The sequence below is a fragment of the Cupriavidus sp. GW823-FHT07B10 genome (genome assembly GCF_058794355.1).
In genome coordinates, this window is record NZ_JBXAGS010000014.1 from 65,480 (window position 1) to 118,928 (window position 53,449).

At 66.8% G+C, this 53,449-nt stretch carries 57 protein-coding genes (1 of these 57 only partly in view); 19 read left to right on the plus strand and 38 right to left on the minus strand.

Annotated elements, in window-relative coordinates:
• The 13 genes from AC1Q6V_RS24885 to AC1Q6V_RS24945 all read right to left on the minus strand — a co-directional run.
• Positions 1-247, minus strand: a 247-nt coding sequence (locus AC1Q6V_RS24885; protein WP_492316409.1) for a hypothetical protein, incomplete at its 3' end; no start/stop codon positions are given.
• A gap of 68 nt (positions 248-315) precedes the next feature.
• The gene (locus AC1Q6V_RS24890) at positions 316-579 is read right to left on the minus strand and encodes a hypothetical protein (protein ID WP_010809605.1); all 264 of its coding nucleotides are present in this window, start codon (positions 577-579) and stop codon (positions 316-318) included.
• A gap of 285 nt (positions 580-864) precedes the next feature.
• On the minus strand, positions 865-1,833 hold the full coding sequence (gene dapA, locus AC1Q6V_RS24895; RefSeq protein ID WP_454750424.1) for a 4-hydroxy-tetrahydrodipicolinate synthase: 969 nt from the start codon (positions 1,831-1,833) through the stop codon (positions 865-867).
• Positions 1,820-2,176: a hypothetical protein gene (locus tag AC1Q6V_RS24900; protein ID WP_037023977.1), complete on the minus strand. Its 357-nt coding sequence runs from the start codon at positions 2,174-2,176 to the stop codon at positions 1,820-1,822. The genes dapA and AC1Q6V_RS24900 overlap by 14 nt, the downstream gene beginning before the upstream one ends.
• Before the next feature lie 142 nt (positions 2,177-2,318).
• On the minus strand, positions 2,319-3,104 hold the full coding sequence (locus AC1Q6V_RS24905) for a TorF family putative porin (RefSeq protein WP_492316408.1): 786 nt from the start codon (positions 3,102-3,104) through the stop codon (positions 2,319-2,321).
• Between the two features lie 132 nt (positions 3,105-3,236).
• Positions 3,237-3,932: a two-component system response regulator KdpE gene (gene kdpE, locus AC1Q6V_RS24910; RefSeq protein ID WP_454750668.1), complete on the minus strand. Its 696-nt coding sequence runs from the start codon at positions 3,930-3,932 to the stop codon at positions 3,237-3,239.
• Positions 3,933-3,943: 11 nt separating this feature from the next.
• Positions 3,944-6,790 (minus strand): DUF4118 domain-containing protein, encoded by a 2,847-nt coding sequence (locus tag AC1Q6V_RS24915; protein ID WP_454750670.1) that lies wholly within the window; start codon positions 6,788-6,790, stop codon positions 3,944-3,946.
• Between the two features lie 69 nt (positions 6,791-6,859).
• Complete coding sequence (gene kdpC / locus AC1Q6V_RS24920; RefSeq protein WP_010809611.1) at positions 6,860-7,483, minus strand: potassium-transporting ATPase subunit KdpC; 624 nt, start codon at positions 7,481-7,483, stop codon at positions 6,860-6,862.
• Between the two features lie 25 nt (positions 7,484-7,508).
• Positions 7,509-9,734: a potassium-transporting ATPase subunit KdpB gene (kdpB, locus tag AC1Q6V_RS24925; protein WP_454750667.1), complete on the minus strand. Its 2,226-nt coding sequence runs from the start codon at positions 9,732-9,734 to the stop codon at positions 7,509-7,511.
• Between the two features lie 103 nt (positions 9,735-9,837).
• Positions 9,838-11,658 carry a potassium-transporting ATPase subunit KdpA gene (kdpA, locus tag AC1Q6V_RS24930; protein WP_454750666.1) on the minus strand — a complete coding sequence of 607 codons (1,821 nt, stop codon included), beginning with the start codon at positions 11,656-11,658 and terminating at the stop codon, positions 9,838-9,840.
• Positions 11,658-11,747, minus strand: a complete 90-nt coding sequence (gene kdpF, locus AC1Q6V_RS24935) for a K(+)-transporting ATPase subunit F (protein ID WP_010809614.1) — start codon at positions 11,745-11,747, stop codon at positions 11,658-11,660. Before kdpF ends, kdpA begins: the two co-directional genes overlap by 1 nt.
• Positions 11,747-12,025, minus strand: a complete 279-nt coding sequence (locus AC1Q6V_RS24940) for a hypothetical protein (RefSeq protein ID WP_010809615.1) — start codon at positions 12,023-12,025, stop codon at positions 11,747-11,749. Before AC1Q6V_RS24940 ends, kdpF begins: the two co-directional genes overlap by 1 nt.
• A 134-nt stretch (positions 12,026-12,159) precedes the next feature.
• A complete protein-coding gene (locus tag AC1Q6V_RS24945) occupies positions 12,160-13,416 on the minus strand; it encodes an MFS transporter (RefSeq protein ID WP_041688040.1) in 1,257 nt (418 codons plus the stop codon).
• Positions 13,417-13,555: 139 nt separating this feature from the next.
• Between AC1Q6V_RS24945 and AC1Q6V_RS24950 the strand changes: the two genes are divergently transcribed.
• Genes AC1Q6V_RS24950 through AC1Q6V_RS24970 form a run of 5 tightly spaced genes read left to right on the plus strand, consistent with a single transcriptional unit; the run spans position 13,556 to position 17,521 of the window.
• Positions 13,556-14,365, plus strand: coding sequence for a TetR/AcrR family transcriptional regulator (locus AC1Q6V_RS24950; RefSeq protein WP_197540022.1), 810 nt, complete (start codon positions 13,556-13,558; stop codon positions 14,363-14,365).
• A 55-nt stretch (positions 14,366-14,420) separates the two neighbouring features.
• The gene (locus tag AC1Q6V_RS24955; RefSeq protein ID WP_010809618.1) at positions 14,421-14,642 is read left to right on the plus strand and encodes a DUF2798 domain-containing protein; all 222 of its coding nucleotides are present in this window, start codon (positions 14,421-14,423) and stop codon (positions 14,640-14,642) included.
• Between the two features lie 30 nt (positions 14,643-14,672).
• A complete protein-coding gene (locus AC1Q6V_RS24960) occupies positions 14,673-15,770 on the plus strand; it encodes an alpha/beta fold hydrolase (RefSeq protein WP_454750665.1) in 1,098 nt (365 codons plus the stop codon).
• Entirely contained in the window at positions 15,767-16,192 is a 426-nt protein-coding gene (locus AC1Q6V_RS24965) for a cupin domain-containing protein (RefSeq protein WP_454750664.1), read from the plus strand. The genes AC1Q6V_RS24960 and AC1Q6V_RS24965 overlap by 4 nt, the downstream gene beginning before the upstream one ends.
• A gap of 12 nt (positions 16,193-16,204) precedes the next feature.
• A complete protein-coding gene (locus AC1Q6V_RS24970) occupies positions 16,205-17,521 on the plus strand; it encodes an epoxide hydrolase family protein (protein WP_454750663.1) in 1,317 nt (438 codons plus the stop codon).
• A 150-nt stretch (positions 17,522-17,671) separates the two neighbouring features.
• On the opposite strand, the gene AC1Q6V_RS24975 is transcribed toward AC1Q6V_RS24970, so the two are convergent.
• Entirely contained in the window at positions 17,672-18,112 is a 441-nt protein-coding gene (locus AC1Q6V_RS24975) for a MerR family transcriptional regulator (protein ID WP_058698628.1), read from the minus strand.
• 151 nt (positions 18,113-18,263) lie between these two features.
• Between AC1Q6V_RS24975 and AC1Q6V_RS24980 the strand changes: the two genes are divergently transcribed.
• Complete coding sequence (locus tag AC1Q6V_RS24980) at positions 18,264-18,530, plus strand: GDCCVxC domain-containing (seleno)protein (RefSeq protein WP_454750669.1); 267 nt, start codon at positions 18,264-18,266, stop codon at positions 18,528-18,530.
• 100 nt (positions 18,531-18,630) lie between these two features.
• Positions 18,631-18,855 carry a DUF2188 domain-containing protein gene (locus AC1Q6V_RS24985; protein WP_011616879.1) on the plus strand — a complete coding sequence of 75 codons (225 nt, stop codon included), beginning with the start codon at positions 18,631-18,633 and terminating at the stop codon, positions 18,853-18,855.
• Between the two features lie 219 nt (positions 18,856-19,074).
• Here the strand turns inward: AC1Q6V_RS24985 and AC1Q6V_RS24990 are convergent, their stop codons facing one another.
• The 5 genes from AC1Q6V_RS24990 to AC1Q6V_RS25010 all read right to left on the minus strand — a co-directional run bounded on the left by AC1Q6V_RS24990 (position 19,075) and on the right by AC1Q6V_RS25010 (position 24,670).
• Positions 19,075-19,257, minus strand: a complete 183-nt coding sequence (locus AC1Q6V_RS24990; protein WP_454750662.1) for a hypothetical protein — start codon at positions 19,255-19,257, stop codon at positions 19,075-19,077.
• A gap of 385 nt (positions 19,258-19,642) precedes the next feature.
• The gene (locus AC1Q6V_RS24995) at positions 19,643-20,785 is read right to left on the minus strand and encodes a CaiB/BaiF CoA transferase family protein (protein WP_454750661.1); all 1,143 of its coding nucleotides are present in this window, start codon (positions 20,783-20,785) and stop codon (positions 19,643-19,645) included.
• A 79-nt stretch (positions 20,786-20,864) separates the two neighbouring features.
• Entirely contained in the window at positions 20,865-21,857 is a 993-nt protein-coding gene (locus tag AC1Q6V_RS25000) for a tripartite tricarboxylate transporter substrate binding protein (protein WP_010809626.1), read from the minus strand.
• A gap of 63 nt (positions 21,858-21,920) precedes the next feature.
• Positions 21,921-23,105, minus strand: coding sequence for an acyl-CoA dehydrogenase family protein (locus AC1Q6V_RS25005; protein WP_011616882.1), 1,185 nt, complete (start codon positions 23,103-23,105; stop codon positions 21,921-21,923).
• Between the two features lie 11 nt (positions 23,106-23,116).
• The gene (locus tag AC1Q6V_RS25010; RefSeq protein ID WP_010809628.1) at positions 23,117-24,670 is read right to left on the minus strand and encodes an AMP-binding protein; all 1,554 of its coding nucleotides are present in this window, start codon (positions 24,668-24,670) and stop codon (positions 23,117-23,119) included.
• A gap of 133 nt (positions 24,671-24,803) precedes the next feature.
• Here AC1Q6V_RS25010 and AC1Q6V_RS25015 point away from each other — a divergent pair, with 133 nt between their 5' ends.
• Positions 24,804-25,697 carry a LysR family transcriptional regulator gene (locus AC1Q6V_RS25015; RefSeq protein ID WP_011616884.1) on the plus strand — a complete coding sequence of 298 codons (894 nt, stop codon included), beginning with the start codon at positions 24,804-24,806 and terminating at the stop codon, positions 25,695-25,697.
• A 21-nt stretch (positions 25,698-25,718) separates the two neighbouring features.
• Here the strand turns inward: AC1Q6V_RS25015 and AC1Q6V_RS25020 are convergent, their stop codons facing one another.
• The 4 genes from AC1Q6V_RS25020 to AC1Q6V_RS25035 form a co-directional block, all read right to left on the minus strand.
• Positions 25,719-26,723: a Bug family tripartite tricarboxylate transporter substrate binding protein gene (locus AC1Q6V_RS25020; protein WP_010809630.1), complete on the minus strand. Its 1,005-nt coding sequence runs from the start codon at positions 26,721-26,723 to the stop codon at positions 25,719-25,721.
• Positions 26,724-26,785: 62 nt separating this feature from the next.
• Positions 26,786-27,952 (minus strand): acyl-CoA dehydrogenase family protein, encoded by a 1,167-nt coding sequence (locus tag AC1Q6V_RS25025; RefSeq protein ID WP_454750660.1) that lies wholly within the window; start codon positions 27,950-27,952, stop codon positions 26,786-26,788.
• A gap of 21 nt (positions 27,953-27,973) precedes the next feature.
• On the minus strand, positions 27,974-29,164 hold the full coding sequence (locus tag AC1Q6V_RS25030; RefSeq protein ID WP_011616887.1) for a CaiB/BaiF CoA transferase family protein: 1,191 nt from the start codon (positions 29,162-29,164) through the stop codon (positions 27,974-27,976).
• A gap of 13 nt (positions 29,165-29,177) precedes the next feature.
• Complete coding sequence (locus AC1Q6V_RS25035; protein WP_011616888.1) at positions 29,178-29,948, minus strand: enoyl-CoA hydratase/isomerase family protein; 771 nt, start codon at positions 29,946-29,948, stop codon at positions 29,178-29,180.
• 109 nt (positions 29,949-30,057) lie between these two features.
• On the opposite strand from AC1Q6V_RS25035, the gene AC1Q6V_RS25040 reads away from it, so the two are divergent.
• Complete coding sequence (locus AC1Q6V_RS25040; RefSeq protein WP_454750659.1) at positions 30,058-30,894, plus strand: IclR family transcriptional regulator; 837 nt, start codon at positions 30,058-30,060, stop codon at positions 30,892-30,894.
• 7 nt (positions 30,895-30,901) lie between these two features.
• On the opposite strand, the gene AC1Q6V_RS25045 is transcribed toward AC1Q6V_RS25040, so the two are convergent.
• The 3 genes from AC1Q6V_RS25045 to flhC form a co-directional block, all read right to left on the minus strand.
• Positions 30,902-31,780 (minus strand): lipid A biosynthesis lauroyl acyltransferase, encoded by an 879-nt coding sequence (locus AC1Q6V_RS25045; protein WP_010809635.1) that lies wholly within the window; start codon positions 31,778-31,780, stop codon positions 30,902-30,904.
• Between the two features lie 518 nt (positions 31,781-32,298).
• Positions 32,299-32,676 carry a hypothetical protein gene (locus tag AC1Q6V_RS25050; protein WP_439672578.1) on the minus strand — a complete coding sequence of 126 codons (378 nt, stop codon included), beginning with the start codon at positions 32,674-32,676 and terminating at the stop codon, positions 32,299-32,301.
• Between the two features lie 130 nt (positions 32,677-32,806).
• Positions 32,807-33,418, minus strand: coding sequence for a flagellar transcriptional regulator FlhC (gene flhC / locus AC1Q6V_RS25055; RefSeq protein ID WP_011616889.1), 612 nt, complete (start codon positions 33,416-33,418; stop codon positions 32,807-32,809).
• A gap of 356 nt (positions 33,419-33,774) precedes the next feature.
• Here flhC and AC1Q6V_RS25060 point away from each other — a divergent pair, with 356 nt between their 5' ends.
• Positions 33,775-33,984, plus strand: a complete 210-nt coding sequence (locus AC1Q6V_RS25060) for a hypothetical protein (RefSeq protein ID WP_041688042.1) — start codon at positions 33,775-33,777, stop codon at positions 33,982-33,984.
• 48 nt (positions 33,985-34,032) lie between these two features.
• On the opposite strand, the gene AC1Q6V_RS25065 is transcribed toward AC1Q6V_RS25060, so the two are convergent.
• On the minus strand, positions 34,033-34,524 hold the full coding sequence (locus AC1Q6V_RS25065) for a flavodoxin family protein (protein WP_010809639.1): 492 nt from the start codon (positions 34,522-34,524) through the stop codon (positions 34,033-34,035).
• Positions 34,525-34,641: 117 nt separating this feature from the next.
• On the opposite strand from AC1Q6V_RS25065, the gene AC1Q6V_RS25070 reads away from it, so the two are divergent.
• The 3 genes from AC1Q6V_RS25070 (at position 34,642) to AC1Q6V_RS25080 (ending at position 37,536) form a co-directional block, all read left to right on the plus strand.
• Entirely contained in the window at positions 34,642-35,247 is a 606-nt protein-coding gene (locus AC1Q6V_RS25070; RefSeq protein ID WP_011616890.1) for a TetR/AcrR family transcriptional regulator, read from the plus strand.
• 118 nt (positions 35,248-35,365) lie between these two features.
• Positions 35,366-36,334 carry a Bug family tripartite tricarboxylate transporter substrate binding protein gene (locus AC1Q6V_RS25075; RefSeq protein WP_058698624.1) on the plus strand — a complete coding sequence of 323 codons (969 nt, stop codon included), beginning with the start codon at positions 35,366-35,368 and terminating at the stop codon, positions 36,332-36,334.
• Between the two features lie 11 nt (positions 36,335-36,345).
• Complete coding sequence (locus AC1Q6V_RS25080) at positions 36,346-37,536, plus strand: M24 family metallopeptidase (RefSeq protein WP_058698623.1); 1,191 nt, start codon at positions 36,346-36,348, stop codon at positions 37,534-37,536.
• Positions 37,537-37,552: 16 nt separating this feature from the next.
• Here AC1Q6V_RS25080 and AC1Q6V_RS25085 read toward each other — a convergent pair whose 3' ends face one another.
• The 5 genes from AC1Q6V_RS25085 to AC1Q6V_RS25105 are packed head-to-tail and all read right to left on the minus strand — an operon-like array spanning position 37,553 to position 44,419.
• Positions 37,553-38,566: a Bug family tripartite tricarboxylate transporter substrate binding protein gene (locus AC1Q6V_RS25085; protein WP_010809643.1), complete on the minus strand. Its 1,014-nt coding sequence runs from the start codon at positions 38,564-38,566 to the stop codon at positions 37,553-37,555.
• Positions 38,567-38,624: 58 nt separating this feature from the next.
• Entirely contained in the window at positions 38,625-39,605 is a 981-nt protein-coding gene (locus tag AC1Q6V_RS25090; RefSeq protein WP_454750658.1) for a Bug family tripartite tricarboxylate transporter substrate binding protein, read from the minus strand.
• Positions 39,602-40,918, minus strand: coding sequence for a DUF1254 domain-containing protein (locus AC1Q6V_RS25095; protein WP_454750657.1), 1,317 nt, complete (start codon positions 40,916-40,918; stop codon positions 39,602-39,604). The genes AC1Q6V_RS25090 and AC1Q6V_RS25095 overlap by 4 nt, the downstream gene beginning before the upstream one ends.
• 11 nt (positions 40,919-40,929) lie before the next feature.
• Positions 40,930-42,243, minus strand: a complete 1,314-nt coding sequence (locus AC1Q6V_RS25100) for a DUF1254 domain-containing protein (RefSeq protein ID WP_439669834.1) — start codon at positions 42,241-42,243, stop codon at positions 40,930-40,932.
• A 25-nt stretch (positions 42,244-42,268) separates the two neighbouring features.
• Positions 42,269-44,419 carry an acetate--CoA ligase family protein gene (locus AC1Q6V_RS25105; RefSeq protein WP_439669835.1) on the minus strand — a complete coding sequence of 717 codons (2,151 nt, stop codon included), beginning with the start codon at positions 44,417-44,419 and terminating at the stop codon, positions 42,269-42,271.
• A 140-nt stretch (positions 44,420-44,559) separates the two neighbouring features.
• On the opposite strand from AC1Q6V_RS25105, the gene AC1Q6V_RS25110 reads away from it, so the two are divergent.
• From AC1Q6V_RS25110 to AC1Q6V_RS25120, 3 genes are all read left to right on the plus strand, one after another.
• The gene (locus tag AC1Q6V_RS25110) at positions 44,560-45,297 is read left to right on the plus strand and encodes a GntR family transcriptional regulator (RefSeq protein ID WP_010809648.1); all 738 of its coding nucleotides are present in this window, start codon (positions 44,560-44,562) and stop codon (positions 45,295-45,297) included.
• Between the two features lie 113 nt (positions 45,298-45,410).
• On the plus strand, positions 45,411-45,776 hold the full coding sequence (locus tag AC1Q6V_RS25115; RefSeq protein WP_010809649.1) for a DUF2880 domain-containing protein: 366 nt from the start codon (positions 45,411-45,413) through the stop codon (positions 45,774-45,776).
• 122 nt (positions 45,777-45,898) lie between these two features.
• A complete protein-coding gene (locus AC1Q6V_RS25120; protein ID WP_454750656.1) occupies positions 45,899-46,381 on the plus strand; it encodes a DUF1579 domain-containing protein in 483 nt (160 codons plus the stop codon).
• On the opposite strand, the gene AC1Q6V_RS25125 is transcribed toward AC1Q6V_RS25120, so the two are convergent.
• From AC1Q6V_RS25125 to AC1Q6V_RS25140, 4 genes are all read right to left on the minus strand, one after another.
• The gene (locus AC1Q6V_RS25125; protein WP_454750655.1) at positions 46,378-48,639 is read right to left on the minus strand and encodes a VTT domain-containing protein; all 2,262 of its coding nucleotides are present in this window, start codon (positions 48,637-48,639) and stop codon (positions 46,378-46,380) included. The two genes, AC1Q6V_RS25120 and AC1Q6V_RS25125, sit on opposite strands and share 4 nt — an antisense overlap.
• Positions 48,640-48,845: 206 nt before the next feature.
• Positions 48,846-49,184 carry a hypothetical protein gene (locus tag AC1Q6V_RS25130; RefSeq protein WP_231881494.1) on the minus strand — a complete coding sequence of 113 codons (339 nt, stop codon included), beginning with the start codon at positions 49,182-49,184 and terminating at the stop codon, positions 48,846-48,848.
• A gap of 151 nt (positions 49,185-49,335) precedes the next feature.
• Positions 49,336-49,533 (minus strand): hypothetical protein, encoded by a 198-nt coding sequence (locus AC1Q6V_RS25135; protein WP_010809653.1) that lies wholly within the window; start codon positions 49,531-49,533, stop codon positions 49,336-49,338.
• A 196-nt stretch (positions 49,534-49,729) separates the two neighbouring features.
• Positions 49,730-50,002: a DUF2188 domain-containing protein gene (locus AC1Q6V_RS25140; RefSeq protein WP_011616898.1), complete on the minus strand. Its 273-nt coding sequence runs from the start codon at positions 50,000-50,002 to the stop codon at positions 49,730-49,732.
• A gap of 269 nt (positions 50,003-50,271) precedes the next feature.
• Here AC1Q6V_RS25140 and AC1Q6V_RS25145 point away from each other — a divergent pair, with 269 nt between their 5' ends.
• Positions 50,272-50,415 (plus strand): entericidin A/B family lipoprotein, encoded by a 144-nt coding sequence (locus tag AC1Q6V_RS25145; RefSeq protein WP_010809655.1) that lies wholly within the window; start codon positions 50,272-50,274, stop codon positions 50,413-50,415.
• 76 nt (positions 50,416-50,491) lie between these two features.
• Here AC1Q6V_RS25145 and AC1Q6V_RS25150 read toward each other — a convergent pair whose 3' ends face one another.
• The gene (locus tag AC1Q6V_RS25150) at positions 50,492-51,496 is read right to left on the minus strand and encodes an AraC family transcriptional regulator (protein WP_010809656.1); all 1,005 of its coding nucleotides are present in this window, start codon (positions 51,494-51,496) and stop codon (positions 50,492-50,494) included.
• A 146-nt stretch (positions 51,497-51,642) separates the two neighbouring features.
• Between AC1Q6V_RS25150 and AC1Q6V_RS25155 the strand changes: the two genes are divergently transcribed.
• A complete protein-coding gene (locus AC1Q6V_RS25155; protein ID WP_439672583.1) occupies positions 51,643-52,821 on the plus strand; it encodes an acyl-CoA dehydrogenase family protein in 1,179 nt (392 codons plus the stop codon).
• Positions 52,818-53,381 (plus strand): flavin reductase family protein, encoded by a 564-nt coding sequence (locus tag AC1Q6V_RS25160; protein ID WP_010809658.1) that lies wholly within the window; start codon positions 52,818-52,820, stop codon positions 53,379-53,381. Before AC1Q6V_RS25155 ends, AC1Q6V_RS25160 begins: the two co-directional genes overlap by 4 nt.
• Here the strand turns inward: AC1Q6V_RS25160 and AC1Q6V_RS25165 are convergent.
• On the minus strand, positions 53,378-53,449 hold the end of the coding sequence (locus AC1Q6V_RS25165) for a DMT family transporter (protein WP_010809659.1). It continues 795 nt past the right edge of the window; the window shows 72 of its 867 coding nt (coding positions 796-867); its start codon lies off the right edge, out of view; its stop codon occupies positions 53,378-53,380. The two genes, AC1Q6V_RS25160 and AC1Q6V_RS25165, sit on opposite strands and share 4 nt — an antisense overlap.

The following is a 53,449-nucleotide window of genomic DNA, read 5'->3' on the forward strand; positions in this document are numbered from 1 at the left end:
TGGTGCCGTTGCCGAAGTTCTGCATGGTGGGGATCTTCAGGCTGAGGTGCGAGCTGGCGTCGATCGTGTTCACGGTCGGCCCGACCTGCAAGCCGATGGTCGGGCTGGCAAAGCCGCCGCCGCCGACGACGTTCTGATAGTTGCCGCCGACAACAGAGTAGGCGCTGCCGCCGCGCACAGCGGACATGGTCTTGCCGTCGAGATCCTGGTCGAGCGGCAGGTCCTTGATCATGAGGGTCGATTGCATGGTAAGTCTCCTTGGGGATTCGGTTGAAGGGGAGTCCCGCCTCGGCGGGACTCCCGCATGCAGCGTTGTTACAGCGTGGCCACCTGGGTGCCGTTGCCGAAGTTCTGCATGGTGGGGATCTTCAGGCTGAGGTGCGAGCTGGCGTCGATCGTGTTCACGGTCGCGCCGACCTGCAAGCCGATGGTCGGGCTGGCAAAGCCGCCGCCGCCAACGACGTTCTGATAGTTGCCGCCAACAACAGAGACGGCGTGGCCGCCGCGCACAGCGGACATGGTCTTGCCGTCGAGTTCCTGGTCGAGCGGCAGATCCTTGATCATGAGGGTCGATTGCATGGTAAGTCTCCTTGGGGTTCGGTTGGGGGAGCACGTTGTTGCGCTCGAAGGGTATAGAGCATGGGCCGTGCCAGGCCCGGGACGGTGCTGCAATAAAATCCATAACATCCTGAAAAACAAAGGTTTTTCAGGGAATGCTGGCACTTTCCGATCCCCGTCAGGCAGACATTGTGTTGGGTGCGGGCCAACTCATTTCATGGCACTGTTGGCCAGACAAATTCATATCAGGCGCCGCCCGCGATGCGATGCCGCCGGAGAGGCCGAAAGGCAAGGATGGCTAGCCTTTTATGCCGCCAGATGCTCATCCCGCGCCACGGAACGCGGAGGAAGAAGGGCCATGGCCTCTTCCAGCCTCTGGACCAACGCGGAACTTGCTGGCTGCAACGGCTGTCGGGTTTCCGGCGAAATCACGCCGGATAGCGCCAGCGCAGCTTTCACTGGTGCCGGATTCGGCTCCGCGAACATGAGCGAGATCAACGGCGCGAGCTTCGCGAACAAGCCGTGGGCCGCGCGCAAGCGGCCCGTCTGCGCCAGATGCAGCAGGCGCACGAACAGGTCCGGACGAATATGCGAGGACGCGGCGATCACGCCGGCGCCACCTGCAAGCAGGTGATCCAGCAAGGCAGCATCTTCGCCACACAGCACGGTGACGTGCGGATCGTTGGCAAGTGCGCGGAGATTGCCGGCGTCACACTCCTTGACCGCCGAGATCTGCGGTTGCGCAAGCAGCGATCGGATGAGCGCTGGCGACATCGCACAGCCAGTTCGCTTCGGCACGTTGTACAGCATCAGGGGGCGTTCGGTTGCGCGCGCCACCTCATTGAAATGCCACACGATGCCCTCATCGGATGGCCGCAGGTAGTAGGGCGGCGGCACCAGGTAGCCGGCAAGATCAAAGCCGTCCAGTTCGGCAACTTGCGCGCACACCGCGCGGGTATCGACCGCTCCGACGCCAGCCATCACCGGCAGCTCGCCATGGACGGCCTCGAGCACTGCCGCCGTGAAGACTTGCCGCTCGTGCGTGGAAAGCAGGCTTCCCTCGCCGGTCGTGCCCAATATGATCAGGCCGTTTACGCCTGCCTCGACGTAACTCTCAACCAGCCTGGCGGTGCCCTGCAGGTCCAGCGAGCCGGCACGCATCGGCGTGACCATGGGCACCCAGATGCCCCATGGCGACTGGCGGGAAATCGCTGCGATACCGGTGCAGGCGTGCACGGCGGCACCGGAGAAGCTCTCTTCCTCAGTGCGCCACATAGTCGTCTCGCAGGGCTGTCGTGACACCGAACTCCGCCGCCGGAAATGCCGTCATGATGGCATCCATGGCCGCGTCGCGGTCGGTGCGTGCGACCTCCACGTGCAGCGTGGTTTCGCCGTGCCGGTAGTCCACGTTCACCACATAGACGCGGGCCAGTTCACCGAGCGCCCGGTGCATGGTCTGGCGCAGGCCGAACACCTCGGTGGATGCCACCGCAAGACGCATGCGGATCCAGGCCGGTGCCGGCTGGGAGACCGCGCGCAGCGCGGGCATGGTGGCTTTGCTGTGGCGCAGGGCGGTGCGTCGGGGAACGGTATCAACGGCCAGGCTTGACTGTCGCATGATTGGATGGACCCGCGCGGTAGCGGGTCGCGTATTGGACATGGCTTTATGCTAGCCAGCGCCGCCTAAATTTGATGCAAGGATATTGGGCTTTGGCGTTAAATCCGCATCAAAATCAGCGACGCTGGCAAAGCGCTCGCGCTCAGAACGTCTTCGTCAGCGAAGCCCAGGCCGCAGCTTTGCCGAGGTAGCGGCCCCGGTTGGCACTGGTGTAGGCTGATTCCTTGGCATTGGTGTCCACATAGGCCACCGCCAGCGCGAAGCCCTTGCCCAGGTCCTTGGTCAGGCCGATCTTCCAGTCGGTGTATGAGGCATTGCTGTTGTGCTTTACGCCCTGGTAGCCGACGTGCGCGTTCAGGGTCAGGTCCCAGAAGTTCAGCGGCACGTTGGCGCTCAGGTCGATGTAGCCGCTGTTCTTGCTGTCGGCCCAGCCAAACAGGTTGGTGACCGAGTGCGAGTACTTGAGCATGACCGGGCCCCAGCCGATGCCGGCGTACAGCTCGGTGGTGTACGGGCGCGGGTTGTTGTAGCTGCCCGGGTAGTAGTACTCGAGCACGCCCAGGTCATAGTTGAACTCGGTGCCGGCGACCTTGAAGGTGTTCTTGAAGCCGCCGTAGAAATCCATCTCGACCGCGGCCGAGACCGCCGGGTTGGCATCCTCGAGCCAGCTGATGCTGGAGTTCCAGTTGCCCAGATAGAAGCCGCTTTCGTGGGCGTAGTCAAAGCCACCCTGGATGGCCGGGCGCAGGTTGGTCTGGCTGATGCCGCGATAGCGGTAGTCCGAGACCAGCGACACGTTGGCCGTGAACGTATGCGGGGACGGCACGGCGTCAGGCTGGGATTGCGCCATGGCCGGCATGGCAGCGAGGAAGATGGAAGATGCGGAGCATGCGAGCAGCGTGGCCGCGGTTTGGCGCAGGTCAGTCATTGTTGTTGTGGCGAGAGTTAAAAAAATCCCCGTTGCAGGGAGCCTCGCCACGATATGGCCTGACGCGTAAAAACGGTATCAAAAGCCGCGGTGCCCGCGTACAAATCCAATCAATGCGCCTGGATTTCGGCGCTACCCGGCAAACCGGTAGCCCAGCCCGATTTCCGTCAGCAAGTGGGCGGGCCGCGCCGGGTCCGCTTCGAGCTTGTGCCGCAGATGTCCCATATAGACGCGCAGGTACTGGCTGCTTTCGGCCTGGGAGGGTCCCCACACCTCCCGCAGCAACTCCCGGTGCGTCATCACCTTGCCGCGGTGGGCGATCAGAACCGCAAGCAGCCGATACTCGATCGGCGTCAGATGCACGGCCTGTCCCGAGCGGGTGACGACGCGGCTGGCCAGGTCAACCTGCACGTCGCCGAACAGGATCTGGTGCGAGCCCTGGGCGTTGGCCCTGGCATGCCGGCGCAGCAGCACGCGCAGGCGTGCGACCAGTTCGCCAACGCCAAAGGGCTTGGTCAGGTAGTCATCCGCGCCGGCATCCAGCGCACCGATCTTGTCGGCTTCTCCGCTACGTGCCGACAGGACCAGCACCGGTACGTCAGTCCACGTACGGATCTCGCTGATCAATCGCACCCCGTCTCCGTCCGGCAAACCCAGGTCGAGAATGACGAGGTCAGGTTGCCGGGTGCCTGCCTCGATCAGTCCGCGCTTGAGCGATTCTGCCTCATGCACCGTGCAATCTTCAGACTCCAGGGTCGAGCGGACAAAGCGCCGGATATGCGGCTCATCCTCAACCAGCAAGACTGTTGGGGAAAAATCAAATGGCATCAACTCTCTCTCTAGGCATCAGTCTGCTCCGGCTCCACCGCTGGCGGATTTCTACGCGGCAACGCTACCAGGAAGCGCGCGCCCGCCTGGCCGCCGGGCCGGTCTGGCCGTTGCGCGGGTTCCACCCAGATGCGCCCGCCATGGGCTTGCACGATTGCCTCGCATACGGCGAGGCCCAGGCCGACGCCCGCCGTCGCGGATTCGCGCTCACCGCGCGTGAATTTCTCGAAGATCTGCCGTTCCTTGCCCTTGGGCACGCCCGGGCCATCATCCTCTACCGCGATCCTGATCTCGTCGTCGACCGGCGCGGCCGAGAGCCGGATCTCTGTGCCGGCAGGCGTGTATTTGGCGGCATTCTCCAGCAGGTTGCACAGCACGCGCTCGATCAGCACGGCGTCGCATTCGACCAGGGGTACCCGGGACAAGTCGACGACAACCACGCGGTGGTGCTCGAGCGCCTCGCGCATGGCAGCCAGGCTGGCGCCAACGAGCTCCTCCACCGATTGCCACTCCTTGCTCATCCGGACTTCCCGGCCCTGCAGCTTCGCCATGTCCAGCAGATTCACCACCATGGTCCGCATGCGCCTGGCCTGTTCCAGCATGGCGGCCACGGTCTCGGCCAGTGACGGCGCCAGCCCGGGATCGCTGCGCTGCATGGTTTCCGCCATGCCGATCAGGCTGGTCAGCGGGGTGCGCAGGTCATGGGAGACAGCGGCCAGCAATGAGCTGCGCAGGCGCTCAGACTCCATCGACAGCAAGGCCAGCTGCGCAACTTCGACGTAATGCAAGCGCTCGATGGCGATCGCGATCAGCGTGCAGAACACATCGACCTGGCGCCGTAGCGCAGGTTGCGCAAAGGCGCGTGATACCGCAGGCTCGACCGCCAGCACGCCACGGGTCTGCATCGGCGCCTTCAATGGCAGATACAGCACGGTGCTGCCGGGCAAGGTATGCGTGCCGGTGCCTGCGGGCTGGCCGTGATCGAATACCCACTCTGCCAGTACACGGTCGATCGAGTCGGTTCGCGCCCCGGTGTCATGCTGCTCGACATCGGACACGGGCGGCAGCAAGCGGCCTTCCGCGGAAACCAGGAAGAAGGCTGAATTGGCATCGAAGGCAGCACGCAGGAAACGGCTGGCGATCGAGACAATCTGGTTCGGCACCAGCGCCGCGGAGAGTTCACGGGCCAGTTCGTACAGCGTGCGGGCATCGTTCTCGCGCTGCACCGCCACCTGCGCTTGTTCGCGCAAACCGGCAGTCAGTTGCCCGATGACCAGCCCCACGGATAGCAGCACGAGGAACGTCAGCAGATACTGTACGTCGCTGACGGCGAACGACAGCCGCGGCGGTACGAAGAAGAAGTCGAAGGCGGCCACGGCCAATACCGAAGCCAGCGCCGCCGGTCCGCGGCCATGGCGAAGCGCGACGCCGACCACTGCCGCCAGAAACAGCATGGCAATGTTGACGACGTCGAACCATGGAAATGCGAGGGCCGACAGTGCCGTGGCACCGGCGCACCATGCCGCCGCCCACAAATAATCTTTGCGCGTGGCCCCGTCGCCTGGCGCTGGGGCGTCTGGCGCTTCAGTGCCATGGCGCGGGCGAAGATCCACCCGCGTCGTGTCTGCCGCCACGCGGATGATATCGATCTCCGGACACCCGAGCGCCAGCGCATCGGCAAAACTGCGGCGGCCGAACAGCCAGGCCGGCGCGTTCACAAATGGCGTCAAGGCCAGGCCGAGAAGGGAGCGGGCCCGCTCCGCAACGGAGGCGCCGCCCCGGCGCCAGTCTGCCGGCGCCCGGCCGATGACCACCTTGGTCAGGTTGTGGCGGCGCACGTACCCCACGATTGCCTGGACCATGTCGTTGCCCGCCAGGGTCTCGGTGCGTGCGCCCAACTCCTCTGCGAGACGCATGGCCGTCTGCAGGCGAGTCTTTGCGAAATCGGACGGGGGTGCCAGCCTGGGGGTGGCGATGGTCACCACATGCCAGTCGCAATCGAGCTGGCCGGCAAGCCGGCGCGCACTCCGGACGACCTGCTCGGCATCGTCACCACTACCGATGCAAGCCAGCACCGCCTCCCGGGTCCGCCACACGCCTTGAACGGCTTCGGACTGACGCCATGCTCGGACATCGGAGTCCACCCGGTCGGCGGTCCGGCGCAGCGCCAGCTCGCGCAGGGCGATCAGATTGCCTTTCCGGAAAAAGTTGCGCGCCGCGTGTCGCGCCTGCTCCGGCAGATAGACCTTGCCTTCCTTCAGCCGGCGCAGCAGCTCGTCGGCCGGCAGGTCCACCAGCACGACTTCGTCGGCGCTGTCGAACACAACGTCCGGCACGGTTTCCCAGACGCGGATGCCGGTGATGCCGCCCACCGCCTCGTTCAGGCTGTCCAGATGCTGCACATTGACCGTGGTCCAGACGTCGATCCCGGCAGCCTGCAATTCCTGGATATCCTGCCACCGCTTCGGATGGCGGCTGCCCGGTGCGTTGGAATGGGCCAGTTCGTCAACCAGGACCAGGGCCGGTCGCCGGACCAGCGCCGCGTCCAGGTCGAACTCCTGCAGAACCCGCTCGCGGTACGGCACGTCCTTCATTGGCAAGCGCTCGATACCGGCGATCAGCGCTTCGGTCTCGGCGCGGCCGTGGGTCTCCACGATGCCAATGACAGCATCGGTGCCCCGTGCAGACGCCGTCCGCGCCGCGGTGAGCATGGCGAACGTCTTGCCGACCCCGGCGGAAGCGCCAAAGTAGACCCTGAGCTTGCCGCGCGAGGCGCGAGCGCCTTCCTCCTGCACCATCTGGAGCAGGGCATCGGGATCGGGGCGCGCGCCGGCTCCGCGCAGTTCGGCATCAGGCATCGGTCGGCTCACCCTCTATCCTGGCATTGGCAAACCAGTCCTGCCTCGCATCCGCATCCCGGCACCGGGTTACTTCCGTGCGATGGCATCCAGTCCAAGGTTCAGCTTCAGGACATTGACTCCCGGGTCGCCCAGGACCGGCAGTAGCGGCGTTTCGGTATTTGCCGCAATCAGTTGCTTCACCTGCTCGATTGGAATCCCCCTGGCGCGGGCGACGCGCACCGCCTGGTACTCCGCGGCCGCAGGGCTGATATGCGGGTCGAGCCCGCTGCCGGATGCCGTGACCAGGTCGACAGGCACGGGCGCCTGGTTGTCCGGATCCGCGGCGTGCAGTGCGTCGACGCGCGCGCGCGCGGCATCGGTCAGCGCCGGATTGGTGGGGCCCAGGTTGGATCCCGCCGAAGCCGCGGCGTTATACGGCATCGGCGCCGTGGCCGACAGCCGGCCCCAGAAGTACTTCGGGTCGGAGAACGGCTGGCCGATCAGTTCCGAGCCAACTGTCCTGCCATCCTTCTCGATCAGCGAGCCGGCTGCCTGATGCGGGAACACGGCCTTGGAGATTGCCGTGATCGCGCCGGGATAGAGCAGGCCGGTCACCAGCGAAAGACCAACGAACACCACCAACATTGGCCGCAGCAAGCCACCTTGCACGGGTGCCGGCGACGGCTGCGGGGACTGCACTTGCGTATTCATGAGCGCTCCGAATCGTGGCAGAAAATCAGACCCAGCCAAACAGGGCCAGGATCATGTCGATCAGCTTGATGCCGGCAAACGGCACCAGGATGCCGCCCAGGCCGTAGACCAGCAGGTTGCGGCGCAGCAGCACCGCGGCGCCCAGCGGCCGGTAGACCACGCCCTTGAGCGCAAGCGGGATCAGCACGACGATGATGAGCGCGTTGAAGGTCACCGCCGACATGATGGCCGACGCCGGCGTGGCGAGCCCCATCACATTGAGCAGGTTGAGCTGCGGATAGGTGGTGGCAAACGCCGCCGGGATGATCGCGAAGTACTTGGCGATGTCGTTGGCCACGCTGAAGGTCGTCAGCGAGCCGCGCGTCATCAGCATCTGCTTGCCGATCTCGACGATCTCGATCAGCTTGGTCGGGTTGCTGTCGAGGTCCACCATGTTGCCGGCTTCCTTGGCCGCCTGCGTGCCGCTGTTCATCGCTACGGCTACGTCGGCCTGGGCCAGTGCCGGCGCGTCGTTGGTGCCGTCGCCGGTCATCGCGACCAGCCGCCCGTCGGCCTGGTACTGGCGGATCAGCTTGAGCTTGGCTTCCGGCGTGGCTTCGGCCAGGAAGTCGTCAACGCCGGCTTCCGCCGCAATCGAAGCCGCCGTCAGCCGGTTGTCGCCGGTGATCATCACGGTCTTGATGCCCATCTTGCGCAGTTCGCCGAAGCGCTCGCGAATGCCGGTCTTGACGATGTCTTTCAGCTCGATCACGCCAAGCACGCGTACCGAACCGCCGTTGGCGTCGGCTACCACCAGCGGCGTGCTGCCGGCGCGGGCAACCTCATCGACGGCTTGCAGGACAGCATCGGGGAACTTGCCGGCACGTTCCGTGACGTAGCGGCGCACGGCATCGGCCGCACCCTTGCGCACGTGACGCTCGCCGCCGCCATCGCTCAGGTCAACCCCGCTCATGCGGGTCTGGGCGCTGAACGGCACGAACTCCGGCTTCAGGCTTGCCATCACCGGCGCCGCCAGCCCCGGCAGCTGGCGTGCCAGCGTGATGATGCTGCGGCCTTCCGGGGTCTCGTCGGCCAGCGACGACAGCCACGCCGCTTCCGCGAGCTGCAGCGGCGACACGCCCGGGGCCGGGATGAAGCGCGATGCCTGGCGGTTGCCATGGGTAATGGTGCCGGTCTTGTCGAGCAGCAGCACGTCCACGTCACCAGCGGCTTCGACCGCACGGCCCGAGGTGGCAATCACGTTGGCTTCCATCATCCGGCTCATGCCCGCCACGCCAATGGCTGACAGCAGCCCGCCGATGGTGGTGGGAATCAGGCAGACCAGCAGGGCCACCAGCACCGTGATCGTCACCGGAACGCCTGCCTTTGCCACCAGCACGCTGTAGAGCGAGAACGGCTGCAGCGTGGCCGTGGCCAGCAGCAGCACAATGGTCAGCCCGACCAGCAGGATCGTCAGGGCCAGTTCGTTCGGCGTCTTCTGCCGCTTGGCGCCTTCAACCATCGTGATCATGCGGTCGATGAAGCTCTCGCCCGGGTTGGTCGTGATGCGCGCCACGATCCAGTCGGACAGCACGCGTGTACCGCCGGTCACCGACGAGAAGTCGCCGCCCGACTCGCGGATCACCGGCGCCGATTCGCCGGTGATGGCGCTTTCGTCGACCGAGGCCACGCCGTCGATCACTTCGCCGTCGCCGGGGATCATCTCGCCGGCCTGTACCAGCACCACGTCGCCACGGCGCAGCGCCGTGGCGGGGCGCGCTTCGGTGGCACTGCCACGCTTGCCGTCCTTCAGCACGCGTGCGGTGACGGTGGTCTTCAGGCCGCGCAGCGCTTCCGCCTGCTGCTTGCTTCGGCCTTCGGCAAGTGCCTCGGCAAAGTTAGCGAACAGCACCGTGAACCACAGCCACACCGACACCGCCAGGATGAAGCCCGCGGATTCCCCACCGGGGGCTGCCGCCGGCGCGGCCATGGCCTTCAGGAAAAGGATCGTCGTCAGGATGCTGCCCACGTAGGCCACGAACATCACCGGGTTGCGCAGCTGGTCGCGCGGCGACAACTTCCCGAAGGCCGCGACCAGCGCGGGCTTCACCAGCTCCGGCGCGAACATGCTGCGCGCCGGCGGGCGATGATGGTGGGAGCCGTGTTGGCGGTCGGACACCGGCGCGCTCTTTGCCTGAATCGTGTTGGAGGAAGACGCTTCAGCCGTGTTGGCGCCGCGCTTGGCCACCGGGGCCATCGAATTTTGTTGCATGGTTTCTCCGCAATCCGCTGGAGCCATCCGGCACCTGCATCGGTGAGGCAGGGCAGGGTCCGGACGTGTAGGAATGCTCGATATTTCGTCGTCAGTCGTCGCTTTACTTCGCCGCGGTTGCCGTCACCGCGCCCTGGAGTTGCTCGGCGACTGGCCCCAGCGCCAGCGCCGGGACATAGGTCAGCGCACCGACCAGCAGCACGGTGCCCACCAGCAGGACGACGAACAGCGGGCCGTGCGTCGGCATCGTGCCGCCGCTCACGGGCACGCGCTTCTTGGCTGCCAGCGAGCCCGCCAGCGCAAGCACCGGGATGATGATCCAGAACCGGCCGAACCACATGGCCGCCGCCAGCAGCGTGTTGTAGAACGGGGTGTTGGCGGACAAGCCCGCAAAGGCGCTGCCATTGTTGTTGGCCGCCGACGAGAGCGCGTACAGGATCTCGGAGAAGCCGTGCGTGCCGGGATTGAACACACCGGCGCGTCCGGCCTCGGTCATCACCGCCACCGACGTGCCGAGCAGCACCAGCAGTGGCGTGACCAGGATCGCCACGGCCGTCATCTTCATCTCGTAGACTTCGATCTTCTTGCCGAGGTACTCCGGCGTGCGCCCGATCATCAGTCCGGCGATGAACACCGCGAGCACGGCGTAGACCAGCATGCCGTACAGCCCCGAGCCGACGCCGCCGAACACGACCTCGCCCAGCTGCATCAGCAGCATCGGCACCAGGCCACCGATGGCGGTGAAGGAGTCATGCATGGCATTGACCGCGCCGCACGACGCCGCGGTCGTGATGGTGGCGAACAGTGCCGAAGCGGCGATGCCGAAGCGCGTTTCCTTGCCTTCCATATTGCCGCCGGCCTGCAGCAGCGACGCGGCGTGATCCACCGGCAATCCGGCCAGCGCCGGGGTCGCCATCTGCTCGGACATCGCCGCCACGCAGGCCATCGCGACAAAGATGACCGTCATGGAAGCCAGCACCGCCACACCCTGTCGCCTGTCTCCCACCATTTCGCCAAAGGTGAAGCACAGCGCCGCCGGGATCAGGAAGATCGCCAGCATCTCGAGAAGGTTGGCCAGGCCATTCGGGTTCTCGAACGGATGCGCCGAGTTGGCATTGAAGAAGCCGCCGCCGTTGGTGCCCAGCATCTTGATGGCCTCTTGCGAGGCAACCGGGCCCATCGCCAGCGTCTGCCTGTCGGTCTTCAGGTCTTCCGTCACCGGCTTGCCTTGTGCATCGAGCACCGGTTGCCCGGCCGCATCGAGCTTAGGCTGGCTGTACTCCACCGGCGTGACCAGGCTGGCTTCCTTGTAGGCGTCGAAGTTCTGGATCACGCCCTGGCTTACCAGTGCCAGTGCGATCACGGTCGCGATCGGCGCCAGCACGTAGAACGTGACCCGCGTCATGTCGACCCAGAAATTGCCGATGGTGGCGGCGCTCTGGCGCGCGAATCCGCGCATCAGCGCGAACACCACGGCGATGCCGGTCGCCGCGGACAGGAAGTTCTGCACGGTGAGCGCGAGCATCTGCGTCAGATAGCCCATGGTCGACTCGCCGCCATAGCCTTGCCAGTTGGTGTTGGCGACAAAGCTGATCGCCGTGTTGAAGGCCGAGTCCGGCGAAACCGCGCCAAAGCCCTGCGGATTGAGCGGCAGCATGCCTTGCAGGCGCTGCAGCGCATAGACTGCCACCACGCCAAGCAGGTTGAATGCCAGCACCGCGACGGCGTACTGCGTCCACCCCATCCCGGCATCGGCACGCACGCCGCCCAGGCGATACAGCAGCCGTTCCAGCGGCCGGCCCCAGGCGGTCAGCGAATAGTTGCCATCCTCCACCGCACGCCGGATATAGCGTCCGAGAAAAGGCGCGCACGCCAGCAGGATGGCGAGATAGAGGACCAGCAGGCCCACGAATTGGGAGGACATCAGAATTTCTCCGGCCGGAACAACGCAATGAGGAGGTAAACAAAAATGGCAATGGCCAGCACGCCGCTCAACAGATCGGTCCAGCTCATCACAGCCTCCTGTCCGACGCGCTGTTCTTTGCCGCCATCTGGTCATGCGCGCCGCCGTGGCCGCTGCCTGCCGGAGATTTCGGCGCAAGCACGGCGCAAAGCCCCAGCAGGGCTGCGCTCAGCACGGCGAAGCCAATCAATACGATCAAATAGATCCCGTCCATAACAAAGCACCCTTGAATGGTTTCGGCTTGCAGATTAGCGACGGGGTCGTAAAAACAGGGTAGAAAGATGGCCGGTGCGTATAAAGAACGTATAAAGATTCGGGCGATCAGCATGCGCGCGGGAGCCAAGGTGCACTTTCTTGGCCGCTGGCGATCGTGATGCGTGGTGGTAAGGCTGCCGCTGTTGGCGGAGATGCTGCGCCGGCGCGACGCTTCTCTTTCGGATCTTTACGCGACGGCCCGGCGCGTTAATCGAGGGGCTTGACCCGCCGGAATGCACCAAGGAGTGCGAGGTCGTAGGCGATCTTGAGCACGCCGCAGGCAACCAGCGGCGTCCCGACCCAGCCCATCGCCAGCAGCGCGCCCGCCAGGGTCGGGCCGAATGCGGCAGCCAGGCTCCTGGGCACGGCAGTCAGGCTTGCCGCCGCCGGCCGCTCGGGCGGCGTCACCACGGCCATGACATAGGCGGTCCGGGTCGGCACATCCATCTGCGACAGCGCGCTGCGTACGAGCAGCAGCGCCAGCGTCGCCGGCAGGGAGGGGGAGAACGCGGCCGCGATCAGGCAGAGGCTGGATGGGATATGGGTGAACACCATCGTGTTCAGCAAACCGAACCTGCGAGCCAGCGGTGCGGCCACGAGCTGGGAGCCGGCGCTAAGCAGCCCGGCCCAGAAGAAGAACTGCCCGGCGGCACCAATGGAAAGGCCGAAGCGCTGCATCAACCATAGCGCCAGCAGGGAATTCACCACCAGGCCGCCGGCAAATGCGTCGACGCTGAAGAGCAGGGCAAGGCGGGTAACGATCCGGCGAGACGGTCCCAGCGGGACTCTCGCCGTTGCCAGGTGCGGTGGCGGCTCCGGCATGCGGGCATAGAGGAACCAGAGTGCGGCACCGGTCAGGGCATAGACCATGAACATGGCGCGCAGCGCGCTGAGGACAGGAACCCCAAGTTGCGCCGCGAGCCAGTCCGGCAGCGCCGCCGCCAGCGCACCAATGGCGGCGCAGAGGGCCCCGGTCAGGCTGTAGCGGGCGAACAGGGCAGTGCGGGCATCGGCGCAGGCTGAATCGGCAAGACCGGCATGCTCAAGCGGCAGGAAGACGCTGACGTCGCCGGAACTGGGGTTGAGCGTGCCGACGAATGCGACCAGCAATAGCGGCCAGAGGGAGGACAGTCCGGCGAAGCCTATGCCGGTGGCGGCCATCAACGCGGCCGCCGACATCAGCAGCCTGCGCTGCGGATAGCGGTGGCCGATGATGCCCACCAGGACCGTCGCCAGCGCCGAGCCGATCAGGGTTGCGCTGCTGACCAGCCCCACTGCCAGCTGCGCGAAGCCCAGAGCCAGCAGGTACGCCGGCAACAGCACGGCGATAAAGCCGTCACAGAAGCCGCGCAGCGCGCGGCCAACGAGAAGCGGCAAGGCGCCGGGATGAATGCCTGCGGGCAGGACCAGGCGCGCTAGCCAGCCTCTGCTGACAATCATGGCCGGGTCTTCAGGTGTGCGCATCGCAATGGCATCCGTGTTCCGGTGGTCTCATGCCGTCAGTGAAAGCCCGTGGCGATCCCGCCGTACAAGAACAGTATGCGCCGGACTCGAAGGCACCGGCTTGGGCGACACGGCAAAGGCTGGCATGGCGCCATGTTAGATGGCCCCGCAGATGGTGGCATCGGCCGCATCTGCGCCGCGCGCCGCCTTGGTATGGCGTTCCAATCAGTCCTTGAGCGCGAGCGCAGCTTCCGGCGCGCGGAGGAAGCTGATCGCCAGGCGATTGAACGCATTCATCAGGCTGATGGCGGGGGCAGGGGGGATCACTCCGAGCGGATTCATCGATGCCCTTGACAAAAATACCAATTGGTATATTCTGGCTTCCATGAATAAAGCTCAGCGAACCCGCCAGTTCATCGTCGAGAAGACAGCCCCGATCTTCAACGTCAAAGGCTATGCCGGTACGTCCCTGGCCGATATGACGGAGGCCACCGGGCTGACGAAGGGCAGCGTCTACGGCAACTTTGCCAACAAGGAGGAAGTGGCCCTGGCTGCTTTCGATCACAACTGGAAGCAGGCGCAGGCGGCAGTCCGGGCCGTAATGGCCACGAGAGAAACCAGCAAGGAGCAGCTGCTCGCATTGACAGGCGTGTATGAAAGCCTGCCTGAGGAATTCCCCGTGGGGGGATGCCCGCTGCTCAACACAGCGATTGAAGCCGACGACACGCACCCGGCCCTGCGCGAGAAAGCCATGGAGGCTTTCCGGGGCTGGAAGACGCATCTTGTCAAAGTCATCAAGGCAGGGATTGCTTCGCAGGAGTTCCGCAAAGACGTCGATGCCGAGCAGACTGCCGTCACGCTGATTGCATTGATCGAGGGCGCCATCATGATCTCTCGCCTCACAGGCAACGCTGGCTACAGCAAGGCCGTGATGTCGGCGGTAGAAAAAACCATCGTCGATCTGAAGTGATTTTTTTCGACCAAAAATATACCAATTGGTATTTTATCTGCCAAAGGAAGCAACCATGAGCGTGCAGCTGAAACGGAAAGTCGCATTCGCCCTGTCGATGGGAGTCGTGACGACAGGGATCATTTCCTTTGTCCTCCTTACTCTCAATCTCGGATTCTCGGAAGGATTTGCCCTGACGTGGCTGCGTTCCTGGGGCATCGGATATGTGATCGTCATTCCCGCCATCCTCCTGGTCGGTCCGCGTTTGCAAACGCAGGTCGATCGCCTGATTCACTGAGCCGGCAGGCCCGCATCGAGGACCACTGACATGTCCAGGCCATTCCTGCCGCGGCTGCTTGCCTCCGTTCTCGTCCTCGGCGCTTTGATTGCGTCGGGATGCGCCCACCACGCCAACAAGCCGGTACAGAAAGCCGAGATCGGATTCATCAAACTCGACTCGGACATCTCGCTCAGGACGATGGTGGTGCACAACCCCAGTCCGAAAGGGACCGTTCTCTTCCTGCATGGATTCCCGGAGACCCTGTACGCCTGGAAGGACATTGCCCTGGCTCTCGGCGATGACTACGAAGTACACGCCATCGATTGGCCTGGCTACGGCCTCTCATCACGACCAACGGCCGACAAGTTCTCCTATGCGCCCAGAGACTATGCCCGGGTTCTGAAGGAGTACATCCGCAAGGCGGGCATCGACACGTCAAAGCTCACGATCTACGCAACGGATATCGGAGCCTTGCCTGCCCTTCTCCTGGCTCTCGAGGAGCCGGACATTGCCAGGACGATCATCGTGGGCGACTTCGCCCCGTTCAACAGACCTCGTTACATGTACGAAAGCCTGCAGAGCCTGAAGTCGCAACCTTCGGCCGAGCTGGCTCGTGTTCAGTTGAACAAGAATCGCGAGGATGTTCTCCAGAATGCCTACAGGCGCGGCTTGGCCAGGGAAGCGCAGTTCGACATATCCGGCGAACTCAAGGACGACATGTCACGCGGATGGAGCCATGGGGAGATGACGTCAGCGGACGCCTTCTATCACTACTACTTGCACTTCACGCGGGACCAGGAGTATTTCGAGGCGAACCTGGGCCGGCTCAAGACGCCCGTGAAGGTAGTCTGGGGTGAGAAAGACATCTACATCAATAAGGACATGGGCATCGAGTTCGCCGAAAAGGCCCATGCAGCGTTCACCCGTGCTTCACGGGGTTGGGCACTACCCGCACCTGCAGGACCCCCAGCAAACCGTGGCAGAGATTCGCGCTTCATTCCGGTAAGCCCGCATTGCGAGCGGGGCCCGGGCAGCCGACCTCGTCTGAGGACGACGGGATCCCGCACGACACATGAGCGCCCCTCGCCCACGACCTTCCCAATATTCCCATCCGTCGTCAAGCACGACAAGGAAACCTGCCCATGAAAATGACCCGAATCTTCGCCGTGGCCCTGCTTATCGCCGGCAATGGTTTGCTTCTGCCAACGGCTCAAGCGCAAACGCCGGGAGTCCACCGCACCGATCTGGTCCAGCGCGAACTCAGCGTGCCCGGTCGTGAGGGCGTACAGGTACGCGTCGACTTTGATCCCGGCGCATTCGCACCGAAACATTCGCACCCCGGGGAAGAAATCGCCTATGTCCTGCAAGGGACGCTGGAATACCAGCTCGACGACAAGCCGCCTGTCACGCTGAAGGCCGGTGACGCGCTGTTCATTCCGGCCGGGAGTGCCCATTCGGCGCGGAATGTCGGCAGCGGCAAGGCGTCTGAACTGGCAACTTACATCGTCAGGAAGGGTGTGCCTCTGGCGGTGCCCGCCAGGCAACCTGGATCGGCCACCGCAGAATAAGGGAGGCTTGCAATGAACACGGAATGGTCCAACCAGGCTCCCGACCCGTCGCGCCGAACTTTACTATTGGGCGGCGTGGCGACGGTAGCGCTCTCCATGCTTTACCCGCCCCTGACTACCGCTGCGCAGGAAAAATCCGGGCTTCCCGTGGCATCAGATGCGATCCGCCCATTCCGTGCGCACGTCCCGCAAGCGGCCCTGGTCGATCTGCGCCGCCGCCTTGCCGCTACGCGCTGGCCCGATCCGGAAACAGTCGGCGATCGGTCCCAGGGCGTACAGCTTGAAAGATTTCAGCCGCTCATGCGCTACTGGGCAACGGGCTATGACTGGCGCAAGGCCGAGGCAAAACTAAATGCCTGGCCGCAGTTTGTGACGAACATCGACGGCCTGGACATTCATTTCATCCATGTCCGCTCGCGCCATGCAAACGCGATGCCGCTCATCATGACCCACGGCTGGCCAGGGTCGGTCTTCGAGTTGCTTAATGTCATTGGCCCGCTGACGGACCCCACCGCGCACGGCGGCACTGCGAACGACGCGTTTCATCTGGTGATTCCGTCGATTCCTGGCTTCGGCTTTTCACAGAAGCCCGCAGACACTGGCTGGAATCCGGATCGCATCGCACGCACCTGGGACGTGCTGATGAAGCGGCTCGGATATGCGCGCTACGTTTCGCAGGGAGGCGACTGGGGCGCCATCATCTCCGACGCACTTGGCCGTCTGGCGCCTGAAGGACTGCTTGGCATCCACGTCAACCGCATCGAGCGCGCCACGACGTTGCCACCGGCAATAGCCATGGCGCTGAAAAGCGGGGAGCCTGCGCCGGCAAACCTGACCACCGAAGAAAAGCAGGTGTTCGATGAGGCGAGGGATTTCCTCAACAAGGGATTCGGTTACGCGGCCATCATGCAAACGCGGCCGCAGACCATCGGCTTTGGCCTGGCCGATTCGCCAGTGGGGCTGGCAGCGTGGATCTATGACAAGCAGGCCGACTGGGTATTCACGCGTGGCGATCCTGAGCGGTCACTGGACCGTGACGCGATCCTTGACAACATCTCGCTCTACTGGCTCACAAATACAGGCGGGTCGAGCGGACGGATCTACTGGGAAACCAGTGCCGCCCCGGCAAGGAATTCCCCCATCACCGTTCCAGTGGCAGTGACCGTCTTCCCTGGCGAGGTCTACCGGCCACCGAGGCAGTGGTTGGCACGAGCCTATCCAAACCTGATCTACTACAACCGCGTTGCCAAAGGCGGTCACTTCGCGGCTTGGGAAGAACCGGAGCTGTTCAGCGCGGAGCTACGATCTGCGTTCCGATCGTTGCGCTGAGCGGAAGACGCTGTGCAGGAACGGTGTCGGCCCACGGTGGACGTTGCGCAACTCGCGTCACGCTGCTTGCCGTTTGGCCGGCACAACCGTTCCTATGTACACCGCCGGCACATCGAGCGGTGTACCGGACGGACTCAGCGGGTACCTCGTTCACCGATGCCGGAATGGAGCGTCACGAGCGTTCTCTGCTCTCATGTCGGCAGACAAGGTGTCAATCAAGGGACAAGAAGCCTCATTGCCATTGGCGTGGCATTGCCCAATGAGATTCTTCAGTTCCGCTCGCATTCGTCGCAGATCCTTCATTCTTTCCTCAACAAGACTGAGCTTTTGCTCGGCCAGTGCGCGGGCTGTGCTGCACGTGCTGCCATCGTTCTGTCGCAGCAGTACCCGGATTTCATCCAGGGTGAACCCGAGCGACTGGGCCTGGCGAATGAAATGAAGCCGCTGCAAGCTCTGCTGCGAATACTGTCGAATGGCGCCATAGGCACGCTCCGGCACCGGCAGCAGGCCGCACCGATGGTAGTAGCGTACCGTCTCCACGCCAACACCAGCCGCCTTGGCCAGCTTCCCGATTGTTAGTGTGTGCTCCATCGCTTGACTCCGTACCTTGGTACGGACCTACGCTACGCCTAAACCGCACATACGGGAAGGGCGGATTGCGTTTCGATGGGTAACGACAGGGATCGGAGCGCCAGGCACGGTGACCGTCTGCTGCCCATCGGCCGTGAGGCAAAGAGAAATGATGAGCGCCGTCAAGCTGCAGTCAATCATCACCTGCCCCAAGTGCGCGCATGCAAAAGAAGAAACCATGCCCATCGATGCCTGCCAGTGGTGCTATGAGTGCGAGTGCTGCCACGCGATGCTAAGGCCCAAGGCCGGTGATTGCTGCGTCTTCTGCTCATACGGCAGCGAAAGGTGCCCGCCCATGCAGCAGCATTCCTGCTCGTGTGTTCGCCGACGCAGGTACAGCGATGCACGACGTACCCTCGATTCGGCTCCCCCCGGATGATCCCGCCTCTTACCCAGCTCCGCTTGCCAGCGGAACATGTTTTTGCTCGACATTACGCGACGCCCGTTATACGTCGCGGGGAATTCAGAGAGGGGTCATTATGCAATCGCGGATCATTCGCGTTCTGCCCGCAGAAGATGGTTGGGCATTGGAGTTCGGCGGCCTCAATATAAAGGCCCAGAAATTTCCGACCATGGAGGCGGCAATCGCTGCGGGTTGGGGGGTGGCCAGACGAGAGAACGCCGAATTGCACATACATCGTCACGACGGGGACGTGCAGTTGCGCAACGCGTGCGGCGACGAGCAACAGGAGGCGCGGCGGTGACGCCGTACTAGCTGTGAAGCGGCGAAAAAGGGCAAGGAGAACGCCTGGGAAAGGGTGGTGAGCTCAAGTGATGTTTTGGGCGCACATTTGCCAGGCAGTGTCTGCCAAATTCCTTGAGGGGAGATACTGTCCGGCAGATCCGCTCGAACGGCCACGCTTGATGCGGCTTCCACGAGGACTGTCTGGCGGTGCCGAAGCACCGCCAGACCAGAGGCATTGCTATCCCGCAAGCGGCCCGGCCGCCATCAAGGTATCCAGCTTTGCCTTCACCATTTCAAGCAGGCAGAGCGCGCTGAAGCACGCTTCCGAGCGCACGCTTTGCTGCTCCAGCAGTACGAGTACGCCATCAATGCCGGCACGCACTTCATGCAGGCACGCGTTGGTTTCGATTGCATCGACCATTACTGACTCCATAGCAGGTTAAGGCGCGCCACTCATTTGAAGGTGAAGGTGAAGGTGGCGGGCCAGACAGCGAGGGTGGAAACCAGTCTCCGGGAAAACCAGCCAGCCTTGCGGCTGCCTCGCCTGGCCCGCCATGGAACGATGCGTTCATGCGAGCACGCAGGAGTGCCGTATGGGATGCGACTCTCCTGCCCGGAGACACCTCGGGTTTCCACGCCCGGTCACCGGCGATCCGATGACGCAACCAGTATTTCCTGCCAGAGTCATGCAGGCGATAAGAGATGTCGCATTCGGAAGAGGCGGGCGAAGCTTGCGGCAACTCAGGCGAGTCGGAAATCGTTGAGTCTTGGAATGCGAGGTGGTCGCGGCATGGAACTAAGCCAAATTATGCGTTCCCGATCCCGCCAGCGAAGATCTTTGGCAGGGATCCGTCCACACTATGCTCCCCCACCTGAGCCACAAAATCCTCCCCCTCCGGCAACCCCAACGAAAACTTCACCGGAAAATTCACAGCAATCCCGCCTTCCGCGGGTACGGACCGCACCACCTCCCGCGCCTGCACATGCGGATCCTCAAACAGCGCCGTCGCCCCCAGCAACGGCGAGAACGGAATATCCAGCGGCCCGAAGAACGCCTCCCACTCGGCCAGGTCGCGCGTGCGGAACACCGCCACCATCAGGTCATTGACCTCCACCTTGTGCCCGTACCGTCCGGCACGCGTGGCAAAACGCGGATCGCGCAGGGCCGGGAACTCATCACCCAGCGCCTCGCACAGGTTGACCCAGAACTTGTTCTCGAGGATGCCCATCGCCAGATGCAGGCCATCGCGCGTCTCGAAGAGATCGTTCTCCGGCATCACGGTAGGGGATGCCTGCGGCGATGCCTCATGCCCGCGGGCGGCCCAGGCGCCATGGGCGGTCCACGACAGGATCGCGTCATGGATCGAGACATCCAGATGTTGCCCCTGCCCGTTCTGGTGCGCACTCATGATCGCCACTGCAAGCGACAGCGCCGCGTAGCCGGATGCGGCGTAATCCGACACCCGCACGCGCGGGCGCGAGACCTTGTCGTGCACCTGCACCGGCGTCGCCCAATAGCCGGCCAGCGCCAGGTAGTTCAGGTCATGTCCGGCGTGGCAGGCATAGGGGCCAGTCTGGCCGAAGCCCGAGACCGAACACAGCACGATGGCCGGATTGACCGCCGCCAGTGCTTCATAGCCCAGCCCGAGTCGCGCCATCACGCCGGGGCGGAAGCCTTCCACCACGGCATCGGCATTGCGGACCAGGTCAAGGAAGGCTTCGCGGCCAGCATCGGTCTTCAAGTCCAGCGCTACCGAGCGTTTGCCGCGATTGAACTGTGCAAACACCGTCGGACCAAGCTGCCGCGCAGTGTCGCCGGTGCCGGGCTGCTCTACCTTGATGACATCGGCACCCAGTTGCCGCAGCAGGCTGCATGCGTGCGGACCGGGCAGCAACTGGCTGACGTCGATGATGGTGACGTCCTTGAGGCAGGACCATTCTGGCTTCATACAGCGCCCTGGGGGGAGAACGAAAGAAGGGGTGCCGCACGCGCGGAAGGTGGCGTGCGGCGCGGGGCGGACAGGACGCTCAGCCCAGGTCGCCGACCATGCCGATCGACTTCATCAGGTCGCCGTAGCGCGCGTTGTCGCTGGCGACAATGGTGCCGAACTGCGCGGGCGAGGCGCTGCGGCGCAGTTCGCCGGCATTGGCCTTGAGCTGGGCATCAAACACGCCGGCCGTCTGCAGGGCGCCGACGGCGGCATGCAGCTTCTGGGTCAGTTCGGCCGGGAAGTTGGCCGGTGCGAACAGGCCGCTCCAGTTGTCGATGACAAAGCCCGGGGGCAGGGCTTCGGCCATGGTTGGCACGTCCGGGAAGAACGGCGAACGGGTGGCCGCAGTGACGGCAAGCACCCTGACCTGGTTATTGCGCACGTATTGCGTTGCGGTGCCGAGCACCGGCATGCCGAACTGGGTTTGTCCGGTCAGCATGGCGGTGATGATTTCCGGCGCACCCTTGTAAGGGATATGCACGGCGTCACAGCCGGTCTGGTGCAGCATGGTTTCCACCGCAAGATGGGCGATGCTGCCCTTGCCGCCGGAGCCGTAGTTGAACTTGCCCGGCGCTTTCTTCATGGCGGCGATCAGTTCGGCAGCGGTCTTGTAGGGCGACGAGACCGGCACCACCAGCGCGGACGGTCCGCCGGACAGGGCCGTGATCGGCGTGAAGTCGTGGATCGGATCGTATGGCATCTTGCGGTACATGTGCACGTTGATCACGTGCGCATTGGCCAGGATGCCCAGCGTATAGCCATCGGGCGCGGCCCGGCGCAGCGCGCTGGCGCCGATGATGCCGCCGGCGCCGGGCATGTTCTCGACCACCAGCGGCTGGCCGAGCTTCTTGCCCAGCTCCGCCGACAGCGTGCGGGCCACGTTGTCGGGCGTGCTGCCGGCGATAAACGGAACGATCAGCCGGATCGGGCGGCTGGGGTAGCTGGATGAAGCGCTGGCGGCGCGGGCCGGCAGCAGCAGGCTGCCCAGCGCGGCGGCGCCGGCGGTGGCAAGCCAGTTTCGGCGGTTCATGCTTGGTCTCCGTGGTCTTGTCTTATGGTGTTCATGCCGGCGGCGACCGTGCCGCCGGCACGGTCAGGCCTTCTGCTGCTGCAGCGGTTCAAGGATAGCGCGCGCAATGGTGTTGCGCTGGATCTCGCTGGTGCCGGTGAAGATGCGGAACATGCGCAGCTTGCGGAAGGTCTGCTCCACCGGATGGCCGCGCGTGACGCCGACGTTGCCGTGGATCTGCACGGCCTTGTCCGCCACCTCGAAGCAGCGCTCCGAGACAAAGAGCTTGCACGCCGCAGCCTTCATGCGCAGGTCGGCGCCGGCATCGGCCAGCGCGGCGGTATGCGTGATCATGCTCTCGCAGGCCCACAGCGCGGCGGCCATGTCGGCCAGCATGTGCTGGATCGCCTGGAAGCGCGCGATCGGCCCGCCGAACTGGCGGCGCTGGCCGGCATATGCCACCGACGACTCATATGCCCTGGTGGCCAGCCCCAGCATGCTGGGGCAGTGCAGCAGGCGGTTCACGTTGATGCGCGACATGCCCAGCTTGAAGCCGTTGCCTTCGCCGCCAAAGATATTGGCGCGCGGCACGCGCACGTTCTCGAAGCGGATGTCGCCGTCGATATGCTGGCCCGACATCGGCACGTACTCGTTGCTTACCGTCACGCCCGGCAGGTCCAGGTCGACCAGCACCGCGGTGATGGCCGGCGGCGTGGTGGTGGCGTCGGTCACGCACATGACGATGGCAAAGTCGGCGAACGGCGCGCCGCTGATGTAGTGCTTGCCGCCGTTGATGACCAGCTCGTCGCCATCGGCCACGGCCGAGGTCCTGATGCTTTGCGCGTCGGAGCCGGAATGCGTTTCCGTCAGTGCGAAGCAGGTCGACTTCTCGCCGCGGATCACGGGCTCGAAGTAGCGCTTGAGCTGGTCCGGCGTGGCGTACTTGAGCATGTTGCCCACGCGCGGCGGGCCGCCCAGGTCGCCCAGCACGTGCGCGGCCAGGGTGGAGCCGCTGGCGGCCAGGTCGGCCTTGAGCGCGCATTGCTCCTGGATGTTCAGGCCCTTGCCGCCGAGCGATGTCGGCAGGCACGCGGCGTAGAAGCCCAGCTCGCTGGAGCGGCGCCAGACCTTGCGCAGGGTCTCGCGCGGCCACGGGTCTTCAGAGCCCAGGCCGAGTTCCTGTTCCAGCGGGCGCAGTTCTTCGTCGATAAAGCGGCGGATGCCGGCGCGGGTTTCCAGCAGTACGGGATTGGTCAGGTGATCGAACATGGCGGGCTCCTTCAATTCACACGGCGCCCGACGCCTTGCCAGTAGCGTTCGCGCACGATCTTGCGGGCCAGCTTGCCGCTGGCGTTCTTGGGCAGCTCGGCGACGAAGTCCACCGAGCGCGGCGACTTGTAGTCGGCAATGCGCTCGCGGCAATGCGCGATCAGCTGCTGCGCGGTGGCCTCGCGCCCGGGGCGCAGCGTGACCACGGCCTTGACGCTTTCGCCCCAGGTGTCGTCCGGCACGCTGATGACGCAGGCTTCCAGTACGTCGGGGTGCTGGTACAGCGTGGCTTCCACTTCGGTCGGATAGACGTTGAAGCCGCCGGAGATGATCATGTCCTTCTTGCGGTCGACCAGGTACAGGTAGCCGGCCTCGTCCACGCGCGCCATGTCGCCGGTGTGCAGCCAGCCATCGATGATGGTCTCGCGCGTCAGCGCGGGCTCGTTGAAGTAGCCGTGGAACACGTCTTCGCCGCGGATCACCAGCTCGCCGATCTCGCCCACGGCGACCTCCTTGCCTTGCTCGTCGACCACGCGCACTTCGGTCTCGCCCAGGGCGCGGCCGCAGGAGGCCAGGCGCTCAGGGTGGTTGGCAATGGCGTCGGCATGGTCGGTGGTGGACAGACGTGTGACGCCCGAGGTCGATTCGCTGGCGCCATAGCCCTGCGACAGGATCGGGCCGATGCGCTCCCAGGCCTCGCGGATGCGTGCCGGCGCCATTGGCGCGGCACCGTAGGCCAGGGTCTTCAGGCTGGACAGATCGGCCTGGGCCAGCGTGGGCTCGGCCAGCAGCATGTTGATCATGGCCGGGACCATGAACACGTGGGTGATGCGTAGCCGCGCCACCTCGGCCAGGAAGTGCGCGGGCTCGAATTTCTCGAACAGCACCAGCGTGGCGCCCTGGTACAGGTAGGGCTGCATCAGCATGCCGGAGGCGTGCGTGACCGGCCCGATCAGCGCCAGCCGGTCGCCGGGGCGGGCCGGGCGGTCCATGCCGGACACCATCTTGCGCAGCGCCGCCATGCGGTTGCCGTAGCTCTGCATGGCAGCCTTGATCTTGCCGGTGGAGCCGGACGAGAAGTGCAGCACGGCCAGGTCGTCGGGGGCGGGGGTGATGTCAGGCGGCGTGGTGCCGGCATTGGCCAGCAGCGCTTCATACTCGACATAGCCCGCCGGCGCATCGCCGATGGCAATAAAGGTCTCGATGCTGCCGAAGCCGGCCGTGGTGCGCGCATAGCCGGTGTAGCCGGGGCCGGCGATCAGCACGCGCGGGGTGCAGTTCCCGACCACGTCGCTGGCCTCGGCCGCGGTGAAGCGCGGGTTGAGCGCCGCCTTGACCAGACCCGCCTTGTACAGCGCGCATTCCAGTTCGACCAGCTCGGGCCGGTTGCGCGACTGCACCGCGACGCGGTCGCCGGGCTGCAGGCCCAGTGCCAGCAGCGCATTGGCCAGGCGCGTTGAGCGTTGGTCCAGCTGGCGATAGGTCACCACCCGGTCCTGGTAGAGGATGGCGGGCTGGTCGCCCCAGTAGCGCGCGGCGCGGCGCAGGAAATACGCGAAACCCATGCTGTCTCCGTTGATGCCTGTTGATTCCGGTGAGCGCTTTTACGTGTGCTCGTGCGCCGTAGTCTGTAAGATGGCTGGCATCACCACAATGAACCATTGGCTATAAAGTCATAACCATCAGGAATGTGAGGCAATGGAGACGCGGGATATCGAATACATCCTCGCCGTGGCGGCGCACGGCGGCATCGGCCGTGCCGCCGACGCGCTGGGAATCAGCCAGCCGGCGCTGACCAAGGCGGTGCAGCGGGTGGAGACCCAGGCCGGGCTGCCGCTGTTCGAGCGTACCGCCAACGGTATGACCGCCACCTACGCCGGCACGCGCTTCCTGGAGCGGGCGCGGCGCATCCAGCTGGAATACGAGGACGGCATCAAGGAGATGCTGGGCATCCGCACCGGCGAGCAGGGCATCCTGCGCGTGGGCTATTCGCCGTCGATCCCGGGCAACGTGATCCTGGGCGCTTGCCGGCAACTGGTGCGCGAGCGTCCCGTGGCACGGCTGCGGCTGCGCCGCAGGCTGGCGCGCGACCTGCTGGACCTGCTGGCGGCGGGGGAACTGGATGTGGCGGTGGCACCGGCGCCGTTGGCAGCCTCATCGACCGGCCTGGCGGTGCAGCCGCTCTTTGACGACCGGCTGGTGGTGGTGGCGGACGAGGGCCATGCCTTGCTGCAGCGGCGCAAGCTGCGGCTGGCGGACCTGGCGGACCAGGAATGGCTGCTGCCCGAAGGGCATATCACGCTGCGCCAGCAGGTGGACGCGGCGTTCCGCCAGCGCGGCCTGCCGGAGCCGCAGCCGCGCATCGAGATCGACTTTGGCAGCAGTTCGCTGTTTGCGCTGATGCAGGGCACGCAGATGCTGAGCATCGCCAATGAAGGCGGCGATGCCATGCAGCACGGCCTGCGCGTGCTGCCGCTGGGCGTGGAGGAGCTGGACCTGCGCCGGAACATCGGCGTGATCTCGCGCGAGGGCGCCTACCTGTCGCCGCTGGCGCAGCGCCTGACGGTGCTGCTGAGCGAGCACAGCCGCTGAGGCAGCGGCAGGGCCACGCGGTTATTGCAGCGGGATCTTGGCCACCTCCGCCAGCCGCTTCCAGCGCTGGATCTCGTCCTTCTGGTACTGCAGCATTTCGGCAGGCGATGACAGGATCAGCTTGGTCGACTGGCGCGTGTAGTACTCGCGCACATCCGGGGCCCTGCCGGCCTGCGCAAACAGGTCCTGCAGCCGTTTCACCACTGCCGGCGGCGTCTTTGCCGAGACCGCCGCGGCTACCCAGTTGTAGGCCAGGAAGTCCGGCAGGCCGGCTTCGGCGATGGAGGGCACGTCCGGCAGCAGCGGCGAGCGCTGCGGTGCGGTGTAGGCCAGCGCGCGGACCTTGCCGCCGCGGACCAGTTCGATGGCGCCGGTGGCATCCACCACGGCGAAGTCGACATTGGCCGCCATCACGCCGTTGATGGCATCGCCAGCGCCCTTGTACGGCACGGCGGTGGTCTTGATGCGGGCCAGTTCGTTGAGCCACTCGGAGTAGAGCGTGTAGGAGATCGAGCCCGAGCCGTAATTGAGCGCGCCGGGGCGCTTGCGGGCATCTTCCAGCAGTTCCGTCAGCGTGCGGTAGGGCGAGCTTGCCGGCACGATGATCACGCATGGCCCGCGCGACAGCAGCGTGATCGGCGCAAAGTCGGTCAGCGGGTCATACGGCAGCTTGCGGAAGGTGGCGGCGTTGGTCGACAGCGTGGAATTGCTGCCGATAAAGACGGTGTAGCCGTCTGGCGGCGCGTTCAGCGCGGTCTGCACGCCAATGAAGCCGTTGCCGCCGGGCTTGTTCTCCACCACCACGCCCTGGCCGGTCAGCTCGCCGATCTTCTTGGCGAACATGCGCGCGGTGGTGTCGGTGCCGCTGCCGGAAGGGAAGGGCACGACAAAGCGGATCGGGCGGGACGGGAAGGCGTCGGCGGACTCGGCGGCGGGTGCCGCCAGCGGCGTGGCGGTGCCGATGGCCGCCAGTGCGGCGGCAGCCAGTCCAAGGAAGCGGCGGCGGGAACGGAAAACCTGTTGCATGGTGTCTCCTGAGCGTGGAATGCCCGGCGTGTTCCCGCCGGTGCAAGGGGATAAGCGGGGGCCTAACGGCGCAAGCCGAGCAGGTCGCGTGCGATCACCCAGCGGTGCACCTCGCTGGGCCCTTCGTAGATGCGCATCAGACGGGTCTCGTTGGCCATCTGCTGCAGCGGCAGCTCCTTGGTCATGCCCATCGCGCCGAAGGTCTGCATGGCGTGGTCGATCACGTCCCACGCCATCTCGGTGGCGAATACCTTGATCATCGATACCTGCGTGCGGGCCTCGTCGCCGGCGTCGATGCGGCTGGCGGCTTCGTAGGTCATCAGGCGGCACGCGTGGATGCGCGTGGCGGCGTCGGCCACCCACCACTGGATCGCCTGGCGCTGCGCCAGCGGCGCGCCGAAGGTCTGGCGCTGCGGCGCGTACTCGCAGATCATGTCCAGCGCCCGCTGCGCCCGGCCGATGCACCACGCGGCCATCTGCACGCGGCGCGTGGACAGCCGCGCCTGCATCGGCGCAAAGCCCTGGCCCTCGGTGCCCAGCAGCTGCGAGGCGGGGATGCGGCAGTCTTCCAGCACCACCTCGTAAGTCGATGCGCCGCCGATCATCGGGATGCGGCGCTCCACCCGGAAGCCCGGCGTGCCGCGCTCGACGATAAAGGCCGAGATGCCGCCGCGCGCGCCCTTGGCCTTGTCGGTCACGGCCATGACGATGGTCCAGTCGGCGCGCGCCGCGCGGCTGATCCAGATCTTGCGCCCATTGAGCACCCAGTGCTCGCCGTCGCGTTCGGCGCGCGTGGTCATCATGGCGGGGTCGCCGCCGGCGCCCGGTTCGGAAATGGCGATGGCCGACACGGTCTCGCCGCGCGCGTAAGGGGCCAGGTAGCGCTCACGCTGGGCGTCGCTGGCGCTCAGCATCAGCATGCGCAGGTTGGGCGAGTCCGGCGGCAATTCGTAGGGCGTGATGGTCTTGCCCAGTTCTTCGTTGACACCCACCATGGCCACCGTGGGCAGGTCGGCGCCGCCCATCTCCGTGGGCGCATCCAGGCCCCACAGGCCCAGTTCGCGCGACATCGCGTCGAGCCGCGCATGCTCTTCCGGCAGCAGCGTCATCTGCCCGCCGGCGGCTTCGCGCGCCAGCACCGCGGGTTCCAGCGGGATCAGCTGCTCGCGCACAAAGCGCGCGACCAGGTCCTTGAGCATCCGGTGTTCGTCGTCCAGTTCAAAGTTCATGCCCTGTCTCCTGCTGATTCGTTATGGTTGGCTGACGCCTTGGGCGAGGCCCAGCTCCTGCAGGACTTCGGCGGTGTGTTCGCCCAGTCCCGGCGCATGGCGGCGCAGCGACAGCGGCGTGGCCGAGAAGCGCGCGGCGGGGCGCACTTCGCGCAGCGGGCCTTCGGTGGGGTGCTGCGTTTCCTGGAACAGGCCGACGGCGCGCAGGTGCGGGTGGTCGACCAGCGCGTCCAGGCCGTAGATCGGCGTGGCGGGGATGTCGAGCGACTCGAACAGCGCCATCCATTCATCGGTGGTGCGCGCCGGCGTCAACTCGGCCAGGTGACCGTACAGCGCGCGGATATTGGCGTTGCGCTGCGCGCGGTCGGCCACCTCGTAGCGCTCGGCCAGGTCGTCGCGGCCCACGGCGCGGAAGAAGGCTTGCCAGTGGCGCTCGGTGTAGGGCAGGGCGCAGATCCAGCCGTCGCGGGTCGGCGCGGGTCGGCGCCCGCCCTGCAGCAGGCGGGCGTAGCCGGCGCCTGTGGGTGCGGGCTCGAAGGTCAGGCCGCCCAGGTGCTCGGCCATCACGAACGCGGTCATGGTCTCCAGCATCGGCACCTCCACCGACTGGCCGACGCCGTGGCGCTCGCGGCACAGCAGAGCTGCCAGCACGGCGTTGGCCAGGGCCAGCCCGGTAGTCTTGTCGGCGATCAGGCTGGGCACATACTCCGGGCGATCGCCGGTGGTGGAACCCAGCGCGACCAGCCCGCAGCCGGCCTGGATGATGTCGTCGAAGGCCGGCTTGTCGCGGTGCGGACCGTCCTGGCCGAAGCCGGTGGCCACGCAGTAGACGATGCGCGGATTGATGCGCGCCACTTCGGCATAGCCGAAGCCCAGCCGCTCGATCGCGGCTACGCGCATGTTGTGCACCAGCACGTCGGCGCTGGCGATCAGCCCGCGCAGCGCCTCGGCGCCCTCGGGGGTCTTCAGGTCGAGCACGACCGAGCGCTTGTTGCGGTTCAGCGCCAGGTAGATCGAGCTCATGCCGGCGTGCTGCGAGACGCCGTTGGCGCGCATCAGGTCGCCCTCGGGCCCTTCGATCTTGATCACGTCGGCGCCAAAGTCGGCCAGCACCTGCGTGGCCAGCGGCCCGAGCACGACCGCGGTGAGGTCGAGCACGCGGATGCCGTCCAGCGGGCCGGCCGGCGTGGCGCGGGTGTCTTGTTCGCTCATCGGGGCCACTCCTTCAACGGCGCTTGAAAACAGGGGCGCGGCGCGCGGCCATGGCGGCGACGCCCTCGCGGAAGTCTTCGCTGCGGAACTGTCCGTGCTGGATTGCCAGTTCGCGCTGGTTGATCTCGGCGATGCGGTCGGCCAGCCCTTCGCGCAGCGTGGCGCGCGTGGATTCCACGGCCAGCGGGGCAGAGGCGGCGATCTCTTGCGCCAGGGCCATGGCGCGGGCATTGACCTGCGCCTTTTCCACCAGTTCATCGGCCAGGCCGATCTCGACCGCGTCGGTGCCGGTGATGCGCCGGCCGGTATAGAACAGCAGCGCGGCCTGCTGCTCGCCCACCAGCCGCGGCAGCGTCAGGCTCATGCCGAAACCGGGGTGAAAGCCCAGCCGGTTGAAGTTGGCGCTGAAGCGTGCCTCGGCGCAGGTCACGCGGAAGTCCGCCACCAGCGCCAGCCCCATGCCGGCGCCGATGGCGGCGCCTTCCACCGCGGCCACGATCGGCTTGCGGTTGCGGTAAAGCCTCATCGCATGCGCGTAGAAGCCGCCCGGGTCGTTGGCTATCGCGCCCTGGTCGGCGCCGCTGAAGTCGGCCCCGGCGCAGAAGGCGCTGACGCCGGACGCCAGCACGATGGCGCGGCAGTTCTCGTTGTCGTCCAGCGCCTGCAGGGTGTCGGCCAGGCGCCGCATGATGTCGGCATCGACAAAATTGTGCGGTGGGCGGGACAGGACGATGCGGGCGACGTGGCCTTCATGGGTGACCTGGATATTGGCGTCGGCTGACATGCGGGGCGTTCCTCTGTGGTGGATCGGCTCGGGGGCCGGGATGGACACAGTATTCGCGCCGCGCGGCCGTACCGCTATACTCTAATTTCACTAACTGAAATTATTGGCGATGCCGGACGCCGTGCTGCCAGAGCCCTCCAGCCGCCGCGTCACGCACCAGACCGGGCGCTTTACCCGCGACACCGCGGGCAGCCAGTCGCTGGAGCGCGGGCTGGTGCTGCTGCGGGCCTTCCGTGTTGGCACCACCAGCCTGACCAATGCCGAGCTGGCGGTGCGCACCAGCCTGCCGCGCCCCACCGTCAGCCGGCTGACGCGCTCGCTGGTGGATGCCGGCTTCCTGCGCTATGACGTGAACGAACGCGCCTACCGGCTGGCGCCGGTGGTGCTGAGCCTGGCCGATGCCTTCCACCAGTCCAGCCGCGCGCCGGACATTGCCTTGCCGCTGATGCGCAAGGTGGCCGAGGCCGGCAAGGTCAACGTGGGGCTGGCCGTGGGCGACCAGCTGGAGATGGTGTACCTGGCGTCGATCCGGCACAGCCGCGACAGCGTGTCGCGCACGCGGCGCGTGGTGCCGGGAACCCGCGTGCCGATGGAGATGACGGCGATCGGGCTGTCATGGCTGGCGGCGCAGCCTGAGGGGGTGAGGGAGGACCTGCTGGCCGGCATCGCCGCGCGCCAGGGCGAGGACTGGATCAACATGCGGGCCAAGGTGCTGCGCGGCATCGCGCAGGCGCAGCGGCACGGCTATTGCACCGCGGCCTACCAGCCCGGGCACCTGCTGGCCGTGGGGGCCGCATTTTCCGGGCCGGACCAGCAGCTTTACGGGCTCAATATCAGCTTCCCGTTCAACGAGAGCGAGCGCAGCCGCGACAATGCCCGCTATGCGGCCCAGCTGGAGCGGCTGGTGGCGGACATCCAGGAGGCCTGGCGCCGCGCCGCCGGATAATCCGGGCTCAGTACACCGACGGCATGCCTGCGGGCCGGTTCTTGAAGCGCCGGTGGATCCAGTAATACTGCTCCGGCATGGTGGCGATCTGGGCTTCGAGGAAGGCGTTCATGCGGCGCGAATCTTCCTCGACGCTGCCCGAGGGGAAGCCTTCCAGCGGGTCGAATATGCGCAGCCGGTAGCCGCGGTAGTCGGGCAGCACTTCGGTGGTGAAGGGCACCACGCGCGCGCCGGTCATGCTGGCCAGGCGCGAGGCCGAGGTCAGCGTGCAGGCCGGCACGCCAAAGAACGGCACGAACACCGAATCGTTGATGCCGAAATCCATGTCCGACGCCAGCATTACCGGGCAGCCGGCGCGCAGCGTGCGCACCACCTGCTTGCCGCTGCCGCTGCGCGGGATCATCTCGGCGCCAAAGCGCCCGCGCTGCGTGCGCGAGATGTCTTCCAGCATCTGGCTGGACATCCTGGTGTACAGCGAGGCCACCGGGTGGCGCATCGAATAGAACATGCAGCCGGCCTCGATGCCGACGAAATGGAAGCCCATGAAGATGGTCGGATGCTCCGCGCACGAGGCCAGGTCGATGCGCGAGTCCAGTTCCACCAGCTTGCCCAGGCGCTCGGCGCTGCCGAACCACTGCACGCCGCGCTCCAGGTAGCTGCGCAGGACGTGGCCGAAGTGGTTCCGTGCCAGCTTGTCGCGCGTGTCTGCATCCATGTCCGGGAAGCACAGGGACAGGTTGGTATGGACAATGCGCCGGCGGCGGCTGGGGATGCGATACAGCAGCTTGCCGATCGCATCGCCCAGGCGTGCGGTGACACCGTACGGCAGGGCGGCGACGAGCTTGAAGACTGCGATGGTGAGCGCAGCCTGGAGCCGGTGTTTCATGTAGATCCTAGGAGCGGCAGCGGCGGCTCGGGCAAAGGCCCCGGGCAGGCGGCTGCGCGGCAATAATTCGGCGCCACTGGCTGGTGGCGAACGGGGTGCACCCGAACGACGGGAAGAGCGAGGGCCGGCCCCCGGCATATGCCCGGCGCCTGGCGCGGCACGGTGTGCGCGTCGGAGGCTGACAAAGCAAGGCGGGACGCCAGGGCGGCGCCTCCGGCACGGCGCGCGGGCCGAAGGGCGGCGTGGGTGCGCTATGCGTCGCTGCGCAAGCTTTCTCTGAAGGGCGCACTGTAGCACGATGGCAGCTGCCCGGCGATGACGGTTACTACCAGTAGCAAACAGGGGGAGATTATTGCAGCGCCTGGGTGATTCAGCGGAAATGATCGGGCCGGGGCAGGGCATTTCCGACTGTGCCGGGGTGCGATCCGGGGAAGGGAAAATGGCGCGCTGAATAATACGCGCAGGCGGCGTCGTCACGCCTGCAATAATGACCGGCGGGATTATCGGGCAGGAATTGCTCAGGGTTTTTTCAATTCGCCCAGGTAGTAATTGACCTCGGCCAGCAGGGCGCGGTGGAATTCCGCCGGCAGGACATGGTCGTCGGTCAGCGACATCAACTGGTTGATGCGCTGGCGGAAGCGCTGCTCGGCGCTGGCGCGCGCCGCCGGCGGCAGGCCTGTGGTCAGCGAGCACAGCAGCTCGCGCATCACCAGCAGGCGCGCGCCATACTGGATCATGGCATCGCCTTGTGTCTTGAGGTTTTGCGCCAGCTGTTCCGGCATCGTCTTGCCCGGCTCGCCAGGCGCAGCCGGAGCGGGAGATTCGGCGGTGTTGTGGTCATTGTTGTCGGGCGCGGCCGCGCCGGTCTTTTTTCCAAGCATGGTGATCCTGAACATGGGCGAGGCTCCCTGGTACAAGCGGGGCCGGCCTGAAACGCCGGCAGCCTGGATGGCAGTAGCACTCATCATGGAAGCCTGCCGTGCACCGGACTGTGCGGCGGCAGACACTGGGACGCCTTGCGCGGCGTCAGCCGGCCAACGCCGCCGGCGCGGGTTTGCGGCCCTTGCCTGCGCGCGCAGGCGGCAGGCACAGTCCGCAGACGTAGCGGTGGCGCGCATCGTCGGCCTGCACGACATACTCGCCCCGGCAGTCCCTGCAGCGCGCCAGCCGCAGCATGCCGCGCTCATAGAAGCGCACCAGCGTCCAGGCGCGGGTAAAGCTGAGCTGCGAGGCCTCGCCGGTGGCGCACAGCTGTTCGCGGTACATGCGGTAGCTGGACAAGACCGCGCGGATCCCGTCCAGGCTGCCGCGGCTGGTCATGAAGCGGTAGGCGCCAAGCAGCATCGAGGCGTGGGCATTCGGGCGCCAGGAGACAAACCAGTCCGTGGAGAACGGCAGCATGCCCTTGGGCGGCGACACCCCGCACAGCTCCTTGTACAGCCGGATCAGGCGCACGCGTGGCAGAGACACTTCGGACTCCAGCACCTGCAGGCGGGCGCCCAGGCCGATCATCTCGATTGCCAGGCGGATCTGCTCAACATCCTGCAGCATGCTCTTGCCGGGACGCGGGGGCCTGGCGCGCGGAACCGGGGCCGGTGAGCCGGCCACAGCCGTGCCGGCGATATCGTGTACATCCATTGGTCTCCTCCGATATATCGGAAATGGGCGCGGGCAAGCCGGTTGCTGATCCGGCTTGCCCGGGCCTGTCACCGATAATCATGACCCGGCGTGTCACCGTGCGCGGCACGGCTCCTCGCGGGTCCGGGGCTCAGGTTTCTCGTAGTCGAGGAGGATTTTTGGATCGATCGGGGCGTTATAACCATGACATGCATCAACAATCATATTTCCGCGATTATTGTGTGTCAGGTACGGCGCCTGGATTTAACCGTCCCCACCCTGGTGTAGGAGAAGTGCCCGCACGCTATCGGACTGACGCCGATTTCATTGGCAGGCCAATGGACTACGCTGCAAGAACACCAACGACGGAGCGACCCATGGCTGCGAACTTCCTGATCAGGCAGACGGCGCAAGGCTGGGAACTGGCGGTCGAAAGTGCCCGCAAGGGCCTGGTGCACTGCGAGGATCGCGAAATCGCCGTCAGTATCGGCATGGCTGCGGCCAGGCGGCGTGGCGTCGCGCTGATCGTGCAGGAGGAAGGGGGCGGCAATGACACCCCGAGCGGCATCACACCACTGGCTGCCTGAGAACAGGCCCGCCCCGCCCGATAGCGCGGTACGGCACCTGGCGTGCCATCAGAACACCCCAAGCCCCAATCCCGCTGCCAACCCCTCACCCAACTCCGCGCAACGCGCCAGGTCCCCGGCTTCGATCTGCTTGGGCGCAAGGATGCGCTCCGGTGTCTGCGCATGCGTACAGACGATCAGCCCCGGCGCCACGGCGTTGAGCCGCCAGCCGGTGGCGATGCGCTCGATCTGGCGCAGCGCATTCTGGCCATCGCTGCCGGCGCAGATCATGGTGGCGTAGGGGCGGCCGTTGATGCGGTCCAGCGCGGCGTAATAGCAGCGATCGAAGAAGTCCTTCATCATCCCTGCCATGGCGGCCAGGTTCTCCGGCGTGGCGAAGAGATAGCCGTCGGCGCCAAGGACATCGTCCGGGCCTGCCTCGGCAGCGGTCTTGAGTACGACCGTGATGCCGGGCTGCTGGCGGGCCGCGCCAGCGGCGGCCTCGGCCATCTGCCGGGTGCCTCCGGTCATGGTGTGATAGACGATCAGCAGCGTTTTCATGCTTGCGTGGGGGCGGTGTGCCGTACGCTGAAGACTGTATCACGCAGGCCGGCGACGACAGTTATCGTAGAATCCGGGGCAGCCATCCTGCGCGCCCGGCGCACGTGCCACCCCGTCATGCCGAAAGCCAAAGCCCCCGCTCTTGACCGCTCCGCCAGCGAGCAGGCCATCCAGTTGCTGGATGCCGCCACCGATCATGTTCTCGCCAATGGCCTGGGCGATCTGTCCTTGCGCAGCGTGGCGGATGCGCTCGGCACGAGCCACCGCATGCTGATCTACTACTTCGGCTCCGGGGATGGCTTCTGGCAGGCACTGTTGCATCGCATCCGCCATGCGGAGCAGGCCGCCCGCGAGCGCGTGATGGTGGAAGGCATGGCTCCCGAAGCCGCGATGGAAGCGGCGTGGGAGCGCTATTCCGCCCCAGGCTACCTGCCGATCATGCAGCTGATGTTCGAGATCTACGGCAAGGCCATCCGCGACCGCGAGCGCTTCAGCGGCTTTCTGGAAGACGTGGTCGGCAGCTGGACAACCACGTTGGCGACGCGCCTGCAGCGCGACCTCGGCCTCGGCGCTGCCGAGGCCGGGCTGCGCGCGCGCGTGGAACTTGCCACCATGCGCGGGCTGCTGCTGGACCTGGTCACCACGGGTGACCGCAAGGGCACGACGGCCGCGCTGAAGTACTTCGCCGCCAGGATGGCGGCGCTTCCCCAAACCGGCAAGTAACGGTTTTTTCCCCGGAAATCCGCGTAAACCCCGATTTTTCCCATTCGTGTACCACGTGGTACATTGCATCCCACGCCTTGCGAACGAGGCGAATCGTGGCAAACCAACAGGGTGCAATATGGATCGGCGACAACTACTGGCCTGGGTGGCCGGGACTGCGGTGGCGATGGCGCTGCCAGGGATCGGGCAGGCGCAAACCTTCCCTTCGAAGCCCGTACGGCTGGTGGTGCCGCAGGCCGGCGGCACCGGCAATGATGTGCTGGCGCGCGCGCTCGCGGAAAAGCTCAGCCGTGCCTGGAACCAGCCTGTGGTGGTGGAGAACAAGCCCGGGGCCAACGGGACGCTGGCGATCAGCTATGTGATCGGGCAGCCCGCCGATGGCTACACGCTGTTCTTCGCCGGCGTTTCCAACCTGAGCTTCAATCCCTTCCTGTATCCGAAGCTGCCCTATAACCCGGGTCGGGACCTGACTGGCGTGGCGATGCTCGCCAACTCGCCCTTTGTCTTTGTCGCGGCGCCGTCGCTCAAGGCTGATACGTTCCAGGATTTCGTGCGGATGGCCAAGGCTCGCCCCGGCGAGATCAGCTTCGCATCGGGCGGCATCGGCAACTCCACCCACCTGGCGATGGAACTGGTCGCGCAACGCACCGGAGTCCGGCTGCAGCACGTGCCGTTCAATGGCAGCGGCGGCTCGACCAGCCTGATGAACGGGCAGACCCCGGTGATGATGAATGTGCTCGCGGGCGTGCAGCCTTACATCGCCGGCAAGAAGCTGATACCGCTGGCGGTCACCGGCGACAAGCGGCAGCCGGCCTTGCCCGCGGTGCCCACCTTCAAGGAGCTTGGCTATGACGTGCAGGTACCCGGGTGGTACGCGATCGTGGCCCGCACAGGCACGCCTGCAGGCGTTATCCGCAAGGTCAATGCCGACATCAACCAGATCCTGGACGACCCGCAGTTCCAGGAGAAGCTTGCCTTCCAGTTCCTGGATGCAATCAAGGGGCCGCCGTCCGAGGTGGAGCGCTATATGAAGCGCGACGCCGATACCTGGGGCCCGATCATCCGCAACCTTGCCATTTCTCTCTGAGGACCGCTGCCATGGCACATCTCACCAAGGCCGTACAAGGCTATCGCCTGGCGGCGATGCACAGGCTGATGGACAAGCTGCGCGTCGATGCGCTGGTGTTCGGCACGCCTGACTTCTTCCAGTACGCGACCAATTTCCAGCTCGATGTCTGGCCGTGGGAGCGCCCGGTGTTCGTGGTGGTGCCGCGCAATGGCGACACCTTCGCGGTCATGAACGAGCTGTCGACCAACCATATGCGCTTTGCGACCGGGAAGGGCTCGGTCTGGCTTGCCGATGTCACCTACTACGCCGAGCATCCCCGTGTCTCGAATCGCCTGCCGCTGCCTGCGCAGCTGCCGGAAGTGGTTGCCGCGCTGCTGGGGGCCAGGGGGCTCGGCATGTCGCGGATTGCGGTCGACGTCCAGCATCCGATCCTGGCCGGTGCGCAGCGCTACCTGCCTGAACTCACGCTGCGGCCCGCCATGGCGGAGATGCGCAGCCTGCGCTGGGTCAAGCATGCGGAGGAGCTGCAGGTCATGCGCGAGCTAGGTGCGCTGACGGACTGGGTGCAGGATCGCTACCGCGAGAACTTCCGGCCAGGCCGGCTGGTGCAGGAGCTTGACCACGCCATGGCGGCGCTGATGTCGGAGGAGGCGGCGCGGCGCTTTCCGGGCGAGGACTTCGACATCCTCAAATGCTGGACGCTGACCGGGCCAGCTTCGGCATCGCCGCATGGCGATGGCGCCGGATGCGGCGCACGGATTTCCGCCGGCGACACCATCGTCAACCTGGTGCTGCCGCGCCTGAACGGGCTCTATGTCGAGAATGAGCGCACCTGGTTTTGCGGCCGGCCCGGCGACGAGCAGGCGCGGTTCTACCAGGTTGCGGCAAAGGCCACCGACGCTGCCGTTGCCGCGGCGGTGGTCGGCAAGCGCGTCTGCGACATGGATGCGGCCGCGCAGGCTGTGATCGAGCAGGCCGGCTGCGGGGACTATGTCTTTCATCGCACCGGCCACGCGGTCGGTCTGATGCTGCATGAATACCCGGAGGACATGGCCTTCAATACCCGCCCGCTGCTTGCGGGAGAGGTGTATTCGGCGGAGCCGGGCCTCTATGTCTACGGCCTTGGCGGCTTCCGGCTGGACGATACCGTGGTGGTTGGCGACCAGCCGGAGGTCATCATCAAGACGCCGAAGACGCTGGAATACGCAACCGTGGACTAGGCGCCCGCCGCGTAGCTCAGTCGAGTGTCACCCCCGTATCCGCCGTCAGCTTGAGCACCACCGGCAGGTACGCCTTGTACGCCGCCTCTGCCTGTGCCGGGGTATTGCCGAGCGGTTCCGCGCCCATGTCCACGATGCGCCGCTGCATGTCGGCGCTGGCGACCAGGCTGGCGGTCTCGCGGCCCAGGCGGTCGATGATGTCCTGCGGCGTCTTCGCGGGCGCCATCAGCGTGATCGGGCCGGTCAGCCGGAACGGTTCGTCGGCGTAGCCGGCCTCGGCGAAGGTCGGCACGTCTGGCAGGCCCTGTGCGCGGCGCGTGCCGGTGACAGCGAGGGGCCGCAGCTTGCCGGTGGCGAAGTGTTGCTTGAGCGCGGTCACGGAGCCCACCGTCACGTTGACCTGGCCGGCGAGCAGGTCGGTCACCATGGGTCCTTCGCCGCGGTAGGGCACATGCAGCATGTCAGCCTGGTACTGCCTGGCGATGTAGGTCTGGATCGTATGCGGCTGCGTGCCCGCGCCCCACGACCCCATGCGCAGCTTGCCCGGCGATGCCTTGGCATAGGCCAGCAGTTCGGCAACGGTCTTGGCCGGCACGCTGCTGTTGACCGCCAGCACGGTGCGCGCGGTGGCGATGTCGGAGATCGGGCGCAGCTCAGTGCGCGGATCGTAGGGCAGCTTCTTGTACAGCGCCAGGTTGGACGTGATCGGGCCGGGAATGGTCATCAGCAGCGTATAGCCGTCAGGCGCCGACTTGGCGACGTAGTCGGTGCCGATGATGCCGCCGGCACCGCCCTTGTTCTCCACCACCACCGTCTTGCCGAGCTGGCGCGACAGGCCATCGCCGATGGTGCGCGCCAGCGTGTCGGTCAGCCCGCCCGGCGGGTAGGCGACGATCAGGTGGATGGGCTTGGCCGGGTAGGCGCCCTGTGCGCCGGCCGGGGCGGGCGCGGCGGCCAGGGCCAGCACGGTGAGCAGGGGCAGGGCGGCTTGCAGCAGCGGGCCGCGCAGCAGGTGGGCAGCGGTCGTCATGATGGCGTTGTCTCCTTGGGATGGATGGTCCGTGTTGCCCTACGTCGAAGGGGAAGTCTCACTCCAGCTTGATGCCGCGCGCCTTGATCAGCTTGCCCCATTTGCCGATCTCCTGGTCGATGAAGGCGGAAAACGCGCTGCCCGGCTCTGGCTGCGGCTCGAGCCCCAGCCCCAGCAGCTTCTTGCGGATCTCGGCATCGGCCAGCACGGCCGATGCCTCGCGGTTCAGGCGCTCGGAGACGGCGGGCGGCGTGCCGGCCGGCGCGACCAGGCCGAACCAGCCGTAGCCGACCATGCCCGGGTAACCCTGCTCGGCAAAGGTGGGCGCATCCGGATAGACCGGCGAACGCTGTTCCGAGGCCACTGCCAGCACGCGCAGCTTGCCGGCCTTGATAAAGGGCAGCGCCGAGGTGATGGCGGTCAGGGTGGCGTCCGCGCGGCCGGCCAGCAGTTCGGTATAGGCGGTGGCGTCGCCGCGGTAATGGACATTCAGCAGCTGGAACTTGCCGACCTGCCCGAATAGCTCGGCGGTCAGGTGCGGGCCGGAGCCTGCGCCCGGGGAGGCCAGCGTCACGCCATCCGGCTTGTCCCGGGCCATGCGCACGAAGTCGGACACGGTGCGGGCCGGCGAGCTGGCATTGACGATCAGGAAGACCGGGCCCAGCACGCGCGGTCCCACCGGCACGAAGTCCTTGTGGACGTCGTAGCGCTGGGCGATGCCTGCCGCGGTATTGATGGCGAAGGGCGCGGCAGCCCACAGCAGCGTGTAGCCGTCCGGCGCGGCACGGGCCACCTGCTCGGTGGCCAGGCGCGTGCCGGCGCCAGGCTTGTTCTCCACCACCACCTGTTGGCCCAGCTTGTGGCCAAGTGCCTCGGCAAGGATGCGGGCAGAGATGTCATTGGAGCCGCCGGCGCCATATGGCGACACCAGCTTGACCGGCCGCGACGGATACGTTTGCGCCTGCGCCGGGCTGGCCAGGCACAGCATCGCCAGGCCGGCCGTCAGCACGGCCCGGGCGAAGATTGAGGTCCGATTCATGATGCTTCCTTCATGCGGCGGATGGGTGGATAGCGGAAGCTGCGTTCCAGGTGCGTGGCGCCGGGCACGTAGAGGCGCAACGCTACATAGAACGGCTCAGCGGGGGCCGGCAGCCAGTTGCCGGCGAGGGCGTTCTCCGTAGGTGGCTGCGCGCCCAGCACGATGCACAGGCTGCCATCGGGCGCCGGGCGCAGGGCCGGCGAGCGGTCGCCCAGCGAGTAGCGCTGCAGGGGGTTCTCGACCAGCATGCAGTCCGATTTACGGTACATGGTCAGCGACCAGAATGCGCCCACTTGGGGTAGTCCTTGCCGGGGAAACACCAGTTCATACTGGTGCGTGCCGTCCAGCGGCAAGCCGTCGCCATCGCAATCGGCCATCAGGTACATGGCTTCCTCAACGCCTAGCGCACCGATGTAGTTGCGCGCCACTTCGGCGCGCAGAGCGTAGTGGGTGCCGAACGAGGTGCGGATTTCCACCGGCAGGAACCAGCCGCCGCCCAGCGCGGAGACCCTGGGCGCGGCCAGTTCCGCGTCGACCTGCGTCAGCGCGGTGGCCAGCGCCGCGCGCTGTGCCCCGGTCAGCGGCGCGTTGCTGCCGATGCCGGCCGGGGCAAAGCTGCGGACCAGTTCCGCTTCGGCCGCGGGTGGCGGGTTCTCGCGCAGCATGCGGGTGACGACGGCGGCGTAGCGGTCGGGATCGGCCGGCCGCTCGCCGGCTTGCATGCCAGCATCGAATACGGTTGCTGCGCTGGTGCCGTCCGGCCGGCGCAGGCGGATGCCGTCCTGCAGGGCATGTGCACCCGGCAAATCGGCTTCGCCATCGGCCAGGATGCGGCCGATGATCCAGACCGCGTTGGTGGGGCAGGGCAGCGGCGTTGCGCCGGCCGGCACCTCGCCCCGCCAGGCTGGCCCATGCAGCAGCCAGGTGCCGCCTTGCGTGCCGGTGGTGCGGGTGCCGATATAGCCGAACGGGTTGGTATAGGCGTCGAGCAGGCCTAGCACGTAGTAGCGGCCGTGGCAGTCGGGCACGTCGAGCAGCAGCGGGCCGCCGGACAGGTCGAGCCACGCATTGGTGTAGAGCGTGTCGTTGTTCGGCGTGACGACCTGCCGGTGCTGCGGGCCGAGCAGCGTGCGCACGTGCGTGACCGTGTTGATCCAGCGCAGCGTTGTGTCGGGCCCGTCGCCGGCAAAGACCCCGGCGCCATCGCGCCGCGGGCAGGTGGCGGCGCGCATGCGCGCCATCTCGTACAGCGGCAGCGTGTAGCGCACCGCGTCGCACGCCAGCGTGCCGAGCAGGTTGTCGTGGTGTTCCATGGCGCGCTCCATCAGGCAATGCGCCGCAAGGGCGGGATCACGTAGCCGCCGGCCATGAAGCCATCGGTCGGGTGGTAGAGCCGCAGGATCAGGTAGAACGGGCCGTCCGGTGCCGGCAGCCAGTTGTCCTGCGCCTGCGTGGGGCGCTGGTGCGAGATGGTCAGCGTGAGGCCACCGTCGACATCGTATTGCAGACCGGGACTGCGGTCGCCCAGCGCATAGCGCCCGATGGCGTTGTCGGTGAAGAAGCGGTCGGCGCCGTAGAGCGAGACCGACCAGAACGCCTGCGCCGGCGGCAGGTGTCCCGCGGGGAAGTGCAGGGCGTAGGCGTGGCGGCCGTGCAGCAGTTCGCCGTCGGCGTCGTAGTCGGCAGCGGCATAGACGGCCTCGTCGGCGCGCAGTGCGCCCAGGCCCTTCATGGCGGTGACCGCGCGCTGCATCCAGTCGTCGCCATAGCGGCCCAGCAGCAGGCTGTAGGTCCAGCTCTTGCGCGCATGGCTGCGGGTGTTGGCTTCGATCAGGGCCATGCCTTCGTGCCAGGCGCGGACCAGGCCCTGTTGCACCGCAGGCCGCAGCGCGCCCACATCGACGGCGTCGCCGGCGCGGATGCCGCATTTGCGCAGCAGCGACAGCAGGCCGGCGGCGGAAGGCTCGGCGGGATACTCGCGCAGGGCGTTGAAGATGTTGGCGAAGAAGTCCAGCGCGGGCTCGCCGCCCTCCTGCCAGTCGCGCACGCAGGCGGGCTGCATCCTGGCGCCGCCGGACAGGTAGAAGCCGTTCTCGAAGGCGCTCGCCGCCGGCAGATCGTCGGCACCCGTCACCAGCACGCGGCCCAGCAGCCAGACCAGTGCGGTGGGGCAGCGCACCACGTGGTCGCCTTCGGCCTGCTGCCCGGGGCCGGCCAGCACGATGTCGGCGCCGGCCGCGGGAACGTTGCGCGGGCCCAGGTTCTCGAAGTTGTTGGTCCAGGCGTCCAGCAGCTCCACCACGTAATAGCGGCTGGCGTCCGGCAGCGCCGGCACGTGCAGCGTGACCGGGCCGTCGGCCAGGTTGACCCAGGCGCAGAAGTAGAGCAGGTCATTGGCCGGGGTGACGATGTCGCGGTCCTTGTGTGTCCACTGGTGGGTGCTGGCCGACAGCACGTTGACGGGGGCACGGCCGTAGCCGGTGGCCTGGGCTACGGAGGTCTGCAGCCGGCAGGTGCGCAGGCTTTCAAACAGCGGATAGGTGGCGAGCACCAGCGGCAACGCGGCCGCGGCGGTGAGGGCTTCCTGGGGCGTGTCGATGGGTGTGCCGGCAAGGAAGGGCGCAGCGGGTTGGTTCATGGCGTTGTCTCCGTCGGGTTTTGCTTTAGTCGTTGATGCCGTCCCCGGCATGCAGCGTGACCACGGCATCGGCCGCGACCACGCCCTGGGCGGTGACGATCAGCGGATTGATCTCCAGCGTGTCCAGCCGCGGCCCGAGTGCGGCGGCGGCCTGCGACACGCGCACCAGCACTTCGGCCACGGCATCGGCGTCGACCGCGGGATGGCCGCGATGGCCGCACAGCAGCGCTTCGGCTCGGCTTGCGCGCAGCATGGTGCAGGCGCGGGCATGGGTCAGCGGGGCCAGGCCGAACGCGGTCTGCCGGAAGATCTCAACTGCCGTGCCGCCGATGCCGGCCAGCGCTACCAGCCCGAAGACCGGGTCACGCCGCACGCCCACCATCAGCTCGCCCCAGCCGCGCACCATGCCGGCGACCAGCGCGCCCTCGAAGCGCGCCGGGCTGCCGTGGTTGGTAGCGGCGGCCTGCACCTGCGCAAACGCCGCACGCACCGCCTGCGCATCGGCCACGTTCAGCACCACGCCGCCTACGTCGCTCTTGTGCAGGATGTCGGGCGAACACAGCTTGATGGCAACCGGGTAGCCGATGCCTTCGGCGATGCGCATGGCCTCGTCGGCATCGCGCGCCAGTCCGTGGGGTGCGGTGGGGATGCCGCAGGCGTTGAGCCACTGCATGGCTTCGAACTCGGACAGCGACGTAGTGTCGCGCGGAAGGTCCGGCGCAGCCAGGGCCGCGGCAGCTACGGCGGGCTTCGCATGTGCTGCCGCTGCCTGCGCGGCGGCGCGGGCCAGCACGGCCACGGCCTGCACCGCGTGGGCGGGTTCGCGGAAGACCAGCGCGCCGCGCGCTTCGAGCCAGCGGCGCTTTTCGTCATCGACCAGCCCGCTGAACAGCAGCGGCGCCGCGGTGCCGCTGCGGTGCAGGGTCTCGACAGCACCCTGCAGGCTAGGCCAGATGCGCGGCGCACCAACGCCGCCCGCCAGGAAGGCGACGACACTGCCGTAGCCGGGGCTTTGCGCCGCGGCGGCAATCGCGTCCAGCAGCACTTCCGGCTGCGCCACGATCTGCCCGGTGACATCGATGGGATTGGCCGTGCTGGCAAAGGGGATGGCGCTGCGCAGCGCAGTGGCCGCGGCTTCCGGCATGGGCGGCAGGGGCAGGTCCAGCGCCTCGGCCTGGTCGGCCATCATGATGCCGACGCCGCCCGAAACCGTGACCAATGCGACCGGCGTGACGGCGCTTTCCGGCTCTTTCGCCGAGGGCTGCCAGCGCGTCGGCCGACGCCCGCGCGAGAGCACGTAGCCCAGCCGGAAGAAGTCATCCAGCGTATGGGCGCGGAATACGCCGTACTCGTCGAAGACCGCCTGGTAGACGGCGTCCTCGCCGGCCAGGCTGGCCGTGTGCGATTGCGCGGAGCGGGCCCCGGCCTCGGTGGTGCCGACCTTGGTCACCACCACTGGCTTGCCCGCGGCACGCGCCGCCGCCAGCGCGCGGCGCAGGCGGGTGCCGTCGCGGCAGCCTTCCAGGTAGGCCAGGATCACGCGGGTGGCGTCGTCGTGCGCCAGCCATTCGATCACGTCGGCCACGTGCAGGCCGGCTTCGTTGCCGGTGGTGACCCAGTGACTCAGCCCCAGCGATGCCTCGCGCGCCAGCCCAAAGGCATAGGCGCCGAAGGCGCCGCTCTGGCTGACCAGCCCGACTTCGCCCAGCGGCGGCAGCCCGCTCAGCGGCATCGGCGAGAAAGTGGCAAAGACGCGCTCGCGCAGGTTCATCGCACCCAGGCAGTTGGGCCCCAGCAGCGTGATGCCGTGCGCTTGCGCGAGTGCCGCCAGTTCCGCCTGCATGGCGATGCCGTCGCCGCCGGTTTCAGCAAAGCCCGAAGTGAAGAACACCGCGGCGCGCGTGCCGTTGCGCGCCAGCTGGCGCATGGTGTCCAGGCTGGCACTGACCGGCAGCGCCACGATGGCGAGGTCGGCCGGTGTGTCCAGCGCATCCAGCGAGGGCACCGCAGCCAGCCCCTGTACTTCGCGCGCCGTGGCATGCACGGGAATGATGCGGCCGGCGTAGCCCAGTTCGCTCAGCAGCCGCACCGGCATGCCGCCCACCTTGTCGGGCTGGGTGGAGGCGCCGATCACGGCGATGGTGCGCGGCTGCAACAGGGCGCAGAGGTCTGGCATCGCTTGTCTCCGTATGCGTGCGCCATGACTTCCAAGACGGCGCCGCGAATCTTGTCATTGGTGTGTCCGAACATGTTGTCATGACATGTTATGATGAGTCAATGTTGTTATGATAAGTAGAAGCCCGCATCGGACATGCCGTGAACACCGCCAATCTCGTGACAACAAGCTCCCTGCCTCGCTTCAAGCAGATCGAAGGCGCGCTGCGCCAGCGCATCGTCAACAACGAATGGACTCCGGGCATCAAGCTGCCGTCTGAGTCTGAGCTGATGGCTGAATTCGGCGTCAGCCGCATCACCGTGCGCCAGTCGCTGGCATCGCTGCTTGCCGAAGGGCTGATCGAGACGGTGCACGGCAAGGGCAGCTTTGTCAGCCGTCCGGCGGGGCAGGCGGACCTGGGGCCGTTGACTGGCTTTTTCGACTACATGCGCGCGCGCGGGCACGAAGCGCACGGCAAGCTGCTGTCGACGCGGCTGATCGCGGCGCCGGCCATCGCCACCGATGCGCTGCGCCTGCCGCCGGGAACCAGGCTGCTGTGCGTGACCATGCTCAAGTCAGTGGCCGGCGTGCCGGTGGCGGTCGGCATGACGATGGCGCCCGAACCGCTGATGCGCGCGATTCTGGAGCACGACCTGGAAAACCACGATGCCCTGATGATCGTGGAGGCCCGCCTGGGTTATCGCCTCAAGTACCTGCACACGGAGAGCGCAGCAATCCCTGCCAATGCCGAAACCGCGCGCCGGCTCAAGGTGGCGCCGGGCGAGCCGCTGCTGCGCATCCGGTTCACGCCGCACGACATCGACGAGAAGCCGCTGGCCTTCTCCGAATTCATGTTTCGTGGCGACAAGTTCACCTACAAAGCCTGCGTGCGGCGCTAGCGTCGCCTGGCAGTGGCGCCGGGGGAACTTTTGTGCCGGTGCCGTGGCCTGAACGGCATCGGCGCTGGCGTTAGAATGTGGCGCCCAGTTCTGCCCCAGCCCAGGAGTCCAAGATGCTTTCGCCGCTTTTCCCGCGTTCCCTGTCCACCGCGCTGGTGATGGCGTTGTCGGTCACGTGCGCGTCGGCGGCGCTGGCCGCGGGGCAGGATGAAGCGCCAAAGCCGCGCGGCAAGGACGAGGCCCCGGAGGCCCCGGTCGCCTGCATGAAGGCGGTCAAGGCAGCGCTGCCCAATCCCGCCAGCTTCAAGTGGGTCAGCGGCAAGGCCCGCAAGGTGGCCGAAGACGCCTACAGCGTGGTGGCCGACGTCGAATACCTGGCGCAGGACGGCGCCGTGCGCAAGGCCAAGGTCCAGTGCGACGTGCTGCGCGCCCCGGGCAACCAGTTCGTGGTGCCCAAGGTCAGGCTGCCGCAGCACTAGGTCCCGGCAGGCCAGCGCGGCACAGCAAATCCCAGGTAAAAGTGGACGCTGTCCATTTCATTTGCTAGGCTATGTGTACGGCATCCACAAACATCTGTGGGTGCAATCCAAGGAGACCGCGAATGAAGACCGAAGCGCAGAAGGAGCACCGCTGGCTGCAACGGCTGGTGGGCAACTGGATCGCCGAAGGCGAGGCATCGATGGGGCCGGACCAGCCGGTGCAGAAGTGGGAGGTTCCCGAGCGCGTGAGCAGCGTCGGCGACGTCTGGGTCCAGTGCGTGACGCAGGGCGACATGCCCGGCTGCGGCCCGTCCACCACGGTCATGACGCTGGGCTACGATCCCGCCCGCAAGCATTTCGTCGGGACCTTCATCGGCTCGATGATGACGCACCTGTGGATCTATGAAGGCGACCTCGATGCCGGCGGCCAGCAACTGACGCTGCGTGCCGAGGGGCCGGATTGCTCCGGCAATGGCCGCATGGCGCAGTACCGCGACGTGATCACCTTCACCGACGACGACCACCGCACGCTGACGTCCTACATGCTGGGCGAGAACGGCGAGTGGACCCAGTTCATGAACGCCAGCTATCGCCGCCAGCGTTAAGCCTGGCGGCGCTGGGCCGCGAGCCGTGCCAGCCGGCCGCGCGGGCCGGGCGGATCGTCGTGCGGGTGCGCGGCGCTGCCCCCGGCATGGCGCCGGCGCCGGCGGCGGAGCACCAGCAGCAGCGACGCCGGCACCAGCAGCACCAGCGCCAGCAAGGCGAACGTGAACAGGCCCGGATCGCGCGCCGCGGCGGCGACCCGGTTCACCAGGCAGGCAGCGACCACGATGCCGGGCAGCATGCCCAGCGCGGTGCCGACCAGGCAATCGCGCAGGCCGATGCGCGATGCGCCGATCACCAGGTTGACCAGCGCGAACGGTGCAATCGGCACCAGCCGCAGCACCACCATCGCCACCAGTCCGTGCTTGCCCAACTGCTGGCTGACCCGGTTCAGCCGTCTGCCGCCAAAGCGGCGCACAGTATTGCGCCCCAGCAAGCGGCCGGCCAGGTAGCCTGCGCCGGTGCTCAGCACGGTGCCGCACAGCGCCAGCGCGGCGCCGTAGAGCGGCCCGAATATGACCACGGTCAGCAGGATCAGCAGCGTCACCGGCAGCATTGTCACCGCGCCGGCCAGGTAGACGCCCATCATCGCCAGCGGTGCCAGCGGCATCTCGTCCAGCTGCTCGACCACGCCGAGCAGCGCGCGGAAGTCCGCCCATTCGCGCAGCGGCGTATGGCGCCATGCAAATGCCAGCCCCGCCAGCATCAGCGCCAGCACCACCATCATCCCGACGCGGCCGAGCACGCGCGGGCGTGCCTCATGGCTGACGAACTCGGCCAGCACCTGGTCGCTGTCGATCGGCTCGATCGGGTCCAGCAGGTTGGCCGCCGGCGAAGCGGCATCGACATCGTCCGGCAACGGCGGTTCGTAGGCTTCCAGCGAGCGCCCGTCCGCGCGCTGCAGGTTGCGGATGGCCGCAAGCACGCTGCGGGTGGCGGCGACCTCGGCCTGGAAGGTTTCAGGTGCCACATCCAGGTGCTCGCCCAGCAGCCGTGCGCGCATGGCGGCAATGGCCGCCTGCACGCGCGGGTCGCCGCCCGACATCACCACCACATTGCACTCGGTATCCAGCCCCAGCGAGCGGTTGCTGAGGTTGGACGAGCCGATGGTGATGAGGTCGTCGTCGATCACCGTGACCTTGCTATGCACATTGACACATTCGGGCATCAGGCCGGGAATCGACGGGCAGTACAGGCAGAAGCGTTCGTGCGTGTCGGCCGCGCGCAGGCGGCGGTACAGGCGAGCGCGCAGCACGCCCATGCTGTGCGCTTCCAGCCAGCCGCTCTCGTTACGTCTCGACACCAGCACGATATCGGGGCCGTCCTCGTGCCCCAGCCGTGCCTCCAGCGCGTTGGCGATCTCGCGCGAGCTGAAGTACTGGTTCTCCATGTAGATGCTGTGCCGGGCCGAGGCGATGGCATCGTGCAGCAGCATGCGGATCTCGCTGACACCGGGCTCGTCCTCGCACATGGGCATGGTGCGGGCGATGGCGACGCGCACATCGGTCAGCTCCGGCGCCAGGCCTGGCGGCCACGGGTCTGACGAGGTGGCCGCAACCGGGCGCGGCTCGCTGCCGCTGGCGCGCAGCCAGCGCGCCGCGCACAGGGTGCCCAGCGCCGCGGCGGCGGGGCCGTCGAGCGCGCACTGCACGTCATGGAAGGGCGGGTAGGGCTTGCCTTCGGCCATGCGCAACGGCGCGCCGGGGGCATGGCGGTTGTCGTCCCAGCGGCGCAGCGTCAGGTCCAGCCCGCCGACAAAGGCGAGCTTGTTGTCGATCACTACTACCTTCTGGTGGTGCGAGGCGCCCGGGGGATGGTTGCCATCAAGCCGGAACGCCAGGTGCCGGTGCGCCTGCCAGTGCGCGCTGGCCGACGGCAGCCACTCGCGCTCCATCGCCATCACCATGGCGTAGTCCCAGCTCAGGATATAGATGCGCAGCTCAGGGCGCTGGTCCGCCAGCGCGCACAGGAAGTCGCGCAGGCCCGCCGGCAGGCCGTCCTGTGCGCCCTGCGGCACCAGTTCCATGCGGCTGTCGATATCCCATCCCAGGATGAAGATGGTGTGCTCGGCGCGCGGCAGCGCTTCGCGCAACGCGCGGAAGTAGGCGTCGGCGTCGACCAGCATGGCAAAGCGCTGGCAGGGCTCGACGCGCCAGCAGTTGCGCCCCGGCTCCGGCGTAAAGGCGGCCGGGGCCTGGTGATCATGCGGAGGGCCAGTGGCGGGAGACGCGGTGGTGCCGGGCGGGTTGTGTTGCCTCATGTCGCACGCTTCGGGGAGGTTCAGCCAGAAACGTCGCGCAAGTTCCGTACCGGTGCGCCAAGCGGGCTGGTCCAGGCGTGCAGGCAATGCCCCGGGGGATAAGGGCCAGCCGTGGGCGGCTCAGGCGCGTGTGCGCTTTACCTGCCCTTTGTAAGAACGGCATGCCGGCGCGGGCGGGTCGGAAGACCCGGCATGCGGCGAAGACGCTACGACGGATGGCCGCGCCGCAGCGCCGTGGGGCGCGCAATGCCCCAGACATCCAGTAGCGGCTCGAAATGCGGTTTGCTTTCGCGCGGTGCCGGCGCCACGCGGCGCGGCGGCGGCAAAGGCCGGCCGGTCAGCACTAGCGGGGTATCGGCCTCTGCCGGCGATTCAGGCTCGCCGGCGTAGGCCACTACGCCCATCTGGCGGGCGGACTTCAGCGCGCGCGTCAGTTCCGCGGCGTTCAGGCGGCTGGCGGCGGCAAGCTGGTGCCGGGGCATGGGCCCCTTGGCACGCAGGCTGGAAATCAACGCCATCACGCATTCCCGGGTGGTTCGATTCATTTCGCTGCGTCAGGAAAAAGGGTACAGCGGTGGGCTCGCCAATCGAGCCTGCCGCGTACGGTACCCATTCTTTCGCAGGGGTCATATCCTTGCCAACCGGATATGACACTTGTTCACATTTCCTAGCGCAGAGAGAGGAATCGTCCCTAGGCTAATGCCGCGTTTCCGGGTCGCCGGTCGGAAATCTGCGATCCGCGCGGTCGCGCGGGGTCAGCATCGTGCCATGCCGGCGCCACTTGCGCGCGTGCCTGGCATGGATGTCTTCGGCAAGTTCGTGCAGTTCGGCAACCCTGGCGTCGATCGGGTCGGGATAGATGTCCAGCGGGCGATACCTGAGGAACAGGCGCATGGGGGTCTCGGTTGGTCCTGGATAATGGCGTGCTGCCTTGATTCCAGTATCGGTGACAGACCCGTAGCTTTCACGAGCGCAGACGTAACACATTGATTTCACTCAATGTGTTTCCCGCAATGGATTGTTGTGGCCCGCGTTCGCCGCGGGCCCGGGGGATGCAGGGGGAACCGGCGGTTGACGGTGGCCGGGGTGGTCAGTAGCCGACGCGGGCGGTGCCGCGTGCGTCCCGGCAATAGATCTTGCGTTCGCGCACCAGGCCATCGCGGCCGTGGATGCACAACGGCAGGCCATCCGCGCGCGCGCGCATCCAGCCGGCCGCGATCGCGGCTTCCTGGGTCGGGAAATGCAGCGCGGTGTCGTCGCCACCATTCCCCAGGCCTTCGATGGTGAGTGCCCATCCGCCGTCGCCGGCGTATTCGGCGTTGTCGGTTGCGGCGGGAAGCACGTGGATGCTGCGTGACGTCATGGTGTTCTCCGGAGGGCGTGGGCTGACATTTGATTTTTAAGCGACGGCGCCGCCGCGGGTATCCGTCGATGTCCTACAAGCGCGCACGCGGTGACGGCCGGTCGCGCCGTCGGCTGACATCCCGGTAGGACGAAAGCCGACTTTTTGCGCTGCGGTGCGTTGCTACGATCCAATTGCCGGTCGGGCAAGCGGCTGCCCGGTCCCAAGCCATTCCGATCCACTCCATCCTGGCGGCGCATGTCGCATCCACACGAAGCAAGGAGATCGTCATGAGAAAGCTATTTGCACTGTTTGCCCTCGCTGGCGTGATGCTGGTCACGGGTTGCAATACCATGGCCGGCGCAGGCAAGGATATCGAGCGCGGCGGCGAGAAGGTACAAGGCGCGGCGGAAAGCACCAAGCAGAAGATGTAAGTCCCGCTGCCTGCCGCCCTGGCATTGCTACGGCCCGCGTCTGGTGACGCGGGCCGTTGTCTTTGTCACGGCGAATTCAATGTGCGGCCGCCGCCGGCGCCTGCGCCGCATCGATGTGGTTGCGGCGCCAGCTGGCGGGCGGCAGGCCGAACTCGCGCTTGAACGCGCGGCTGAACGCGGCCTCGGAATCGTAGCCGACCGCGCCCGCGACCTCGCTGATGGAACGGTTGCCGCTGCGCAGTTCGGCGGCCGCGGAGCGCAGCCGCCAGTGCGCCAGGTACTGCATCGGTGGCTGCCCCAGCAGGTCGGTAAAGCGCTGCGCCAGCGCCGAGCGCGACAGGCCCACGTTGCCCGCCAGCTCATCGACCGTCCACGGGTAGGCGGGCCGCGCGTGCATGCGCGACAGCGCCCGCCCCACATAGCGGTCGCGCAGGGCGGCAAGCCAGCCGCTTTCATTGTCAGGCAGGGTGTCGATGCAGCGCCGCACTGCCTGCACGAACAGCAGCTCAGACAGCTTGGCCAGCACCGTGGCGGTGCCCGCACGCGGTTCCGCCGCTTCAGACGTGGCAAAGGCCAGCGCCGACGCCAGCCATGCCGATTCCAGCCCGCTGCCCAGCCCTACCTTGAACAGCCGCGGCAGCGACGTCAGCAAGGGGTTGCCCATGGTGTCGTCGAACCCCAGGAAGCCGCACACCATGCGCGTGGTCTCGCCGCCGCCGCCGTAGGAAACGCGCATGACCTCGCCCGGACTGTTGCGCAGCATGTCGTACACCAGCGGAGCGGACGGCAGCGGCTGCAGACGCAGGTCGCTGCCCAGCACGTGCGGCTCGCCCTGCGGCACCACCAGCAGTTCGCCGGTGTCGACCCGCAGGCCCGGGCCGGTGCCGTCGACCAGGCGCGCCCAGCAGACGCCTTCGGTAATCAGGTGGTAGGAGACGACGCGGTCGGCGCGGGGCAGGAAGGCGGCGCGCAATTCAGCATCCGCTTCACTGATCAGGCACCACGGCGACTTGAACTCGCCGTTCAGGAACACGGCACCGCTGAGCTGCACGGCGCGCAAGAGGTCGGACAAGGCATCCATGGTCACATTCCTCCAGATCCGGTGTTTCGCGCAAGAAAGCCGGACGCCCGATCATACGGGCAAGGGGACCGGGTTCCGATACTAGCACCGTGCCTGGCGCCATACAACGCCGCAGCGCACGTATCAGACTAGCCGGAGACAACACCATGGAAACCCTTTCCGCAGCGGATGCCAGCGCAGGCGCACAGGCCGACTGGCTCGGCCTGGCCGCGACCCTGGGCCGCACCTTCGACGCACGCGCGCCAGAGATCGATGCCAGCGGGCAGTTCGTCAGCGCCAACTACGACGACCTGCGCGCGCACCGCTTCTTTGCCGCGGCCGTGCCGCAGGAACTTGGCGGCGCCGGGCTGTCGCACCAGGAGCTGGGCGCGGTGCTGCGCGAGCTGGGCAAGTACTGCGGATCGACCGCGCTGGCCTTTGCCATGCACACCCACCCGGTGGCCACGGCCGCGTGGCGCTGGCGCAATCAGCAAGCGCCGGTGGAGGGGCTGCTCAAGCGCGTGGCGGGCGAGCAGATGGTGCTGCTGGGCAGCGGCGGTTCGGACTGGCTGCAGGGCAGCGGCAAGGCTACGCGCGTGGATGGCGGCTTTCGCGTGGATGCGCGCAAGATCTTCGCCAGCGGCGCGCCGGCGGCGGACCTGTTCATGACCTGCGCCGTCCATGACGATCCGGAGAGCGGGCCCACGGTGCTGCATTTCGCGCTGCCGATGAAGTCGCCGGGCGTACGCGTGCTGTCGAACTGGCACACGCTGGGTATGCGCGGCACCGGCTCGCATGATGTGCTGCTTGAAGGCGTGCTGGTTCCGGATACCGCCATTGCCGCCCGCCGCCCCCAAGGCGTGTGGCATCCGATGATGCATACGGTGGCGATGATCGCGCTGCCGCTGATCTATGCGGTCTACGTCGGCGTGGCCGAGGCCGCGCGCGATATCGCGCTGCAGCTGGCGCGCCAGCGGCGCCTGAGCGCACATGCGGTGGAAGCCGCCGGGCGCCTGTGCAACGAGGCCGATGCCGCGCAGCTGGCGCTGGATGCGATGTTCGCGGCGGCATCGGGGCAGGCGCCGGGCGCGGTCACCACCAACCGCATCATGTGCGCCCGCACGCTGGCCGCGCGCGCGGTGCTGGCGACGGTCGAGGCGGCGATGGACCTGGCCGGCGGCGCGGGCTTCTATCGCGATGCCGGGCTGGAGCGGCGCTTTCGCGATGCGCAGGGCGCGCGCTTCCATCCGCTGCAGGCCGGTGCCCAGCAGGAGTACGCAGGGCGCATGGCACTGGGGCTGGATCTCGATGCGCCGCCCGGCGAGGTGCGGCCTGCCGCGCAATGATCCCCGCCCTGGCGCCGCTGCCGTATGACACGCAAGCCTGCAACGACAGCGGCCAGGACGACCCGGCCCGCGCCATCAGCCACGATGGCGCGGCGCGGCGGGCCTTGCGCGATGCGCTGGGGCAGTTTGCCACGGGCGTTACCATCGTCACGGCCGCGGACGCCGACGGCCAGCCGGTCGGCGTCACGATCAATGCCTTTACCTCGGTGTCGCTCGCACCGCCGTTGCTGTTGTGGTGCCTGGCACGCAGCTCCGGCAGCCTGGCGGCGCTGCGTGCGGCGCCGTGCCACGCGATCAATGTGCTGGGGAGCGGGCAGCAGGCCTTGTGCCGGCGCTTCGCCGCGCGCGGTGCTGACCGCTTCGCGGGCGTCGATTGCCGCCCCGGGCCGTTTGGCACGGTGCTGATCGGCGGCACGCTGGCGTACTTTATCTGCCGGCACCACTCGGTGCGCGTGGTGGGCGACCACGTGATCTTTGTCGTGGAGGTGGTGGCCTATGGATCGACGCCGGGCGCGCCGCTGGTGTTCCACGCAGGCGGGTTTGAGGTACCAGCGCCTTAGCCGCGCTTGCCCGCGATCACCAGCGCAATGCCGCCCAGCACCGCGGCCGCGCTCAATGCCAGCCGCAG

Excerpts from the sequence above, each read along its gene's own strand:
- AC1Q6V_RS24890 (WP_010809605.1), bottom strand. The coding sequence starts at position 579 with ATGCAATCGACCCTCATGATCAAGGATCTGCCGCTCGACCAGGAACTC.
- dapA (WP_454750424.1), bottom strand. The coding sequence starts at position 1,833 with ATGTGGCGCACTGAGGAAGAGAGCTTCTCCGGTGCCGCCGTGCACGCC.
- AC1Q6V_RS24900 (WP_037023977.1), bottom strand. The coding sequence starts at position 2,176 with ATGCGACAGTCAAGCCTGGCCGTTGATACCGTTCCCCGACGCACCGCC.
- AC1Q6V_RS24905 (WP_492316408.1), bottom strand. The coding sequence starts at position 3,104 with ATGACTGACCTGCGCCAAACCGCGGCCACGCTGCTCGCATGCTCCGCA.
- kdpE (WP_454750668.1), bottom strand. The coding sequence starts at position 3,932 with ATGCCATTTGATTTTTCCCCAACAGTCTTGCTGGTTGAGGATGAGCCG.
- AC1Q6V_RS24915 (WP_454750670.1), bottom strand. The coding sequence starts at position 6,790 with ATGCCTGATGCCGAACTGCGCGGAGCCGGCGCGCGCCCCGATCCCGAT.
- kdpC (WP_010809611.1), bottom strand. The coding sequence starts at position 7,483 with ATGAATACGCAAGTGCAGTCCCCGCAGCCGTCGCCGGCACCCGTGCAA.
- kdpB (WP_454750667.1), bottom strand. The coding sequence starts at position 9,734 with ATGCAACAAAATTCGATGGCCCCGGTGGCCAAGCGCGGCGCCAACACG.
- kdpA (WP_454750666.1), bottom strand. The coding sequence starts at position 11,658 with ATGTCCTCCCAATTCGTGGGCCTGCTGGTCCTCTATCTCGCCATCCTG.
- kdpF (WP_010809614.1), bottom strand. The coding sequence starts at position 11,747 with ATGAGCTGGACCGATCTGTTGAGCGGCGTGCTGGCCATTGCCATTTTT.
- AC1Q6V_RS24940 (WP_010809615.1), bottom strand. The coding sequence starts at position 12,025 with ATGCTGATCGCCCGAATCTTTATACGTTCTTTATACGCACCGGCCATC.
- AC1Q6V_RS24945 (WP_041688040.1), bottom strand. The coding sequence starts at position 13,416 with ATGCGCACACCTGAAGACCCGGCCATGATTGTCAGCAGAGGCTGGCTA.
- AC1Q6V_RS24950 (WP_197540022.1), top strand. The coding sequence starts at position 13,556 with ATGGCCCCGCAGATGGTGGCATCGGCCGCATCTGCGCCGCGCGCCGCC.
- AC1Q6V_RS24955 (WP_010809618.1), top strand. The coding sequence starts at position 14,421 with ATGAGCGTGCAGCTGAAACGGAAAGTCGCATTCGCCCTGTCGATGGGA.
- AC1Q6V_RS24960 (WP_454750665.1), top strand. The coding sequence starts at position 14,673 with ATGTCCAGGCCATTCCTGCCGCGGCTGCTTGCCTCCGTTCTCGTCCTC.
- AC1Q6V_RS24965 (WP_454750664.1), top strand. The coding sequence starts at position 15,767 with ATGAAAATGACCCGAATCTTCGCCGTGGCCCTGCTTATCGCCGGCAAT.
- AC1Q6V_RS24970 (WP_454750663.1), top strand. The coding sequence starts at position 16,205 with ATGAACACGGAATGGTCCAACCAGGCTCCCGACCCGTCGCGCCGAACT.
- AC1Q6V_RS24975 (WP_058698628.1), bottom strand. The coding sequence starts at position 18,112 with ATGGAGCACACACTAACAATCGGGAAGCTGGCCAAGGCGGCTGGTGTT.
- AC1Q6V_RS24980 (WP_454750669.1), top strand. The coding sequence starts at position 18,264 with ATGAGCGCCGTCAAGCTGCAGTCAATCATCACCTGCCCCAAGTGCGCG.
- AC1Q6V_RS24985 (WP_011616879.1), top strand. The coding sequence starts at position 18,631 with ATGCAATCGCGGATCATTCGCGTTCTGCCCGCAGAAGATGGTTGGGCA.
- AC1Q6V_RS24990 (WP_454750662.1), bottom strand. The coding sequence starts at position 19,257 with ATGGTCGATGCAATCGAAACCAACGCGTGCCTGCATGAAGTGCGTGCC.
- AC1Q6V_RS24995 (WP_454750661.1), bottom strand. The coding sequence starts at position 20,785 with ATGAAGCCAGAATGGTCCTGCCTCAAGGACGTCACCATCATCGACGTC.
- AC1Q6V_RS25000 (WP_010809626.1), bottom strand. The coding sequence starts at position 21,857 with ATGAACCGCCGAAACTGGCTTGCCACCGCCGGCGCCGCCGCGCTGGGC.
- AC1Q6V_RS25005 (WP_011616882.1), bottom strand. The coding sequence starts at position 23,105 with ATGTTCGATCACCTGACCAATCCCGTACTGCTGGAAACCCGCGCCGGC.
- AC1Q6V_RS25010 (WP_010809628.1), bottom strand. The coding sequence starts at position 24,670 with ATGGGTTTCGCGTATTTCCTGCGCCGCGCCGCGCGCTACTGGGGCGAC.
- AC1Q6V_RS25015 (WP_011616884.1), top strand. The coding sequence starts at position 24,804 with ATGGAGACGCGGGATATCGAATACATCCTCGCCGTGGCGGCGCACGGC.
- AC1Q6V_RS25020 (WP_010809630.1), bottom strand. The coding sequence starts at position 26,723 with ATGCAACAGGTTTTCCGTTCCCGCCGCCGCTTCCTTGGACTGGCTGCC.
- AC1Q6V_RS25025 (WP_454750660.1), bottom strand. The coding sequence starts at position 27,952 with ATGAACTTTGAACTGGACGACGAACACCGGATGCTCAAGGACCTGGTC.
- AC1Q6V_RS25030 (WP_011616887.1), bottom strand. The coding sequence starts at position 29,164 with ATGAGCGAACAAGACACCCGCGCCACGCCGGCCGGCCCGCTGGACGGC.
- AC1Q6V_RS25035 (WP_011616888.1), bottom strand. The coding sequence starts at position 29,948 with ATGTCAGCCGACGCCAATATCCAGGTCACCCATGAAGGCCACGTCGCC.
- AC1Q6V_RS25040 (WP_454750659.1), top strand. The coding sequence starts at position 30,058 with ATGCCGGACGCCGTGCTGCCAGAGCCCTCCAGCCGCCGCGTCACGCAC.
- AC1Q6V_RS25045 (WP_010809635.1), bottom strand. The coding sequence starts at position 31,780 with ATGAAACACCGGCTCCAGGCTGCGCTCACCATCGCAGTCTTCAAGCTC.
- AC1Q6V_RS25050 (WP_439672578.1), bottom strand. The coding sequence starts at position 32,676 with ATGTTCAGGATCACCATGCTTGGAAAAAAGACCGGCGCGGCCGCGCCC.
- flhC (WP_011616889.1), bottom strand. The coding sequence starts at position 33,418 with ATGGATGTACACGATATCGCCGGCACGGCTGTGGCCGGCTCACCGGCC.
- AC1Q6V_RS25060 (WP_041688042.1), top strand. The coding sequence starts at position 33,775 with ATGGCTGCGAACTTCCTGATCAGGCAGACGGCGCAAGGCTGGGAACTG.
- AC1Q6V_RS25065 (WP_010809639.1), bottom strand. The coding sequence starts at position 34,524 with ATGAAAACGCTGCTGATCGTCTATCACACCATGACCGGAGGCACCCGG.
- AC1Q6V_RS25070 (WP_011616890.1), top strand. The coding sequence starts at position 34,642 with ATGCCGAAAGCCAAAGCCCCCGCTCTTGACCGCTCCGCCAGCGAGCAG.
- AC1Q6V_RS25075 (WP_058698624.1), top strand. The coding sequence starts at position 35,366 with ATGGATCGGCGACAACTACTGGCCTGGGTGGCCGGGACTGCGGTGGCG.
- AC1Q6V_RS25080 (WP_058698623.1), top strand. The coding sequence starts at position 36,346 with ATGGCACATCTCACCAAGGCCGTACAAGGCTATCGCCTGGCGGCGATG.
- AC1Q6V_RS25085 (WP_010809643.1), bottom strand. The coding sequence starts at position 38,566 with ATGACGACCGCTGCCCACCTGCTGCGCGGCCCGCTGCTGCAAGCCGCC.
- AC1Q6V_RS25090 (WP_454750658.1), bottom strand. The coding sequence starts at position 39,605 with ATGAATCGGACCTCAATCTTCGCCCGGGCCGTGCTGACGGCCGGCCTG.
- AC1Q6V_RS25095 (WP_454750657.1), bottom strand. The coding sequence starts at position 40,918 with ATGGAACACCACGACAACCTGCTCGGCACGCTGGCGTGCGACGCGGTG.
- AC1Q6V_RS25100 (WP_439669834.1), bottom strand. The coding sequence starts at position 42,243 with ATGAACCAACCCGCTGCGCCCTTCCTTGCCGGCACACCCATCGACACG.
- AC1Q6V_RS25105 (WP_439669835.1), bottom strand. The coding sequence starts at position 44,419 with ATGCCAGACCTCTGCGCCCTGTTGCAGCCGCGCACCATCGCCGTGATC.
- AC1Q6V_RS25115 (WP_010809649.1), top strand. The coding sequence starts at position 45,411 with ATGCTTTCGCCGCTTTTCCCGCGTTCCCTGTCCACCGCGCTGGTGATG.
- AC1Q6V_RS25120 (WP_454750656.1), top strand. The coding sequence starts at position 45,899 with ATGAAGACCGAAGCGCAGAAGGAGCACCGCTGGCTGCAACGGCTGGTG.
- AC1Q6V_RS25125 (WP_454750655.1), bottom strand. The coding sequence starts at position 48,639 with ATGAGGCAACACAACCCGCCCGGCACCACCGCGTCTCCCGCCACTGGC.
- AC1Q6V_RS25130 (WP_231881494.1), bottom strand. The coding sequence starts at position 49,184 with ATGAATCGAACCACCCGGGAATGCGTGATGGCGTTGATTTCCAGCCTG.
- AC1Q6V_RS25135 (WP_010809653.1), bottom strand. The coding sequence starts at position 49,533 with ATGCGCCTGTTCCTCAGGTATCGCCCGCTGGACATCTATCCCGACCCG.
- AC1Q6V_RS25140 (WP_011616898.1), bottom strand. The coding sequence starts at position 50,002 with ATGACGTCACGCAGCATCCACGTGCTTCCCGCCGCAACCGACAACGCC.
- AC1Q6V_RS25145 (WP_010809655.1), top strand. The coding sequence starts at position 50,272 with ATGAGAAAGCTATTTGCACTGTTTGCCCTCGCTGGCGTGATGCTGGTC.
- AC1Q6V_RS25150 (WP_010809656.1), bottom strand. The coding sequence starts at position 51,496 with ATGGATGCCTTGTCCGACCTCTTGCGCGCCGTGCAGCTCAGCGGTGCC.
- AC1Q6V_RS25155 (WP_439672583.1), top strand. The coding sequence starts at position 51,643 with ATGGAAACCCTTTCCGCAGCGGATGCCAGCGCAGGCGCACAGGCCGAC.
- AC1Q6V_RS25160 (WP_010809658.1), top strand. The coding sequence starts at position 52,818 with ATGATCCCCGCCCTGGCGCCGCTGCCGTATGACACGCAAGCCTGCAAC.